General features: G+C 71.7%; 57 protein-coding genes (1 of these 57 running past the window's edge). 21 read left to right on the top strand and 36 right to left on the bottom strand.

Annotated elements, in window-relative coordinates; genetic code table 11:
- The 5 genes from AC0666_RS21050 to AC0666_RS21030 all read right to left on the bottom strand — a co-directional run.
- Positions 1 to 1,279, bottom strand: the 5' portion of a protein-coding gene (locus tag AC0666_RS21050; protein WP_478708118.1) for an alpha/beta hydrolase. The gene continues 359 nt to the left of window position 1, outside the view; the window shows 1,279 of its 1,638 coding nt (coding positions 1–1,279); its start codon is at positions 1,277 to 1,279; the stop codon falls past the left edge of the window.
- 114 nt (positions 1,280 to 1,393) lie between these two features.
- On the bottom strand, positions 1,394 to 3,271 hold the full coding sequence (locus tag AC0666_RS21045; RefSeq protein ID WP_468962710.1) for an AMP-dependent synthetase/ligase: 1,878 nt from the start codon (positions 3,269 to 3,271) through the stop codon (positions 1,394 to 1,396).
- Between the two features lie 461 nt (positions 3,272 to 3,732).
- Positions 3,733 to 4,137, bottom strand: coding sequence for a hypothetical protein (locus AC0666_RS21040; protein ID WP_478708117.1), 405 nt, complete (start codon positions 4,135 to 4,137; stop codon positions 3,733 to 3,735).
- Positions 4,138 to 4,461: 324 nt separating this feature from the next.
- Positions 4,462 to 4,791, bottom strand: a complete 330-nt coding sequence (locus AC0666_RS21035; RefSeq protein ID WP_468962706.1) for an ATP-binding protein — start codon at positions 4,789 to 4,791, stop codon at positions 4,462 to 4,464.
- A gap of 85 nt (positions 4,792 to 4,876) precedes the next feature.
- On the bottom strand, positions 4,877 to 5,398 hold the full coding sequence (locus AC0666_RS21030) for a hypothetical protein (protein ID WP_478708116.1): 522 nt from the start codon (positions 5,396 to 5,398) through the stop codon (positions 4,877 to 4,879).
- A 120-nt stretch (positions 5,399 to 5,518) separates the two neighbouring features.
- Here AC0666_RS21030 and AC0666_RS21025 point away from each other — a divergent pair, with 120 nt between their 5' ends.
- The 4 genes from AC0666_RS21025 to AC0666_RS21010 all read left to right on the top strand — a co-directional run bounded on the left by AC0666_RS21025 (position 5,519) and on the right by AC0666_RS21010 (position 8,364).
- Positions 5,519 to 5,839 (top strand): hypothetical protein, encoded by a 321-nt coding sequence (locus AC0666_RS21025; RefSeq protein WP_468962702.1) that lies wholly within the window; start codon positions 5,519 to 5,521, stop codon positions 5,837 to 5,839.
- Positions 5,840 to 5,911: 72 nt separating this feature from the next.
- Positions 5,912 to 6,388: a hypothetical protein gene (locus AC0666_RS21020; protein WP_478708115.1), complete on the top strand. Its 477-nt coding sequence runs from the start codon at positions 5,912 to 5,914 to the stop codon at positions 6,386 to 6,388.
- A gap of 12 nt (positions 6,389 to 6,400) precedes the next feature.
- Positions 6,401 to 7,846, top strand: a complete 1,446-nt coding sequence (locus tag AC0666_RS21015) for a hypothetical protein (RefSeq protein WP_468962698.1) — start codon at positions 6,401 to 6,403, stop codon at positions 7,844 to 7,846.
- Between the two features lie 62 nt (positions 7,847 to 7,908).
- Positions 7,909 to 8,364: a hypothetical protein gene (locus tag AC0666_RS21010; protein WP_468962696.1), complete on the top strand. Its 456-nt coding sequence runs from the start codon at positions 7,909 to 7,911 to the stop codon at positions 8,362 to 8,364.
- A 58-nt stretch (positions 8,365 to 8,422) separates the two neighbouring features.
- Here the strand turns inward: AC0666_RS21010 and AC0666_RS21005 are convergent, their stop codons facing one another.
- From AC0666_RS21005 to AC0666_RS20985, 5 genes are all read right to left on the bottom strand, one after another.
- Complete coding sequence (locus AC0666_RS21005) at positions 8,423 to 9,766, bottom strand: dicarboxylate/amino acid:cation symporter (RefSeq protein ID WP_468962694.1); 1,344 nt, start codon at positions 9,764 to 9,766, stop codon at positions 8,423 to 8,425.
- A 343-nt stretch (positions 9,767 to 10,109) separates the two neighbouring features.
- On the bottom strand, positions 10,110 to 10,376 hold the full coding sequence (locus AC0666_RS21000) for a DUF4229 domain-containing protein (protein ID WP_468963492.1): 267 nt from the start codon (positions 10,374 to 10,376) through the stop codon (positions 10,110 to 10,112).
- 147 nt (positions 10,377 to 10,523) lie between these two features.
- Positions 10,524 to 11,048 (bottom strand): GNAT family N-acetyltransferase, encoded by a 525-nt coding sequence (locus AC0666_RS20995; protein ID WP_468962692.1) that lies wholly within the window; start codon positions 11,046 to 11,048, stop codon positions 10,524 to 10,526.
- 106 nt (positions 11,049 to 11,154) lie between these two features.
- Positions 11,155 to 12,318, bottom strand: a complete 1,164-nt coding sequence (gene mqnE / locus AC0666_RS20990; protein WP_468585046.1) for an aminofutalosine synthase MqnE — start codon at positions 12,316 to 12,318, stop codon at positions 11,155 to 11,157.
- Positions 12,319 to 12,371: 53 nt separating this feature from the next.
- Positions 12,372 to 12,827, bottom strand: coding sequence for an Lrp/AsnC family transcriptional regulator (locus AC0666_RS20985; protein WP_361722164.1), 456 nt, complete (start codon positions 12,825 to 12,827; stop codon positions 12,372 to 12,374).
- A 130-nt stretch (positions 12,828 to 12,957) separates the two neighbouring features.
- On the opposite strand from AC0666_RS20985, the gene AC0666_RS20980 reads away from it, so the two are divergent.
- On the top strand, positions 12,958 to 13,089 hold the full coding sequence (locus AC0666_RS20980; protein WP_356851947.1) for a hypothetical protein: 132 nt from the start codon (positions 12,958 to 12,960) through the stop codon (positions 13,087 to 13,089).
- Here the strand turns inward: AC0666_RS20980 and AC0666_RS20975 are convergent.
- A complete protein-coding gene (locus tag AC0666_RS20975; RefSeq protein WP_468962691.1) occupies positions 13,086 to 13,769 on the bottom strand; it encodes a UbiX family flavin prenyltransferase in 684 nt (227 codons plus the stop codon). The genes AC0666_RS20980 and AC0666_RS20975 overlap by 4 nt on opposite strands.
- A gap of 91 nt (positions 13,770 to 13,860) precedes the next feature.
- On the opposite strand from AC0666_RS20975, the gene AC0666_RS20970 reads away from it, so the two are divergent.
- Positions 13,861 to 14,466, top strand: a complete 606-nt coding sequence (locus AC0666_RS20970; RefSeq protein WP_468962689.1) for a rhomboid family intramembrane serine protease — start codon at positions 13,861 to 13,863, stop codon at positions 14,464 to 14,466.
- On the opposite strand, the gene AC0666_RS20965 is transcribed toward AC0666_RS20970, so the two are convergent.
- The 4 genes from AC0666_RS20965 to AC0666_RS20950 form a co-directional block, all read right to left on the bottom strand.
- Positions 14,459 to 15,043, bottom strand: coding sequence for a Uma2 family endonuclease (locus AC0666_RS20965; RefSeq protein ID WP_468962687.1), 585 nt, complete (start codon positions 15,041 to 15,043; stop codon positions 14,459 to 14,461). The genes AC0666_RS20970 and AC0666_RS20965 overlap by 8 nt on opposite strands.
- Positions 15,044 to 15,121: 78 nt before the next feature.
- Positions 15,122 to 16,045, bottom strand: coding sequence for a menaquinone biosynthesis prenyltransferase MqnP (gene mqnP, locus AC0666_RS20960; RefSeq protein ID WP_468962686.1), 924 nt, complete (start codon positions 16,043 to 16,045; stop codon positions 15,122 to 15,124).
- Complete coding sequence (locus tag AC0666_RS20955; RefSeq protein ID WP_478708114.1) at positions 16,042 to 16,518, bottom strand: hypothetical protein; 477 nt, start codon at positions 16,516 to 16,518, stop codon at positions 16,042 to 16,044. Before AC0666_RS20955 ends, mqnP begins: the two co-directional genes overlap by 4 nt.
- A complete protein-coding gene (locus AC0666_RS20950) occupies positions 16,515 to 17,972 on the bottom strand; it encodes a menaquinone biosynthesis decarboxylase (RefSeq protein ID WP_478708113.1) in 1,458 nt (485 codons plus the stop codon). Before AC0666_RS20950 ends, AC0666_RS20955 begins: the two co-directional genes overlap by 4 nt.
- Positions 17,973 to 18,062: 90 nt before the next feature.
- Here AC0666_RS20950 and AC0666_RS20945 point away from each other — a divergent pair, with 90 nt between their 5' ends.
- The gene (locus AC0666_RS20945; RefSeq protein ID WP_468585057.1) at positions 18,063 to 18,389 is read left to right on the top strand and encodes a PLD nuclease N-terminal domain-containing protein; all 327 of its coding nucleotides are present in this window, start codon (positions 18,063 to 18,065) and stop codon (positions 18,387 to 18,389) included.
- Between the two features lie 73 nt (positions 18,390 to 18,462).
- On the opposite strand, the gene AC0666_RS20940 is transcribed toward AC0666_RS20945, so the two are convergent.
- Both AC0666_RS20940 and AC0666_RS20935 read right to left on the bottom strand, forming a co-directional pair.
- Positions 18,463 to 19,581 (bottom strand): hypothetical protein, encoded by a 1,119-nt coding sequence (locus AC0666_RS20940; RefSeq protein ID WP_478708112.1) that lies wholly within the window; start codon positions 19,579 to 19,581, stop codon positions 18,463 to 18,465.
- A 31-nt stretch (positions 19,582 to 19,612) separates the two neighbouring features.
- Positions 19,613 to 19,984, bottom strand: a complete 372-nt coding sequence (locus AC0666_RS20935) for a cupin domain-containing protein (protein ID WP_478708111.1) — start codon at positions 19,982 to 19,984, stop codon at positions 19,613 to 19,615.
- Between the two features lie 87 nt (positions 19,985 to 20,071).
- Between AC0666_RS20935 and AC0666_RS20930 the strand changes: the two genes are divergently transcribed.
- The gene (locus AC0666_RS20930; RefSeq protein WP_468962675.1) at positions 20,072 to 20,548 is read left to right on the top strand and encodes a MarR family winged helix-turn-helix transcriptional regulator; all 477 of its coding nucleotides are present in this window, start codon (positions 20,072 to 20,074) and stop codon (positions 20,546 to 20,548) included.
- A gap of 64 nt (positions 20,549 to 20,612) precedes the next feature.
- On the opposite strand, the gene AC0666_RS20925 is transcribed toward AC0666_RS20930, so the two are convergent.
- From AC0666_RS20925 to hemL, 8 genes are all read right to left on the bottom strand, one after another.
- Positions 20,613 to 21,116, bottom strand: a complete 504-nt coding sequence (locus AC0666_RS20925) for an SRPBCC domain-containing protein (protein WP_468585064.1) — start codon at positions 21,114 to 21,116, stop codon at positions 20,613 to 20,615.
- 25 nt (positions 21,117 to 21,141) lie between these two features.
- A complete protein-coding gene (ccsB, locus tag AC0666_RS20920; RefSeq protein ID WP_478708110.1) occupies positions 21,142 to 22,224 on the bottom strand; it encodes a c-type cytochrome biogenesis protein CcsB in 1,083 nt (360 codons plus the stop codon).
- On the bottom strand, positions 22,221 to 23,894 hold the full coding sequence (gene resB, locus AC0666_RS20915) for a cytochrome c biogenesis protein ResB (protein ID WP_468962668.1): 1,674 nt from the start codon (positions 23,892 to 23,894) through the stop codon (positions 22,221 to 22,223). The genes ccsB and resB overlap by 4 nt, the downstream gene beginning before the upstream one ends.
- Positions 23,895 to 23,907: 13 nt before the next feature.
- Complete coding sequence (locus AC0666_RS20910; RefSeq protein ID WP_356851928.1) at positions 23,908 to 24,681, bottom strand: cytochrome c biogenesis CcdA family protein; 774 nt, start codon at positions 24,679 to 24,681, stop codon at positions 23,908 to 23,910.
- A 4-nt stretch (positions 24,682 to 24,685) separates the two neighbouring features.
- A complete protein-coding gene (locus tag AC0666_RS20905) occupies positions 24,686 to 25,315 on the bottom strand; it encodes a TlpA family protein disulfide reductase (protein WP_468962665.1) in 630 nt (209 codons plus the stop codon).
- Between the two features lie 67 nt (positions 25,316 to 25,382).
- Positions 25,383 to 26,630 carry a polysaccharide deacetylase family protein gene (locus tag AC0666_RS20900; RefSeq protein WP_478708109.1) on the bottom strand — a complete coding sequence of 416 codons (1,248 nt, stop codon included), beginning with the start codon at positions 26,628 to 26,630 and terminating at the stop codon, positions 25,383 to 25,385.
- Positions 26,631 to 26,704: 74 nt separating this feature from the next.
- On the bottom strand, positions 26,705 to 27,385 hold the full coding sequence (locus tag AC0666_RS20895) for a histidine phosphatase family protein (RefSeq protein ID WP_361722117.1): 681 nt from the start codon (positions 27,383 to 27,385) through the stop codon (positions 26,705 to 26,707).
- The gene (gene hemL, locus AC0666_RS20890) at positions 27,382 to 28,716 is read right to left on the bottom strand and encodes a glutamate-1-semialdehyde 2,1-aminomutase (protein ID WP_468962659.1); all 1,335 of its coding nucleotides are present in this window, start codon (positions 28,714 to 28,716) and stop codon (positions 27,382 to 27,384) included. Before hemL ends, AC0666_RS20895 begins: the two co-directional genes overlap by 4 nt.
- 307 nt (positions 28,717 to 29,023) lie before the next feature.
- Here hemL and AC0666_RS20885 point away from each other — a divergent pair, with 307 nt between their 5' ends.
- Positions 29,024 to 29,461 (top strand): hypothetical protein, encoded by a 438-nt coding sequence (locus AC0666_RS20885; protein WP_356851979.1) that lies wholly within the window; start codon positions 29,024 to 29,026, stop codon positions 29,459 to 29,461.
- Positions 29,462 to 29,899: 438 nt separating this feature from the next.
- Complete coding sequence (locus tag AC0666_RS20880) at positions 29,900 to 30,403, top strand: hypothetical protein (RefSeq protein WP_478708108.1); 504 nt, start codon at positions 29,900 to 29,902, stop codon at positions 30,401 to 30,403.
- On the opposite strand, the gene AC0666_RS20875 is transcribed toward AC0666_RS20880, so the two are convergent.
- Positions 30,372 to 31,781, bottom strand: a complete 1,410-nt coding sequence (locus AC0666_RS20875) for an FAD-binding oxidoreductase (protein WP_468962658.1) — start codon at positions 31,779 to 31,781, stop codon at positions 30,372 to 30,374. The two genes, AC0666_RS20880 and AC0666_RS20875, sit on opposite strands and share 32 nt — an antisense overlap.
- A 175-nt stretch (positions 31,782 to 31,956) precedes the next feature.
- On the opposite strand from AC0666_RS20875, the gene AC0666_RS20870 reads away from it, so the two are divergent.
- The gene (locus AC0666_RS20870) at positions 31,957 to 32,697 is read left to right on the top strand and encodes a Mut7-C RNAse domain-containing protein (RefSeq protein ID WP_468962655.1); all 741 of its coding nucleotides are present in this window, start codon (positions 31,957 to 31,959) and stop codon (positions 32,695 to 32,697) included.
- Between the two features lie 35 nt (positions 32,698 to 32,732).
- On the opposite strand, the gene AC0666_RS20865 is transcribed toward AC0666_RS20870, so the two are convergent.
- Entirely contained in the window at positions 32,733 to 33,215 is a 483-nt protein-coding gene (locus AC0666_RS20865; protein ID WP_468962652.1) for a hypothetical protein, read from the bottom strand.
- 202 nt (positions 33,216 to 33,417) lie between these two features.
- On the opposite strand from AC0666_RS20865, the gene AC0666_RS20860 reads away from it, so the two are divergent.
- Both AC0666_RS20860 and AC0666_RS20855 read left to right on the top strand, forming a co-directional pair.
- Positions 33,418 to 34,179 carry an SDR family NAD(P)-dependent oxidoreductase gene (locus tag AC0666_RS20860; RefSeq protein ID WP_468962650.1) on the top strand — a complete coding sequence of 254 codons (762 nt, stop codon included), beginning with the start codon at positions 33,418 to 33,420 and terminating at the stop codon, positions 34,177 to 34,179.
- 96 nt (positions 34,180 to 34,275) lie between these two features.
- Positions 34,276 to 34,857, top strand: a complete 582-nt coding sequence (locus AC0666_RS20855) for a Uma2 family endonuclease (RefSeq protein WP_478708107.1) — start codon at positions 34,276 to 34,278, stop codon at positions 34,855 to 34,857.
- Positions 34,858 to 34,929: 72 nt separating this feature from the next.
- Here AC0666_RS20855 and AC0666_RS20850 read toward each other — a convergent pair whose 3' ends face one another.
- A complete protein-coding gene (locus tag AC0666_RS20850; protein WP_361722096.1) occupies positions 34,930 to 36,123 on the bottom strand; it encodes an RtcB family protein in 1,194 nt (397 codons plus the stop codon).
- Positions 36,124 to 36,314: 191 nt separating this feature from the next.
- Between AC0666_RS20850 and AC0666_RS20845 the strand changes: the two genes are divergently transcribed.
- The 3 genes from AC0666_RS20845 to AC0666_RS20835 all read left to right on the top strand — a co-directional run bounded on the left by AC0666_RS20845 (position 36,315) and on the right by AC0666_RS20835 (position 39,598).
- The gene (locus tag AC0666_RS20845; protein WP_468962643.1) at positions 36,315 to 37,169 is read left to right on the top strand and encodes a DUF3558 domain-containing protein; all 855 of its coding nucleotides are present in this window, start codon (positions 36,315 to 36,317) and stop codon (positions 37,167 to 37,169) included.
- A 184-nt stretch (positions 37,170 to 37,353) separates the two neighbouring features.
- The gene (locus AC0666_RS20840; protein WP_468962642.1) at positions 37,354 to 38,127 is read left to right on the top strand and encodes a DUF3558 family protein; all 774 of its coding nucleotides are present in this window, start codon (positions 37,354 to 37,356) and stop codon (positions 38,125 to 38,127) included.
- Between the two features lie 103 nt (positions 38,128 to 38,230).
- A complete protein-coding gene (locus AC0666_RS20835; protein WP_468962639.1) occupies positions 38,231 to 39,598 on the top strand; it encodes a DUF2637 domain-containing protein in 1,368 nt (455 codons plus the stop codon).
- Positions 39,599 to 39,715: 117 nt separating this feature from the next.
- Here AC0666_RS20835 and lysS read toward each other — a convergent pair whose 3' ends face one another.
- Positions 39,716 to 41,449, bottom strand: a complete 1,734-nt coding sequence (gene lysS / locus AC0666_RS20830) for a lysine--tRNA ligase (RefSeq protein ID WP_468962636.1) — start codon at positions 41,447 to 41,449, stop codon at positions 39,716 to 39,718.
- 181 nt (positions 41,450 to 41,630) lie between these two features.
- Between lysS and argS the strand changes: the two genes are divergently transcribed.
- The gene (argS, locus tag AC0666_RS20825; RefSeq protein WP_478708106.1) at positions 41,631 to 43,415 is read left to right on the top strand and encodes an arginine--tRNA ligase; all 1,785 of its coding nucleotides are present in this window, start codon (positions 41,631 to 41,633) and stop codon (positions 43,413 to 43,415) included.
- An 86-nt stretch (positions 43,416 to 43,501) separates the two neighbouring features.
- On the opposite strand, the gene AC0666_RS20820 is transcribed toward argS, so the two are convergent.
- Entirely contained in the window at positions 43,502 to 43,774 is a 273-nt protein-coding gene (locus AC0666_RS20820; RefSeq protein WP_468585088.1) for a DUF1876 domain-containing protein, read from the bottom strand.
- A 223-nt stretch (positions 43,775 to 43,997) separates the two neighbouring features.
- Between AC0666_RS20820 and AC0666_RS20815 the strand changes: the two genes are divergently transcribed.
- The gene (locus tag AC0666_RS20815) at positions 43,998 to 44,402 is read left to right on the top strand and encodes a hypothetical protein (protein ID WP_478708105.1); all 405 of its coding nucleotides are present in this window, start codon (positions 43,998 to 44,000) and stop codon (positions 44,400 to 44,402) included.
- 219 nt (positions 44,403 to 44,621) lie between these two features.
- Here the strand turns inward: AC0666_RS20815 and hemB are convergent, their stop codons facing one another.
- From hemB to AC0666_RS20785, 6 genes are all read right to left on the bottom strand, one after another.
- On the bottom strand, positions 44,622 to 45,623 hold the full coding sequence (gene hemB / locus AC0666_RS20810) for a porphobilinogen synthase (RefSeq protein ID WP_468962629.1): 1,002 nt from the start codon (positions 45,621 to 45,623) through the stop codon (positions 44,622 to 44,624).
- A 128-nt stretch (positions 45,624 to 45,751) separates the two neighbouring features.
- Positions 45,752 to 47,419 carry a bifunctional uroporphyrinogen-III C-methyltransferase/uroporphyrinogen-III synthase gene (locus AC0666_RS20805; protein WP_468962626.1) on the bottom strand — a complete coding sequence of 556 codons (1,668 nt, stop codon included), beginning with the start codon at positions 47,417 to 47,419 and terminating at the stop codon, positions 45,752 to 45,754.
- Positions 47,416 to 48,384 carry a hydroxymethylbilane synthase gene (gene hemC, locus AC0666_RS20800; RefSeq protein WP_468585095.1) on the bottom strand — a complete coding sequence of 323 codons (969 nt, stop codon included), beginning with the start codon at positions 48,382 to 48,384 and terminating at the stop codon, positions 47,416 to 47,418. Before hemC ends, AC0666_RS20805 begins: the two co-directional genes overlap by 4 nt.
- Positions 48,381 to 50,093 (bottom strand): glutamyl-tRNA reductase, encoded by a 1,713-nt coding sequence (locus tag AC0666_RS20795; RefSeq protein ID WP_468962623.1) that lies wholly within the window; start codon positions 50,091 to 50,093, stop codon positions 48,381 to 48,383. Before AC0666_RS20795 ends, hemC begins: the two co-directional genes overlap by 4 nt.
- Complete coding sequence (locus AC0666_RS20790; protein WP_468962621.1) at positions 50,090 to 50,893, bottom strand: redox-sensing transcriptional repressor Rex; 804 nt, start codon at positions 50,891 to 50,893, stop codon at positions 50,090 to 50,092. The genes AC0666_RS20795 and AC0666_RS20790 overlap by 4 nt, the downstream gene beginning before the upstream one ends.
- 273 nt (positions 50,894 to 51,166) lie before the next feature.
- On the bottom strand, positions 51,167 to 51,445 hold the full coding sequence (locus AC0666_RS20785) for a glutaredoxin family protein (protein ID WP_361725768.1): 279 nt from the start codon (positions 51,443 to 51,445) through the stop codon (positions 51,167 to 51,169).
- A 107-nt stretch (positions 51,446 to 51,552) separates the two neighbouring features.
- Between AC0666_RS20785 and AC0666_RS20780 the strand changes: the two genes are divergently transcribed.
- From AC0666_RS20780 to AC0666_RS20770, 3 genes are all read left to right on the top strand, one after another.
- Complete coding sequence (locus AC0666_RS20780; protein WP_468962617.1) at positions 51,553 to 52,494, top strand: HAD family hydrolase; 942 nt, start codon at positions 51,553 to 51,555, stop codon at positions 52,492 to 52,494.
- Positions 52,495 to 52,886: 392 nt separating this feature from the next.
- Complete coding sequence (locus tag AC0666_RS20775; protein ID WP_361725773.1) at positions 52,887 to 53,702, top strand: ECF subfamily RNA polymerase sigma factor, BldN family; 816 nt, start codon at positions 52,887 to 52,889, stop codon at positions 53,700 to 53,702.
- Between the two features lie 275 nt (positions 53,703 to 53,977).
- The gene (locus tag AC0666_RS20770; RefSeq protein ID WP_478708104.1) at positions 53,978 to 55,177 is read left to right on the top strand and encodes a DUF5667 domain-containing protein; all 1,200 of its coding nucleotides are present in this window, start codon (positions 53,978 to 53,980) and stop codon (positions 55,175 to 55,177) included.
- The last annotated feature ends 113 nt before the right edge of the window (positions 55,178 to 55,290 follow it).

The raw sequence follows: 55,290 nt of genomic DNA, 5'->3' as shown, positions 1-55,290 counted from the left end.
CCTGCGCGAGGGCCGCGGCACCGGCCTCGTCCCGGCTGTGGCCGGGGTCGTCGGCGCAGTTCACGGCGGTCAGTGCGGCCGCGCCGTTGTCGGCGGGCACGGGGGGTACGGGAGGTGCAGGCGGTGCGGGGGCCGCGGCGCCGCTCTGCCCGCGCGGCGGCTGCGTCGGGCCGCCGAGCCGGAGCAGGCCGCCCGGGTCGCGCTCCCGTTCCACGAGGGCGAGGCCCGCGGCGAGAACGGGCCACGTCTGCTTCGCGTCCAGCGCGGTGGCGAGGGAGGAGACGGCGTCCTGGCCGGTGAAGTACGAGCCGTCCTCGCCGACGAGCGGTTCGGCGTCGAGCCGGCGGACGAGCGCACCGACCTTCTCTTGGGCGGTGCGGGGGTCGGCGCCGTAGACGCAGTCCTTCCGCCGGGCGCACCAGGCGAGGAATTCGTCCAGGGCCTGCTGCCGGCCCCGCGCGGTGACGAGCGCCCGCTCGACCAGCGGTTCGGTGAGGGTGTCGACGCCGTCGAGGACCATCCGGCCGGTGGTGCGGGGGAACTGGGCGGCGTACACCGCGCCGAGGCGGGTCCCGTACGAGAAGCCGAGGTAGTTGAGCTTGGCCTCGCCGAGTGCCTGGCGGATGCGGTCCAGGTCCCGGGAGACGTTCACCGTGCCGATGTACGGCAGGACGGGGCCGGAGGCGAGCTCGCAGCGCCGGACGACGGCGCGCAGGGCCGCCAGCCGCGCGGCGGCGTCCTTGTCGGAGGCCGGGTCGGTCTGCTGGGAGCCGCCGCAGCTGACGGGCTCGCTGTGGCCGACCCCGCGGGGGTCGAAGGCGACGAGGTCGTAGCGCTCGCCGAGGGCGGCGAAGGCGGCGGGGTCGGCGGCGAGTCCGGCGATGCCGGGGGCGCCGGGGCCGCCGAAGTTCAGCAGCAGCGAGCCGAGCCGCCGGTCGGGGTGCCCGGTGGCGGGCAGCTTGGCGACGGCCACCCGTACGACGCCCTTCCCCGGACGGGTGTGGTCCAGCGGCACGTCGAGGGTCCCGCACCGCATCCCGGCGGGCACGGCCGTCTGGGCGCACTCGCCCCACCGGATACCGGGCCGGGGGTCCTGCGCCACGCCCAGGGAGGCGGCCAGCAGCGCGACACCACCGCCGACGACGACACCGATCCGGGCCCGCGAACGCCCACGGGCCGGGGCCGGGGCCGGGGCCGGGGCCTGGGCACGGGCACGGGCACGGGCACGCCCATCGGCACGGGCACGGGCACGAAGAAAACCGGACCGGGACTGGGGCACGCCACCCTCCTAGGGCAACCCCCCGGGACCCATCGGCCCCCACCCTAGGCGCCCCCGGGCCCCCCTGCACGGCGAAGCAACCCGGGGCGACACCCGACCCCTCCGCCGGCGGGCCTACCCGTTCCCGGACGGCGGCGTCCGGTACATCGCCTCGATCTCGTGCGCGTAGTCCCGCGCCACCACGCCCCTCCTCAGCTTCAGCGACGGCGTCAACTGCCCCCGCGCCTCCGTGAACTCCCCCGCCACCACCGCGAACCGCCGGATCGACTCCGCCCGCGACACCAGCCGGTTCGCCTCGTCCACCGCCCACTGGAGGTCGGCCCGCAGTTCCTCGTCCGCCACCAGCTCCCTCATGGGCACGCCGGTCTTCTTCCGCATCTGCCGCCAGTGCGCCAGCCCCTCCGGCTCCAGGGTGATCAGCGCCGTGACGTAGGGCCGGTTGTCGCCGACGACCATGCACTGTCCGACCAGCGGATGAGCCCGCAGGCAGTCCTCCAGCGGGGCCGGGGCCACGTTCTTGCCGCCGGAGGTGATGATCAGGTCCTTCTTGCGGCCGGTGATCGTCAGGTATCCCTCCCCGTCCAGCTCGCCGATGTCCCCCGTCGCGAACCACCCGTCACCGCCCTGGACCGCCTGGGCCGAGTTCCAGTACCCCGTGAACACGTGCCGGCCCCGCAGCAGCACCTCCCCGTCCTCCGCGATCCGTACCGCCGTACCCGGCAGCGGCCACCCCACCGTCCCGAGCTTCGGTTTCAGCGGCGGCGTGACCGTGCTGGCGCCGGTGGTCTCGGTGAGCCCGTACCCCTCGAAGACTTCGACGCCCGCCCCGGTGTAGAAGGCCGCGAGCCGCCGCCCCAGGGGGGAGCCGCCGCTCAGGATGTACTGCACGCGGCCACCCAGCGCCGCCCGGATCCGGCGGTAGACCAGCGGCTCGTACAGGGACCGCGCCGCCCGCAGGGTGACCCCCGCGGCCCTGCCCTCCACCGCCGCCTCCCCGTACCGCTGCGCGATCCGCGCCGCCCGGTCGAAGGACGCGGCGCGGCCCATCCGTTCGGCGGTGGCCCGCGCGGTGTTGTAGACCTTCTCCAGGACGTACGGGATGGCCAACAGGAACGTCGGCTGGAATCCGGCCAGGTCCGCGAGGAGGTCCTCGGTACGGATGCTCGGCGCGTGTCCGAGCTTCACCCGCGCCCGCAGGCAGCCGACGGCCACCATCCGCCCGAAGACGTGCGACAGCGGCAGGAACAGCAGGGTCGACGCGGGCTCCCTGCTCACCGACTTGAAGACGGGATGGAGCAGTTCCACGGAGTTGTCGACCTCGGCGAAGAAGTTGCCGTGGGTGATCACGCAGCCCTTGGGCCGTCCGGTGGTCCCGGAGGTGTAGATGAGCGTGGCGACGGAGTCGGGCGTACGCAGGGCCCGGCGCGCGTGCACGACGGCGTCCGGCAGGTGCTCCCCGGCCTTGACCAGCCGGGCCAGCGCCCCGGTGTCGAACTCCCACAGGTGCGCCAGCCACGGCAGCTGGGCCCGTTCGGCGCTGATGATGCGCGCCTGCGCGGTGTCCTCGACGGCACAGGCGACGGCGCCGGAGTCCTGGATGACCCAGCGGGCCTGGAGCGCGGAGGAGGTCGGGTAGATGGGTACCGTGACCAGCCCGGCCGCCCAGCCGGCGAAGTCCAGCAAGGTCCACTCGTACGTCGTACGGGCCATGATCGCGAGGCGGTCCCCCTCGCGCAGCCCCTCCGCGATCAGGCCCTTGGCGACGGCCATCACCTCGGCCGCGAACTCGGCGGCGGTGACGTCCCGCCAGCTGCCGTCCCGCTCCTTCCGGGCGAGCACCGCCTCCCGCGGCGCCTCCCGGGCGTTCAGGAACGGGATGTCCCCGAGCGACCCGCTCCCCGGCACCCCGACCAGCGCGGGGACCTCCACCTCCCGAACGACCCCGTCGACGGCGGTGATCACGGGCTGGACCGGCTCCGGCAGGGCTTCCACGGCGCTCTCCTCGGCTCGACTCCGGCGTTACCGCCGGTAATCTACGGACGAGTCATCGCCCTGACCACCCTCTCGACAGGCCCTGACCGCCGTGCGCACGACTCCTCCACCCGCCGCCCATACGCCTCCACGCGGGAAGCGGTCAGGCCGCGACCGCCGCGTCGGGAGGGCAGTCCCGGCAGCGGCCCGGTTCGGGGGCGCGGAAGGCACGGTCGCAGCCGTCGCAGGTCTGGAACGGGTCCGGCCGTCTGACCTCCGGCTTGGAGGGCGCCTTGGGCAGGTGCGGCGGGAGCAGGGCGGCCAGGCGGTACGCGAGGACCGATGCGGGGTGGCGGAGCGGCTCGGGGAGGTTCGCCGACAGCGCCGGCCCGACGGCTTCGGGATCGGCCCCGCGCTCCAGCCAGAGCGACAGGGCCGGCGCGAGCCTCCGTACGTCCCGCTCGGACAGCAGCAGCCGCGGGTCACGGCCGCGCAGGTCGGCGAGGACGCCCGCTGCCCGGGGATCGACCGGCCCCGCCGCGGGCGGCTCGGGCTGCGGCCGCGGTTCCGGGCCCGGCTGGGTCCGGCTCCTGTGGGGGCGGGGAGGGCGGTGGGGGCGGGGGCCCGGCCGGGGCCCCCGGGTTGTTGTACGAGTACGTACGGGTCACCACCTGCCCCGTGTCCAGCCGTACGCGCCGCCGCTCCAGGTACCCGTGCGCCTCCAGCTCCCGGAGGGCGGAACCGATCCGGATCTCCCCCTCCCGGAACCGCTCGGTGAGCGCCTTGATGCCGACCGGGGCACCATCGGGCAGTGACTGGATGTACGCCGCGACCCCGATGGCCGTCGCCGACAGGTCGGAGTGCTGGAGCAGGTGGTTGCCGACCACGGTGAAGTGACGGGCGTGCCTCGTGTTGACGTGAATGACACCGTATCGGGGGGTCCCGGCGGGAACTCGGGACGAGGAACGCGAGGGCGCGCTAGTGTGCTCAAGAGCCATTGGGAAGATGCTGCTTCCTGGTTGGTCAGGCCCTCGGCCGGGATGGCAGTCCCGCCGGGGGCCGTCTCATGTCTGCGGTTGTCGGGGCGAGCATCTGCCCGCCAACCGGCGCGAAATCCAGTTGAGTTGGCACGGTTCACCCGACCGAGCGACGCGGGCCGGTGGGGTTGGGTTGGTTGGTTCTTTCCCCCGGTTCTTTGGCTCTTTATGCGTCTAGGCACGCCGGATCGCGGCGCCCCGCGACCCGGCCGTGAGGGAGACGTCCGCCCACACCACCTTGCACGGAGCCGGCCCTTCCCTGACGCCCCAACGGTCCGCAAATGCTTCGACCAGGACGAGCCCCCGCCCCGAGTCGCGGATCTGCGGGATCCGGTCTCGCCGGGCGCCCGTCACCTCGATGCGCAGCGTGCCCGAGGTGACGGTGAGCGCCAGCCGGAAGTCCCGCCCCGGGACGCGCCCGTGGGTCACGGCGTTGGCGGCGAGCTCGGCCACGATGTGCGCGGGCGCCACCAGGGGGAGCCCCCAGCCACGCAGTTGTTCCACAGTGAGCAGGCGGGCCAGCGGGGCGCCGCGGGGGGGGTGGCGGAGAGCTGGACGTGAAAGTTGACGAGTTGAGAGATCACGTCACTCAGCGTGGCCGTCCGTGCGTAACGTGAGAAGCGCCGCGGCCCGTACGTCCCGCGACGTCGAGGCTGAGGTGGCCGCCGCGCAGCAGCCAGCCGCCGTTCCAGGTGACCGGGGAGCCGCCACCGGTCCAGGTGATCGTGAAGCCGCCGTTCCCGCCGCCGTCCGCCATGACCGTGGCCGCTCCCTTCACGGTCTTGCCGTTCGGGGTGGTGGACTCCAGGTTCCAGTTGCCCTTGACGAAGGCGTCGAAGGCCCGGGCGGCCACACCCGAGGTGGCGGGAGCCGAGGCTGCGGTGGACGCCGCCCCGGTCGACGCGGTCGGGGCGGCGGTGGCGCCGGAGGGCCCACCGGTGGTGGGGGACCCGGAGGGGCCGGGGGCTCCCCCGGGGCCGGACGGTGGCGGGGCGGCCCGGTCCTTGCCCGGCCCGCATGCCGCGAGCAGTGACGCGCCCACGCCGATCACCAGGTAGCGCAGTGCGTTGCGCCGCCCGGTGATCCGTGCCGCCGCGCGTATCTCTCCCACCGTCACCGTCGTTCCCCCGTAGGCCTCTTGGACAAGAGCAGCCGACTATACGGCCGACTCCGGACCCGGGAACCGCTTGATCGTCCACTGCGTCATCGGCAGGGTGAAGGACGCAAGGCGATGACGTACGGGCGCGAAAACATCGATCTGCCCGAGGACCGGGGCTGTCTTCAGTGGGTCCTGGGCGTCCCGCTCGGGATCCTCCACCTGCTGAACGCCGCTGCCGTCCTCTCGGCCGTCCTCGCAGGCCCCCGGGGCGACTGGGACCACCGGGGCTACGAGCGCATCGACGCCATGTGCTTCATCTCCCTGTGCCTGAGCGTGCTCGGCCTGCTGATCACCCTCGTCCCGAGCATCCGCCGCGCCCTGGGCCCGTGGTGGCTCGTCCTGCCGCTCGCCCTCGGCGTGATCGCGTACACGCGCATGGCCACACTGGGCTGACCTCGCCGAAGGCCCAACAGCCGTGGCAGGTATCCCAGTTGCGCTGTCTCAAGGCCGTGGTGAAATGACCTGATGGCATGGAATGAGTGGGAGAGCGCGAAGGCCGAGGTGGCCGCCCAACGGCAGGTGTCGATGCGGCTCAACCAGCTGCCCGGCGGCCCGGGGGGCGGCAGCGGTCAGGCCGATCTGGTCGCACACCAGGACGACCTCGGTGGCGTGGGCCACGAGGCCTTCCTGCTGCACGGCAAGTTGCAGAAGCAGGCCGACATCGCCGGCGCCGGGTCGAACAAGGAGGGGGCCGGTTCCACGATGCAGGCCGCCGCAACGTTGAAGGCGAGCAAATTCGCCCTCGGAGTCGAGCTGGAGACGACGGTCTCGGTATGGACCTCGCAGGTCCAGACGGTTCTGCAGGCCTGCGCGCACATATCGAACCATCTGGACTACTCGAAGAAGGCGCACGCCGAAGACGATGCCGCGATCGCGGCTTCCCTCCGGAACCGGGACGGCTCTGCCGTGCCGGTGTCGCGTCTCACCGAGTACTTCAAGTAGGGGCAGCACGGAATGAACTACACCGAGCTCATCGAAGTCGATCTCGGCAAGCTGGGAACCGCGGTCGCGGACTGGAAGCGCATGGCCGCAGATCTGGAGCGCCTCGGCGGGGAGGCCAGCGACGGCCTGAAGGCGAAGGCGGAGAAGGCCCGCTGGGAAGGGGTCAACGCCGGAGTGACCCGCGACTTCACGGGAAAGACGGTGAAGGAGTTCGAGGACCTGCACGCGGAGGCGAAGAGCATCTTCAGCGTCCTCGACGACGCCCACACCGAGCTGAAGAGCCTCCAGCAGCGGGCGAAGGGCCTGGCGGACGACGCCAGGGAGAACGGGTTCTTCGTGAGGGTGGGCAAGGACGGGGGAACGGTGGTCGTGGAACCCCTGATGTGCACGGTGGAGGGCCCCAACCAGAGGCAGAAGGACCTGATGCGCTGGTACGCGGACACCCTCGCCGACGTGGTGACCCACGCCTCCGAAGTCGACGCCGCCGCGGTACGGGCGCTGCGCGCGAGCCACGGCGGCGACCCCACCAACCCGGGCCACGCGACGTACACCTCGCTCGACGGGGAGATGCTGCCCCGGGCCGTGAAACTGGCCGGTCTCGGCGAGGACGCCAACGACAAGCAGCGCAAGGAGCTGCGTCGGCTGTGGCAGTCGCTCAGCCCCGAGTCGCGGGCGCAGCTGTGGACGCAGCACAAGGACGACCTGCTGGCGGCGGGCCTGCTGGCGCCGTCGGTCAAGCAGGTGTCCGCGGACAAGGGCGCGGGGGCGTACGACTCCGAGTCCGCCGGCGCCGAGGACTACTGGAAGGAGCTCCAGGCGAACGGGATCTCCAACACGGGTGACTTCATGGGCAAGACGGACGCCGCCCGGCACATGGACCACTACCTGAACGGCTCGGGCCTTCCCCTCGACCTGGATGTCGACCGGATGCTGAACGACGAGGACGACCAGGTCCTCAATCAGCGGACGTCGAAGGTCCGCACCGAACAGCAGGAGGAATGGCGCCGCCAAGCGCTGGAGGCCTTCGAGAAGTCGGGCGGAAAGCCCGTCGCCATCCCGGTGGAGACGGGCGGGATGGGCTACACCCACGAGAAGGGGCCGGACGGTACGAACAACTGGTACCTGGCCGTGGGCAGCGCCATGACGAACCAGACCGGTGTGGTCACGGCGGTTCCGGGTCCGGACGGCAAGCCGCAGGTCAGCATCGATTACCAGGTCAACGTGTGGGACCGCTACAACTGGGACCCCGGCAAGGCGACTCCCATCGGCCCGACCACGGTGACCGACGCCGACATGGCCCGTCTGCACCGGACGGGGCTGGCGCAGGAGTTCGACATGAGAGGCAGCAGCTCCGTGCAGCACCACGACCTCGGCTCCGGGGGCTCCTGGCCCGAGCCGAAGGATCCGGGCCGGGACGGGACGCGGACGGACATCGGCCGGAACGGGGACGCACGGTGAGGGGTCTGCAAGGACGGAAGCGGTGTGCGGCGGTCGTCGCGGGAGCGGCTGCGCTCCTCGTCATGACGGCCGGGTGCTCGGGGTCGCCCGGCGGCGGCGGAACCCGCGAGACCCGCGGCGTGACCTACTGGGTGGACGGGGCCACCGTGGAGTCCGTCGCGAAGACCCTCCAGGTGCAGGTGCCGGCGACGGCCACCGAGGCCAAGGCCGCCCATCTGAACGGGCTCCAGGACGACAGCCTGATCCTGGCGTTCGTGCTGCCCACCGCCGAGGTGGACGGCTTCGTCGCGGGGCTGAAGCCCGAGGAGCCCCTGCGCCTGCGGGAGCAGCCCTTGACGTTCGACTCGGACGCGACGGCCCCCTTCACGCACCTGGGGCTGCCCGCGCCGGATCTGCTGGGCCATGTCCGCGAGGGCCAGATCTGCGCCCCCTGCAAGGACGATCTGAACTGGCTCAAGATCTCGGTGGCGAGCGTCGACGGCCAGAACAGCCGCATCTATCTGAGCGGCGTGGACTGACCGACGCACCGCAGCCCCTGCCCGGACGGGGGCGGGGGCTGCGGCGGGTACGGGGCGGTCAGGCGGCCACGGGTACCGGGGTGCGGTCCTCCAGGGGGGAGGACGAGGCGGCCTCGTAGGCCTTCTTGTCCAGGATTCCCTCGCGGGCCGCGACCACGACCGGGACCAGGGCCTGGCCGGCGACGTTGGTGGCGGTGCGCATCATGTCCAGGATCGGGTCGATCGCCATCAGCAGGCCGACACCCTCCAGGGGCAGGCCCAGCGTCGACAGGGTCAGCGTCAGCATGACGGTGGCGCCCGTCAGGCCGGCCGTGGCGGCCGAGCCGACCACCGAGACGAAGGCGATCAGCAGGTAGTCGGTGATCGTCAGCTGCACGTCGAAGATCTGGGCGATGAAGATCGCGGCGAGCGCCGGGTAGATCGCGGCGCAGCCGTCCATCTTCGTCGTGGCGCCGAACGGGACGGCGAAGGAGGCGTACTCCTTCGGGACGCCGAGGCGCTCGGTGACCTTCTGGGTGACCGGCATGGTGCCGACCGAGGAGCGGGAGACGAAGGCCAGCTGGATCGCCGGCCAGGCGCCCTTGAAGAACTGGATCGGGTTGACCTTGGCGACCGTCGCGAGCAGCAGTGGGTAGACACCGAACATCACGAGCGCCGAGCCGACGTAGACGTCCGCGGTGAAGGTGGCGTACTTGCCGATGAGTTCCCAGCCGTACGAGGCGATCGCGGTGCCGATCAGGCCGACGGTGCCGATCGGGGCGAGGCGGATGACCCACCACAGGGCCTTCTGCAGCAGCTCCAGGACGGATTCGGCGACGTTCAGCACGGGCTGCGCCTTGCTGCCGAGCTGGAGGGCGGCGATACCGGCGACGGCGGCGAGGAAGACGATCTGGAGCACGTTCAGCTCGGTGAACGGCGTGACGATGTCCTTCGGCACGATGCCGGTCAGGAAGTCGAGCCAGGAGCCCGTGCGCTTGGGCAGCTTGCCGTCCTGCGGGGTGAGGCCGGTGCCGGCGCCCGGGTTGGTCAGCAGTCCGATCGCGAGGCCGATGCCGACGGCGATCAGCGAGGTGATCATGAACCAGAGGAGGGTGCGGGAGGCGAGCCTGGCGGCGTTGTTGACCTTCCGCAGGTTGGTGATCGACACCAGGATCGCGAAGAAGACCAGCGGGGCGACGGCCAGCTTCAGGAGCTGGACGAAGATGTCACCGATCTGTTCCAGGGTGGTGGCGAGCCAGCTGACGTCCTGGCTGCGTGCGATCCAGCCGAACAGGACGCCGAGCGCGAGACCGGTGACGATCTGGGCCCAGAAGGGGAACTTGAACGAGGCCTTGGCGGGCGCGGGCGCGGGCTCGGGGGCGGACGCCGGCGTGGGGGCCGGGGCCTGAGGGGTCGCGGACACGGACACTCTCCGGGGGAAACAGAGGAAAAGAGAAAAGGGTGTGGGCGTGGGTTCAGCGACAGCCACAACAGGCCGCGGACACGCGGCGGCAGAGGTCGACGTGCAGGCGCTCCACGAGCGGGACGCCCGTGGCCATGGGGTGCGCAACTGTGGTCAACATGTTGAACACGCTAACACTTTCGCTTTGAGAACCTCAAAGGCGTACTTTGAGCCAGCGGCGGGTCGGCCCCGCCCCCCGGGGGCCCGGGGTGCCGGGAACATGCGAAAGCCCCGGCGCCACGGGTGGTGAACCCGGCGTCGGGGCAGTTCGGTGTGTGAGGAAGCTAACGGGGGCCGGCGGCGCTCAGGCGCGGGCGGCGTCGTCGGCCGCGTCCTCCTGCGAGCGGCTGGCGGCGAGCTTCGACTTCGCGTCCGCGACGCGTCCGGCGATCTGCTCGGACATCTCGTCGCGCTGCTTGCGCAGCAGTACGAAGGACAGCGGCGCGGAGATCACCAGGGCGAGCAGCACGACCCACGCGAAGTTGGCATCGCCCAGCCCCGCGGGCACCAAGCCCAGGCGGACCAGCAGGGCGACCAGGACGAGGCATCCGACGAAGACGCCCAGGCGCATCGCGGTGTAGCGGATCGTCGCGCTCGGCTTGAGGGACACGGTGACCCCTTCTTTCTCGTCGTCCTACGTCGTCACGTGCCCGTCCAGTGAAGCACGCCGGGCCGCCGTCACGGCCCGGCGGGGGGTGGGCGGGTGTTGCCGCGCAGCTCAGTGCAGGGGCAGCAGCATCGTGATGTCGTCGCGGTCGTCGCCCGGGGCCACCCGGATGGCGTCCGGGACGCGGCCGACCTCCTTGTAGCCGCAGGAGGCGTAGAAGTGCTCCAGCCCGAGCCCGCCGCGGCAGCCGAGCCGGATCGCCTCGATGCCGTCGAGCGAGCGTGCGGCCTCGGCGAGGGCGTCCATCAGCGCGCGCCCGACACCCCGGCCCTGGAGCTCGGGGCTGACCATCACCGTGTACGCCCAGACCCAGTGCGTCTGGAGCCGGTGCGCGTTGAAGGCGAGGACGGCGCAGGCGACGACCCGGCCGCCGCCGTCGCGGCCGACGAGGAGGCGGTGGCGCCCTTCGGCCATCGCGACGAGGTGCTTGACCAGCTCGGGGCGGATGTCGTCCACGGTGACGGGTGGCACGAACCCGACGGCGCCGCCTGCGTTGGAGACATCGGTCCAGAGCTCCGCGATGCCGTCGCGCAGGGCGGGGTCGACGACCGGATCGAAGGTGAAGGTAATGGTCATTATGGAAGAGTACCCATTACCTGCCGGGGTGGGCAACGGAGAAACGCGGCAGGCCCCGGTCCACCAGGGGACCGGGGCCTGCCGTCGGAGAACCGGAGCGGCCGGCTCAGACGCGCATCGCCTGCGGGGTCTCGCGCAGCGCCGCGTCGGGGCCGGGGTACTCGCGGATGACCTCGTAGCGCGTGTTGCGCTCGACCGGGCGGAAGCCGGCCTCGCGGATCAGCTCCAGCAGGTCTTCGCGGCCCAGCTTGTTCGGGGTGCCGTAGTTGTCCGCGTCGTGCGTGATCTTGTACTCGACGACCGAGCCGTCCATGTCGTCCGCGCCGTGCTGGAGCGCGAGCTGCGCGGTCTGCACACCGTGCATCACCCAGAACACCTTGACGTGCGGCACGTTGTCGAACAGCAGCCGCGAGACCGCGAAGGTCTTCAGGGCCTCGGCGCCGGTCGCCATCGTCGTCCGCGCCTGGAGCCTGTTGCGGACCTTCCCGTCCTGCATGTCCACGAAGTCGTGCTGGTACCGCAGCGGGATGAAGACCTGGAAGCCGCCGGTCTCGTCCTGGAGCTCGCGCAGCCGCAGCACATGGTCCACGCGGTGGCGCGGCTCCTCGATGTGCCCGTAGAGCATGGTCGACGGGGTCTTCAGACCCTTCTCGTGCGCGAGCCGGTGGATGCGCGACCAGTCCTCCCAGTGGGTGCGGTGGTCGACGATGTGCTGGCGGACCTCCCAGTCGAAGATCTCCGCCCCGCCGCCGGTCAGCGACTCCAGGCCGGCCTCGATCAGCTCGTCCAGGATGTCGGAGGCCGACATCCCGGAGATCGTCTCGAAGTGGTGGATCTCGGTCGCCGTGAACGCCTTGAGCGAGACGTTCGGCAGCGCCTCCTTCAGTGCGGAGAGCGAGCGCGGGTAGTAGCGCCACGGCAGGCTCGGGTGCAGGCCGTTGACGATGTGCAGCTCGGTGAGGTTCTCGTTCTCCATGGCCTTGGCCAGGCGCACGGCCTCCTCGATGCGCATCGTGTACGCGTCCTTCTCGCCCGGCTTGCGCTGGAACGAGCAGTAGGCGCACGACGCGGTGCACACGTTCGTCATGTTGAGGTGGCGATTGACGTTGAAGTGGACGACGTCACCGTTCTTGCGCGTCCGCACCTCGTGGGCGAGGCCGCCGAGCCAGGCCAGGTCGTCCGACTCGTAGAGGGCGATACCGTCCTCACGGGTCAGCCGCTCGCCGGAGCGGACCTTCTCCTCCAGCTCACGCTTGAGCCCAGCGTCCATCGGCTGGTCGCCTCCTCTGTGTCCTGACGCCCTGTGTCCCCGCAACCGTACTCTCAGCGTTCCTCGGGCAGGTCCCCGACCCGGTTCTCCCACTTCGTGGAGAGCACGATGGTGGTGCGGGTGCGGGAGACGCCCTTGGTGCCGGAGAGCTTGCGGATGATCTTCTCCAGGCCGTCCACGTCGCTGGCCCGCACCTTCAGCATGAAGGAGTCGTCACCGGCGATGAACCAGCAGTCCTCGATCTCGGCGAGGTCGCGCAGCCGCCGGGCCACGTCCTCGTGGTCCGCGGCGTCGGAGAGGGAGATGCCGATGAGCGCCGTGACGCCGAGGCCGAGCGAGGCCGCGTCCACGGTCGCGCGGTAGCCCGTGATGACGCCGGCCGTCTCCAGCCGGTTGATCCGGTCGGTGACGCTGGGGCCGGAGAGGCCCACGAGCCGGCCCAGCTCCGCGTACGAGGCACGTCCGTTTTCCCGGAGAGCCTGGATGAGCTGCCTATCCACCGCGTCCATATACCTGGAGCCTTCCATTATTCGGCGATCCCGCAAGTTTACGTATAGAATCTAAGGCACACAGGGTCGACACCCTGTGAATCCGTCAACAGATCAACGATGATCTGACGAGCTTCAGGAGTGGTTCACCGTGTACACGATCGAGATGGCCTACGCGCACATGCGACAGCTCCAGGAGCTGGCCAACCGATCCCGCACCGACCAGCCCGCCGCCGCCCACCGCAACGACAAGACCCGCAAGCCGGGCGCCAGGAAGCGCTAGTCACCGCTTCCCTCCCGGGGGCGGCTGGTTCCCAGCTGCCCCTCCCACCGGCGGTACAGCGTGTGCGGCACCCCTGCCGCATCCAGCACCCGCCCCGCGACGAAATCCACCAGATCCTGGATGTGCGTCGCGCCCGCGTAGAACGCCGGAGAGGCGGGCAGCACGACCGCGCCCGCCTCGTCCAGCGCCACCAGATGCCTCAGCGTCTGCCCGCTGAGCGGGGTCTCCCGCACCGCGACCACCAGACGGCGCCGCTCCTTGAGCGTCACGCTCGCGGCCCGCTGCAGCAGGTCCTTCGACAGGCCGAGCGCCACCCCCGCCACACAGGCCGTGGACGCCGGCACGATCAGCATCCCCTTGACGGGGTACGACCCCGAGCTCGGCCCGGCGGCGAGGTCCCCGGCCGCCCAGTGACGTACGCCGTCCAGTTCCGGCCGCGCGAAGGCGGCGGGCTTGCCGTCCGCCCCGCGCTGCAGCCACTCGGCGAGATCGTCCCGCCAGTGCGCGTCGCGGTAGGCGATGCCCGTCTCGTCCAGCAGGGTCAGCCGCGAGGCCCGGCTCACCACCAGGTCCACACTCTCCCCCGCCGCCAGCAGCCCGCGGATCACCGCCGCCGCGTACGGCGTCCCGGACGCCCCGGAAACCCCGACCACCCAGGGGGCGCGCTTGCCGTCAGTCATGGCTACGAGACTATCCGGCCACACCCTGCGGGCACTCGCTAAGGTGTCCTGGACGTTCCAGGGGGTGGGACGCACGAGGGGCGGCGCGGCAGTGAGCACGTTGCAGGACACCTGGACGCAGACCGACCGGGCGAAGGCCGCGGCCCGGCTGATGCTGGGCTGGGTGGCCCTGTTGTGGGTCGTGGAAGCGGTCGATCACGCCACGGGGCACGCCCTCGACGCGTACGGGATCCCGGCCCGCGACCCGGCCGGCCTGAGCGGCATCCTCTTCGCGCCGTTCCTGCACTTCGGCTTCGGCCACGTCGCCGCCAACAGCATTCCGCTGCTGGTCCTCGGCTTCGTCACGGCCCTGTGGGGCATCCGCCGGTTCCTCGCGGTGTGCGGGCTGATCGTCCTGGCGGACGGGATCGGCATCTGGCTGATCGCCTGGCCGAACACCATGACGGCGGGCGCCTCCGGTCTGGTCTTCGGCCTGTTCGGCTACCTGCTGGTCCGCGGGTTCGTCGAGCGCAAGGCGCTGGGCATCGCCGTGTCCGTCGGCGTCGCGTTCGTCTGGGGCGCCACGATCGTGGTCGGCGTCCTCCCCACCGACGCCACCGTGAGCTGGCAGGGCCACCTGTGCGGCCTGGCGGCGGGCATCGCCACGGCCCTCTGGTTCCGCCGCCCGGCCCCGGACCGCCCGGCCGTCCTCAGCTGACGGCGGAGGGGTCCACGGGCAGGGCCGAGGTGTCGATGGCGAACTTGCCGATCCCGGTCTCGACGGTCAGTGTCTCCCCATAAGGGATGGTGTCCCGGCCGATGTACCCATCCGGGCCCGGGTTCCAGAGGGTCACGCAGTGCGCCTTGTACGGGTCGAAGATCAGGTAGTGCGGGATGCCGCGCCGGGCGTAGGCCAGGTCCTTGACCTCGTAGTCGTTCCGGATGCTGCTCGGCGAGACCACCTCGATCGCCAGCTCGATCAGATCCGGTGGGTACGCACTGAAGTTCTTGTCCGCCTCCGCCGCGGGAATCACCGCAAGGTCCGGGCAGAACTCATTGTCGCCGTCAAACGGCACCGCGACATCGCTGATGAAACCCCACTCATCCGACATCTGGGCTTCCAGCACGTTCCACAGCAGACGGATGGTCCTGGCATGGTGCGGCTTCAGCGGACTCATCACGACGGCGCCCTCGACAATCTCCATCCGGTAGCCCGGGAACATGTCCTCGAACCGGCTGAGCTGTGAGTGCAGGCGGTCGCTCTCCGAGACGGTCACGTCGGCCTCCCTGTCCATGCACTCGATGGTAGGCCGGACGGTACCCACGGCGTCAGACCGTGCGCACGGAGATCCGCCACGGCTCACGCCATCGGGCTAAAGGGTCAGGCCCCGCACCGCGAGGTCCAGGAGGGCGCACACGAAAAGCGCGATTCCGATGAAGCCGTTGACCGTGAAGAAGGCGCGGTTCAGTCGGGACAGGTCGTGCGGCTTGACGATCGTGTGCTCGTAGAGGAACGCCCCGACCACGATCACCAGGCCGCACCAGAACAGCACCCCTGCCCCGGTCGCCACCGCGTACCAGGCCAGCAGGCCGGTGGTCACGACGTGCGCGCCGCGGGCACCCCACAGGGCCGCCGGCACGCCGAAGCGGGCGGGGACGGACTTGACGCCCTCCGCGCGGTCCGCGGCCACGTCCTGGCAGGCGAAGATCAGGTCGAAGCCGCCGATCCACACGCCCACCGCGAGGCCCAGGATCACCGCCTCCCAGGACCAGGCGCCGGTGATCGCCAGCCAGGCCCCGACGGGCCCCATCGCCTGGGCCAGGCCCAGGATGGCGTGCGGGAAGTTCGTGAACCGCTTGCCGTACGGATACACCACCATCGGGACGACGGCCACCGGAGCCAGCGCCAGGCAGAGCGGGTTCAGCAGCGCCGCCGCCCCGAGGAACACGGCCAGCGCCACCCCGGCGCCCGTCCAGGCCGACCGCACGGACACCGCGCCCGTGACGAGCTCGCGCCCGGCGGTGCGCGGGTTGCGGGCGTCTATCTCCCGGTCGATGATCCGGTTGGCCGCCATCGCGAAGGTCCGCAGCCCCACCATGCACACCGTCACGAGCAGCAGCTCGCCCCAGTGCACCGTCCCGTCGAGCCGGAACATCGCGGTGAGCGCGGCGATGTAGGCGAAGGGCAGCGCGAAGACCGAGTGCTCGATCATCACCAGCCGCAGGAAGGCCTTGACCTTGCCGGGGGCCTGCGGCGCCTGTCCGGGGCCGAGCACGCCATCGGCGGTGGTCATCATGCGAGGCTCCTGCGGAAGTCTTCGAGGCGGGCGCGGAGCGCGTCGGCGTCCACGGGCGGGATCTCCAGCGTGAGCGGGGGCAGTTCCTCGCCCTCCGGCGGGGTGATGGTGGCCAGGAAGCGGCAGTCCGCGCCGCCAGGACCGGGGTAGGCCTGCAGGCGCAGCACCTCGCCCGCCCCGACGATGAACGGCCCGGTCTCGAAGGACAGCTCGGCCAAGAGGCGGGCGGCGAAGTCCTCGGCCTCCGCGTCCCTGAGGCCCAGCAGTTCGAAGCCGCCGCCCTCGCCGGTCTCGTCCTCCCACATCAGCGCCCACACGTTGCCGGGCCCCGCGAACTCCTCCGGCGAGACGCCGGCTTGTTCGGCGGCCTCACGGACCTCGGGGTCGGCCGGGTCCAGGCGCGGGCGCACGACGGCCACGTACGCGGTGTCGGTGCCGATGAAGAGGGCGGGTCCGCCCATCGCCGGGCTCACAGTCCGTACTCCTTCCAGCGGCGGTCCACCAGGGCCGCCGTCGCGGGGTCCGACTCGACCATGTCGGGCCAGCCGCCGTCGCGGGTGTAGCCCTCCTCGGGCAGCTTCTTCGTGGCGTCGATGCCCGCCTTGCCGCCCCAGAACTGCTGGTACGAGGCGTGGTCGAGGTGGTCGACGGGGCCCTCCACGACGGTCAGGTCGCGGGAGTAGTCCGTGTTGCCCAGCGCCCGCCAGGACACCTCGTGCAGGTCGTGGACGTCGCAGTCCGCGTCGACCACGATGATCAGCTTGGTCAGCGACATCATGTGCGCGCCCCAGATGGCGTGCATGACCTTCTGCGCGTGCTTCGGGTACTTCTTGTCGATCGAGACGATCGCGCAGTTGTGGAAGCCGCCCGACTCGGGCAGGTGGTAGTCCACGATGTCCGGGACGATGATCTTCAGCAGCGGCAGGAAGAAGCGTTCCGTCGCCCGGCCCAGCGGGCCGTCCTCCGTCGGCGGGCGGCCGACGACGATCGACTGGAGCAGCGGCCGCTTGCGCATCGTCACGCAGTCGATCTTCAGCGCGGGGAACGGCTCCTGCGGGGTGTAGAAGCCGGTGTGGTCGCCGAACGGCCCCTCCGGCAGCATCTCGCCCGGCTCCAGCCAGCCCTCGACGACGACTTCGGCGTTCGCCGGCACCTGGAGCGGAACGGTCTTGCAGTCGACCATCTCGATCCGCTTGCCCGCGACGAACCCGGCGAAGAGGTACTCGTCGATATCGCCCGGCAGCGGCGCCGTCGACGCGTACGTCACCGCCGGCGGACAGCCGAAGGCGATGGCGACCGGCAGCCGCTCGCCGCGCTTGGCGGCGACCGCGTAGTGGTTGCGGCTGTCCTTGTGGATCTGCCAGTGCATGCCGACGGTGCGCTTGTCGTGGCGCTGGAGGCGGTAGAGGCCGAGGTTGCGCACGCCCGTCTCGGGGTGCTTGGTGTGGGTGAGGCCGAGGTTGAAGAAGGAGCCGCCGTCCTTGGGCCAGGTGAAGAGGGCCGGCAGCTGGTCGAGATCCACGTCGTCGCCGGTGAGCACGACCTCCTGGACGGGGGCGGCGTCGCCCTTCACCTTCTTCGGCGGCACGTGGACCATCGAGCCGAGCTTCCCGAAGGCCTCGCGGACCCCCATGAAGCCCTGCGGGAGCTCCGGCTTGAGCAGACCGCCGATCTTGTCGCTGATCTCGCCGTACGACGTGAGGCCGAGGGCCTTGAGCAGGCGGCGGTCGGTCCCGAAGACGTTCATGGCGAGCGGCATCGCCGAGCCCTTGACGTTCTCGAAGAGCAGCGCGGGCCCGCCCGCCTTGTTCACTCTGTCGACGATCTCCCCGACCTCCAGGTACGGGTCGACTTCGGCCTTGATGCGCTTGAGGTCGCCCTCCCGCTCCAGAGCCCGGAGCAGCGAGCGGAGATCGTCGTAAGCCATGGGGTTCAGTATCCGCCACCTACTACCCTGGGAGCGTCACCGGGGCCCGCTGCGGGCCCCCCGCCACTGCCGGGGAGTCGGTCCCACACCGTGCTGCGCTATCTGCCGTTCCTGCTGATCATCGCGCTGACCATCTACGCCTTCATCGACTGCCTGAACACGCCCGAGGAAGAGGTCAAGCACCTTCCCAAGGTGGTGTGGGTGCTCATCATCCTGCTCTTCTCGATCGTCGGGCCGGTGGTGTGGCTGTTCGCGGGCAGGCAGCGGGCTGTGATCGGCGGTGGGAGCCGGGGCGCGGGCCGCCGGACGCAGTGGGTGGCGCCCGACGACAACCCGGAGTTCCTGAGGTCCCTGCGCGAGGAGCAGGAGAACAGGAAGAAGGACACCGACCGGGACAAGGACAAGGACCAGGACTAGGCCGTTCCCCTCGTCGCGGTGCCCTGGCGGCGGGGCGGCCCGCCGCGGCGGCCGCCCGGGCACCGCGTCCGCCCTAGGACACTTCGGCGGGCCGGACCTGCGGGAGTGCGCCGACCAGCCACGGCATGTCGCGGCGGCGGGCGGCGATGAGCACCTCGCGCTCCCCTTCCCGGCACTGGGCGACCACGTAGGAGGTCTCCTCGGCGGCCACGTCCATGGCGTCGGGGTCCGAGGCCAAGAGCGGGCGGACCCGCTCCAGCACCAGTCCCGCCGGGAGCGGCTCGCGGCGGAAGGCGCCGGTCGGGTCGTTGGTGAAGGCGACCACCCCCGGCGCCACCACGAGGTAGGCGTTGCGCCGGGTGCCGGCGGGGCCGCTGCGGTCGCCGAGCAGGACCGCCCCGAAGACGTGCTCGCGCTCGTCGCGGCGCGGCGCCATCTCGATCGTGTCCGGTTCGCCGCGCAGGCCCTTGTACAGGCAGACGGCTCCGGCGCAGAGGACGGTGAGAGCGGCGGCGGCCCCGCTCCAGCGCAGGGTCTCCTCGATCCGGAGGTCCAGGGTCATGGCGATGACCGCGACGCCGACGCCCAGGACGGTCAGCGCGAGGGAGGGCACGACGAGCTGCCAGGGAGCGGCCCGCCGCGAGCGCCCGGACAGCCACCGCTGCCGGCAGCCGACCCACACCAGGGCCGGCCCGATGATCAGCAGGCCGAGCCCCCAGCCGAACGGCGCCGCGTAGGCGGTGTACGGGTTCTCCACGGTGTAGGCGGTGTGGACGAAGCCGGGGCCGTAGGTGATGTTCCGGACCTGGCCGCGCCAGCGGACCAGCCGGACCTCGGCGCCGTCCGCGACGATCGGCTCGGCGCTGTGCCACTGCATCCGCAGCCGCTGCTTCGTCCCGTCCCCGCGCACGACCTCGATGTCCTCGACCGTGTACCTGACCCCGGGCTTCCAGGACCGCGCCACCGTCGCCGGCACCGAGCTCAGGCACTGCGCCTCCTGCCGCGGCCGCAGGCCGGGGGCGCAGGTGTCCGCGGCCGCGAAGTCGCGGGCGGCCGCGGTGGCGGTCCGCACCGGCACCAGCAGCAGGCAGGCGCCGATCAGCATCATCACGGCGCCGAAGCCGATCGCGAGTCCGGCCGATCGCCAACTCGCCTGGTCCGCAGGTCGCTTGGGGTTCTCTTCGGAGTTCACGAAGCCCAAGCATGCCGCACGGCCCGGCGGCTCACTGCGCCCAGGGCAGGGCGCGGGTGCCCTCGGTCCCCGGGACCGACACCACGCCGTCCGCCCGCATGGCGACGTACGCCTCGAAGTCCTGCGGCGCGTGGATCCGCCGGAGGGTGCCGGGCGGGAGGACCAGGGTCCGGCCTGCCGCGACCTGCTCGGTGCGGTCGGCCGAGGTGACCTCCAGCGCGCCCGCGACCACCGTCCAGACCTGCTCGCGGTCGACGGAGTGCTCGGGGCCGGTGGAGCCGGCGGTCATGGCGACGTGCCAGGTGCTGAGCTCGGAGCTGCCCCGGCTGGGGGCGGCGAGGCCGGTCATGGTGGCGTTGGGCGTAACGGTGACGTGGTCGGGCGAGGTGGTGACGACGTGCACGGGAACTCCTTCGGGGCAGGATGAGTCAATCTGCTTTACTCACACGCCGAGTAAAGCAGATTGACTCGGCCGTGTCACCATGTTTGCGTGACCAGAGACGACGTACATGGAAGCCCGCAAGGCCCCGAGCTGGCCTTCCTGCTCGGCCTCGGCTTCCAGCTCCTGCTCGGCGAGTTCACCCGGCGCCTCGGCGAAGCCGGGTACGGGGACCTGCGCCCCGTGCACGGCATGGCCTTCCAGGCCCTCAAAGGCCCCGGGGCCACCGCCACCGAGCTCGCCGAACGGCTCGGGGTGACCAAGCAGGCCGCCGGGCAGATCGTGGACGACCTGGAGAAACGGGGCTACGTCCGGCGTGAACCGCACCCCGAGGGCGGCCGCCGCAAGCTGGTGGTGCTCACCCCCGCCGCGGACCGGCACCTCGCCGTCGCGGGCCGCGTCCTGCACGCGCTGGAAGCGGAGCTCGGGGCCGACGTCGACCTCGGCGCCCTGCGCCTGGAACTGGGCCGGCTGGTGCGCGGACTGAACGGGGACGGACCCCTGCCCGCCCTGCGGCCCGTCTGGTGAACGCCCGCACGCCCACAGGCACGCCCGCACGCCCGCCCCCCGCCCGGTGCCGACGCGCGGGCGCCTACGTCCGGGCGAAGGACGCGTAGGAGGACCGCAGCTGCGCCCAGCGGGCGTCCGTCCACTGCGACCAGTCCGCCGGATGGCCGCCCAGGGAGGTCTCCAGCAGCTCGAAGTGGTGGTGCCAGCCGGCCAGGCTGTCCAGGCGGTCGTCGTGCGAACCGTCGCGCTCGTTCAGGAAGCGGATCACCGTGGAGTCCGTGCCCACGGGCTCCAGGTGGAAGCGGATCCGCCCGTGCTCGGCGAGCGTGTACTCCACGACCCGCTCCACGTCCCAGGCCGTGATGTGGCCGGAATCGCTCGCGCCGCTGTTCAGCCAGCGCAGGGTGACGGCTCCGCCGAGCCGCCGTTCCAGGACGTCCGCCGCGGCCAGCCAGCCGCGCAGTCCCTCCGCCGTGGTCAGCACGGGCCACAGGCCCTCGTACGCGCACGGCAGGTGCACCTCGAAACGGAGCAGCCAGCGGTCTTCGCCGCGGCTCTCGCTGGTGGCATGACTCACAGGAGGCATACCACCAGCGTCCCACTCCGCCCGGTCAGATGCCCGCGTAGGAGTGCTTGCCGTTGAGCAGGATGTTGACGCCGTAGTAGTTCCAGATCCAGCAGGCGAAGGCGAAGAGCGCGAGGTACGCGGCCTTGCGGCCCTTCCAGCCGGCGGTGGCGCGGGCGTGCAGGTAGCAGGCGTACGCCACCCAGGTCACGAAGGACCAGACCTCCTTGGGGTCCCACCCCCAGTAGCGGCCCCAGGCGTCGCCCGCCCAGATCGCGCCCGCGATGATCGTGAAGGTCCACAGCGGGAAGACGGCCGCGTTGATGCGGTACGAGAACTTGTCGAGCGAGGCGGCCGAGGGGAACCGCTCCAGCACCGACCCGGCGAACCGCGACGGCGAACCGCCGCCGGCCAGCTTGGCCTCGTAGGAGTCGCGGAACAGGTACAGCACCGCTCCGGCCGCACCGATGTAGAAGACGGCGCCGCAGAAGATCGCCGTGGAGACGTGGATCCACAGCCAGTACGAGTGCAGTGCCGGGACCAGCTGGTCGCTCTCGGTGTACAGCCAGGTGGTGGCGATGCCCAGGTCGAGCAGGACGGTGGTGACCAGGAACAGGCCGAGCCAGCGCACGTTCTTCTTCAGCCCGAGCAGCGCCAGGTACGCGCCGACGGCCACCGTGGCGAAGGTGATCGAGAACTCGTACATGTTGCCCCACGGGGCCCGCTGCACGGACAGCGCGCGGGTGACGACGCCGCCCGCCGCGAGGAGGAACCCGAGCACGGTCAGCGACACCGCGATCCGCCCGTAGAGGTCGCCCTCCGCGGTGCCGCCGGCGGCGCCGGGGCCGTCCGGGACGTCACGGGTGCCCGCGGCGGACCGCGTGACCACCTGCGGCTTGTCGAGGACGGCGGTGCCCGCCTTGCCCCGCACCTGTACCGCGGGAGCGGCGGCGGCCTGCGGGGCGGTCAGCGCGGCCGCCGTACGGGCCACCTTGCTGCGGCTGCCGAAGGTCCACTCGGCGATGTGCGCGAGGAAGGCGAGCGTGTAAACCGCCATCGACGAATAGATCAGGTAGTTGCTGATCTGAGCCAGGTTCTCGTTGACCTCGGCTGCTGCGAGCGGCGTCATCCGCGCTCTCCTTCGGCAGTTTCCTTGACGGGGTGGTCGGGCGCCGTGGGCGCCTGCTCGTGCAGGGCGGCGGCCAGCTGCCCCAGTTCCTCGGGGAGCTTGGCCGACTCGCTGCGGCCCAGGCCGGCCATCTCGACGACGGTGGTGCCGTCCTCGGCGCGGACCGCGCGCACCCAGACGCGGCGGCGCTGGATGAACAGGGACGCTGCCAGGCCGCCGATGGCGGCGACGGCGCCGGCGAGGGCGAGACCGCTGCCGGGCTGGCGGGTGACGGAGAAGGTGGCCCAGCGCTCGATGCCCTCGAACTTCACGGTGCCCGCGCCGTTCGGCAGCTCCATGGCCTCGCCGGGCAGCAGCCGCTTCTTGAACAGCTGCCCGTCCTCGCCCTTGAACTCCTGCATCTTCGAGGTGTTCAACTGGTACACGTTCTGCGGCAGGCCCGAGTCCATGCCCAGGCTGCCGTGGTAGGCGCTGAGGGCGAGGACGGGGAAGTCCGCCGCCGGGAACTGGGAGAGCATCGTGCCCTTGCCCTCACCGGCGAACGTGGGGACGAACATGGCGTTGAAGCCGAGCTGCTCCTTCTGCCCGTCCTTGTTCGTGTAGCCGTCCGGCACCTTGACGGCGCCCGAGGAGCTCAGGTTGGAGTCGAAGGGCAGCATCGGCACGGCGTCCTTGTAGACCACCTTGCCGGAGGGGTCGGTCACCGAGACGACGGGCGCGTAGCCGTGGCCGAGCAGGTAGACCTTGGCCCCGTCGACCTCCAGGGGCTTGTTGACCTGGATCTCGCGCTGCTGCGGCGCGCCGTCTGCGCCCTCCCGGAAGGTGACGTACGCCGTGAAGTCGCGCGGGGTGCCCTTCTGCGGGCCGGTCCTCTCGTACGTGGCGTCGAACCGGTCGAGCGTGAAGGAGAACGGCGGCAGGTCGTCGGGGCTGAAGAAGCTGCCGTACTTGAAGTCGTCGTACTGGGTCAGCGTGTTGGCGAAGCCCTTGCCGCGCAGGACCAGCTTGCCGCCCTCGGACTTGAACAGCTGACCCCAGGCGAAGGCGACCAGCAGCACGATCAAGGCGACGTGGAAGACCAGGTTCCCGGCCTCGCGCAGATAGCCCTTCTCGGCGGCGACGGAGCCCTGCCCGGCCTCGGTGCGGAAGCGGCGCCCGCCGAGGACCGTCTTCGCGTGCGCGAGCACCTCCTCGGGGGAGGCCCCCGTGCGCCACGTCGCGTACGCGGGCAGCCGGTCCAGGCGCTTGGGCGCGCCGGGCGGGCGGCCGGTGAGCTGGCCGACGAACTGCCAGCTGCGCGGGACGATGCAGCCGATCAGGGAGATGAACAGCAGCAGGTAGATCGCCGAGAACCAGACCGAGCTGTAGACGTCGAACAGCTGGAGCTTCTCGGCGAGCGGCACCCAGAAGGAGTGGTCCTTCTTCCACTGGGCCACCTTCATGGCGTCGACCTGGCTCTGCGGAACCAGGGAGCCCGGGATGGAGCCCAGCGAGAGGAGGAAGAGCAGGATCAGCGCCACCCGCATGGAGGTGAGCTGGCGCCAGATCCAGCGGATCCAGCCGACCACGCCGATGCCGACGGGGCCGCCGGCGTCCTCGACGGGGGCGGTGGACAGCTGCGCCCCGGCCGCGACGGCGTCGGGTTCGGTTTCGCTTTCGGTCGTACTCATGTGCGTGTAGTCCTCAGATCCCCACCGTGAAGCCTTGGGTCCAGCTCTGCATGTCGTTGACGATGCTGTCCCACAAACCTGTGACGAGCAGCAGGCCGGTCAGGATCAGCATGCCGCCGCCGATGCGCATCACCCATGCATAGTGGCGCTTGACCCAGCCGAACGCGCCGAGCGCCTTGCGGAAGGCCACGGCGGCCAGGATGAAGGGGACGCCGAGGCCGGCGCAGTAGGCGACGGTGAGCAGTGCGCCCCGGCCTGCGCTGGCCTGGTCGAGGGAGAGCGTGTTGACGGCGGCGAGGGTGGGACCCATGCAGGGGGTCCAGCCGAGACCGAAGAGCACGCCGAGCGCGGGCGCGCCCAGCAGGCCTCCGGACGGCTTCCGGTGGAAGCGGAACTCGCGCATGGTCAGGCCCGGGATGGCTCCCATGAAGAACAGGCCGAGCACGATCACCAGGCCGCCCATCACCCGGGAGATGACCTCTTTGTGGCCCAGCAGGACGTTGCCGAACTGGCCGAAGAGGGCGCCGCTGGAGACGAAGACGGCGGTGAAGCCGAGGATGAACAGGCTCGCTCCGGCCACCATTCGGCCGCGCCGGGCCTCGGCGAGGTCGGCTCCGCTGACGCCGGTGACGTAGGAGAGGTAGCCGGGGACCAGCGGCAGGACGCAGGGCGAGAAGAAGGAGACCAGCCCGGCGAGCAGGGCCAGGGGCAGGGCCAGCAGCAGTGCACCGCTGAGCACCGTCGTGTTCACGCCGGTCGGCTCGGCGGCGAGGACGTACGCGAGCACGAGGTCACTGCTCCGCGAGCAGCGGGTCGATCATGGAGCGCAGCTGCTGTTCGCTGACCGCGACCAGGGTGCGGGCGGCGATCCGGCCCTCCTTGTCGAGGACGATCGTGGAGGGGATGGACTGGGCGTTCAGCGTGCCCGCGGGGAAGCGGAGCATCAGCTTGCCGTCCGGGTCGTAGAGGCTCGGGTAGGTGATCCCGAAGTTCTCCTCGAAGGAGGCGGCGTTCTGCTTGCTGGTGTCGCGGGTGTTGATGCCGACGAAGGCGACGGGCTTCCCGGCGGTCTCCAGCTCCTTGGAGACCTTCGCGAAATAGGGGGCCTCGGCGCGGCACGGCGGGCACCAGGATCCCCACACGTTGAGGACGACGACCTTGCCCTTGAGGGCGGTGGTGTCGAGGGTCTTGCCGTCGACGGTCTCTCCGTCGAGCTTGGGCGCCTCGTCGCGCGAGCCCTTGGCGACGGTGGAGATGCCGCTCTTGCCGGTCACGTAGTTGCCGCCGGCGCTGCCGGACGGCTTGCCGCCGTCGTCGCTGCACGCCGTCAGGGTCAGGGCGCTCGCGAGGGTCACCGCGGTCAGCAGGAGGACGCGGCCGCTGGTCGGGCGGCGGCGACGGGGGGCGCGGCCAATTCTCATGTGAAAAGTTTCGCATGGGCGTTTTGCGGATCTTCCGCACCCCCCGGGGCGGTGTGCAATCCGCTGGTCAGGCCGCGGGGAGCGGGGTGAGGTACGTCTTCCAGCCGCCGGCCGGGGGCTCGCCGGGGGCGAGGGCGCGCAGCCGGGAGAGCAGTGCGGGGTCCTGGACGTCCAGCCAGTCGGTGAACTGCCGGAAGGATACGAGTCGTACGTCCTTTTTGTCCGACATGCTCTTGAGGGCCTCCTCGACGGCGTCCATGTAGATCCCGCCGTTCCACTCCTCGAAGTGGTTGCCGATGAAGAGGGGCGCGCGGTTCGTCTCGTACGCACGGCGGAAGCCCGCCTGGTAGGAGGCGATGGCCTGGGTGCGCCAGGCCGGGTAGTTGGAGGGGACGCCCCGGGTGGTGTTCTTCGACTGGTTGGCGAGGATGTTGTAGTCCATCGACAGCACCTCGAAGGAGTGCCCGGGGAACGGCATGGACTGCAGGGGCAGGTCCCACAGGCCGCCCCTCTTCTGCGGCCAGACCTGGAGGCCGCCGGGCGAGGAGGCGTCGTAGCGCCAGCCCAGCTCCGCGGCGACCGGGAGCAGGTTGTCCCGCCCGAGCAGGCAGGGGGTGCGGCCGCCGGTGAGCTCCTTGCGGTAGTCGAAGGGCAGCGGGTCGACGTCGGTGAAGCCGGTGTGCGTGCGCCAGTTGGTGACGAAGGACACGGCCTGGTCGATCTCGCTGCGCCAGTCGGCCGGGGTCCAGTGCTCGACGGAGCCGGAACCGCCGCAGAAGTGGCCGTTGAAGTGGGTGCCGATCTCGTGGCCGTCGAGCCAGGCCTGCCGGACGCAGCCGAGGGTGTTGCGGACGTTCTCGTCCTTGAGGTAGCCGATGTCGGAGGCCCCGGCCGGGTTGTTCGGCGGCCGGTAGAGCTCCTTCTTGGACTCGGGCAGCAGGTAGAGGCCGGAGAGGAAGAAGGTCATGTACGCGCCGTGATCCGCGGCCAGCTTGAGGAAGCGCGGGAAGAGGCCGTTGCCGACCTCTCCCGCACCGTCCCAGCTGAACACCACGAACTGCGGTGGCGTCTCGCCCGGCTGGAGCGGCACGGGCCGGGGCGGCTGGTGCGGCTGGGGCCCGGTGTCGGCGGTGGAACCGTCGCCCAGGGGCCGGATCACCGACGCGGACGGGCCGGAGCCGCCGGGGCCGGGACGGCCGCCCGGGCCGGCCGGGCGGCCGCTGCCGCCGCCGCAGCCGCCGATCCCGGCCGCCACGGCCGCGGCACCGAGCCCGAGCAGCCCCCTGCGGGTGAGGTCGCGCGCATCGTCGCTCATGAATAGTCACATAAACGGACTTTTCAATGAAGTCGAGGTACCACGCGGTGGTTCCAGGGGACTTGTATGAATCTTTAGGCGCCGAACGCCTTGGACTTGCCCTTCACCGGCTTCGCCCCCGCCAGGAGATGCGCCGGAACCAGGTCCCGGGCCGGCTCGCTGTACCCCACCGACACCAGCCGGTCGCCCTGGTACGTGAACGAGGTCAGCGAGGCCAGCGTGCACTGGCGCCGCCGCGGGTCGTGCCACAGCCGGCGCTTCTCCGCGAAGCTGCGCACGATCCAGATCGGCAGCTGGTGGCTGACCGCCACCGCCTCGTGGCCGCGGGCCGCGTCGCGCGCCGCCTCGATCGCGCTCATCATCCGGACGACCTGCTCCACGTAGGGCTCGCCCCAGGACGGCCGGAACGGGTTCGTCAGGTGCTTCCAGTTGGCGGGCTTGCGCAGCGCGCCGTCCCCGACCCCGAAGGTCTTGCCCTCGAAGACGTTCTCCGCCTCCAGCAGCCGCGCATCCGTCGCCACGTCCAGTCCGTGCCGCTTGGCGACCGGCGCCGCCGTCTCCTGCGCCCGCTCCAGCGGGGAGGAGACGACGTACGTGACGTCACGCCCCTGCAGGTGGTCCGCGACCCGCTCGGCCATCCGGTGCCCCAGCTCGGAAAGGTGGTATCCGGAACGGCGCCCGTAGAGGACCCCGTCCGGGTTGTGCACCTCACCGTGCCGCATCAGATGGACGACGGTGATCTCCTTGCTGCTCATACGGTCCCCTCCGGGGAGGCCTCGGCGGCGGCGCGGGCGGCGGCGGGCAGGGCCGCCGCGATCCGCTCGATCGCCCGCGCATCGTGGGCGGTGGAGACGAACCACGACTCGAAGGCCGACGGCGGCAGGTAGACGCCCTGCGACAGCATCGAGTGGAAGAAGCCGTTGAAGCGGAAGGACTCCTGCTTCTTCGCGTCGTCGTAGGTGCGGACCTCGTCCTCCGTGAAGAACACGGAGAACATGTTGGACGCCGTCTGCACCCGGTGCGCGACGCCCTCCTTGGCCAGCGCCCCGGTCACCAGCTCCTGGATCTCCTTCGAGACGGCGTCGACCTTCTCGTACGCGGCCTCGTCGAGCAGCCGCAGCTGCGCCAGGCCGGCAGCGGTGGCGACCGGGTTACCGGACAGCGTGCCCGCCTGGTACACCGGGCCCGCCGGAGCGAGGAAGCCCATCACGTCGGCGCGGCCGCCGAACGCCGCGGCCGGGAAACCGCCGCCCATGACCTTGCCGAAGGTCATCAGGTCGGGCTTGACCCCGTCGATGCCGTACCAGCCAGCGCGGGAGGTGCGGAAACCCGTCATCACCTCGTCGGAGATGTAGAGCGCCCCGTTCTCGCGGCAGAGGTCGGCAAGGCCCTGGTTGAAGCCGGGCAGCGGCGTGACGACGCCCATGTTGCCGGGCGCGGCCTCGGTGATCACACAGGCGATCTCACCGGGGTGCGCGGCGAAGGCCGCCCGGACCGCCTCCAGGTCGTTGTAGGGCAGCACGATCGTGTCGCCGGCCTGCGCACCGGTCACGCCCGGGGTGTCCGGCAGCGCGAAGGTGGCCAGGCCCGAACCGGCGGCGGCCAGCAGCGCGTCCACGTGCCCGTGGTAGCAGCCGGCGAACTTCACCACCTTGGCGCGGCCCGTGAAACCCCTGGCCAGCCGGATCGCGGACATCGTCGCCTCGGTGCCGGAGGACACCAGGCGGACCTGCTCGACCGGCTCGATCCGCGCGACGATCTCCTCGCCGAGCGCGACCTCGCCCTCACCGGGCGTGCCGAAGGACGTGCCGCGGGCGACGGCGGCCTGGACCGCCTCGGTGACGGCGGGGTGGGCGTGGCCGAGGATCATCGGTCCCCACGAGCAGACGAGGTCGACGTACTCGCGGCCGTCGGCATCGGTCAGGTACGGACCGGTACCGGACACCATGAACCTGGGCGTTCCGCCCACGGCGCGGAAGGCCCGCACCGGAGAGTTCACGCCGCCAGGCGTCACGAGGGACGCGCGGTCAAAGAGAGTCTGCGAGACTTTGGCTTCATACGGGTACGGGTAGCTCACACCAGCCATGGTCTCATCAGGCCGCGACTGACTTGCGGACGGGCGTTTCACCGCGCCGCCCCGGGGGAGGTCACTGCCATGATGATCAGGCCACGTGGTGGGGCCACGGGGCCGGGGCAGGCAAGACCAGTCGGGTGGAGATATGCAACGCGGTGGTGGACCGGGCGAGGGTACGGACGGCCTCGACCCGCAGCGCGCCCGTGAGGCCCGCGAAGCCCGCCGACGGGGCAAGCACCGGCGCCGGGCCGCGGACGCGGCCGATCCCGTACCGGGGCCGATGGAAGCCCCCGACGTCGACCTGCCCAAGGGCCGCGGTATGGGCGTGACGTACAAGTACTTCGGCGCCCCCGACGGCGCGACGGCGGCCCGGGTCCCGGTCACGATGCGGCCGGAGGAGCTCGGCGGCGACGAGCTCGGCATGGGCGGCATGTTCACCAAGATCAAGCCGGAGACGATGGCCGCGATGGTCCTCACCGGCATCGAGGGCATACCCCTGCACAAGGTGCCCCCGCTGGAGCTGGTCGTCCTCCACCCCGACTACGCGGTGGTCAAGCTCCCGATGACGGTGGTCGATCCGCTGCGCGGCATCGGCGAGGAGTCGGTGGGCGCGGCGGCCTTCATCTGGTCGACGGTCCCGGACCGCGGCGGTCCGCGCGACGCGTTCAACGTCTACCAGCTGCTCCACGAATGGCAGGACTTCTCCCACCGCCTCCACGAGAACGGCCACCAGGCCTACTGCCTGGTCTGGCCCTGATCGAAGCCCGGGCGCGGCAGGTGCATCCCGACACGCCCGCCGGTGCCGTGCTGCCCGTCACAGCCCTGCTGTACGGGGGGCTCGGGGTGCGCCGCCACCGCCGGGGCGGGCGGCGGTACCGGCCGACGGTCCGGCGGTGGCCCGTGCCCGCGGCCGACCCCTACCACGCCGCCGCCGGGCGCTGGTGGCCCGAGGACGACACCCAGGCCGCCGCCTCCCAGCTGCTGCTCGAAGGGCTGGCCACCGTCAACCACCGCGGCAACCTGAGCCTCACCGCGGCCGGCGCCGACCCGCGCGCACCGCCGGGCACCCGCTGCCGGACGCCCTGCTCGCGGCGCTGCGCCGCCGCACGGCACCGGCCACCCTCGGCAGCATCGAGCTGCGCGACACCGCCTTCCGCACCGCCCGGGAGGATTCCACAGCACCTGGCTCGCGCGTGTGCCGGCCGCCGTGGTGCGCCGCGGCCTCGGCTGCACGGCCACCACGGTGATCTGCCTCCTCCTCGCGGAGATGCTGTTCGTCGCGTTCGCACTGCCGGCCCTCGCGCCGCGCGGGCCGGTGCAGGGCGGGCTGGTCGCCGCCACCGGCCTCGCCCTGGTGGCCCAGATCGTCTGGTTCCCGCTGTACGCGCGCAGCCGTCGGCGCTCCGAGCAGGCGGCGCCCCGGCCCCTGCCCCCGCCCCCGCCCCCGCCCCCGGCGCTCGCCGAACTGGCCCGCCGGGACCCGCAGGGCTCGGAGCGGCTCCGGGTGAGCCGCCTGCGCACCCGCCGCGGCCGCAACCGGGGCCGCCGCCGCCGCCGCACGACGCCCGGCGCGGCGACGGCGCGGCGAACGGCGCGACACCCGGCGCGGCGAACGTCGCTGCGACCAGGGTGGCGGGCGGACCCGCGGACGGACCCGCGGACGGCGGCTAGACCGGCGGTGGCGGGATGTTCTGGTTGAGGCGGAAGACGTTCGCCGGATCCCATTCGGCCTTCAGGGCCCGCAGACGGCCCAGCGCGCCCGGCCCGTAGGCCTGCCGGATCCGCCGCTCGCCCTCGTCCATCAGGAAGTTGACGTACACCCCCGCATGGTGCGGCTCCAGCGCCGCCCAGAACTCCCGGACCCAGCGGCGCTCCTCGTCGAAGCCGTCGGCGCTCGCGCAGATCCCGTTGATGTTGAGCATGTGGCCCACGCGGCGGTCACCGAACGCCGTGCCGTCCCCATCCGCCCGGGCCACCGCGCCGCCCAGCTGGAACAGCGGGAAGGAGCTGAGCGGGGAACCGATCCGCGCCGCGTACCGCGCCATGGTGTCGATCACCTCGTTAGTGAGGCGGTCGATGCCCGTACTGCGGAAGTAGTACCACCAGCCGTGCGGGAACGACGGGTCGAACATCGCCTGGTGCGCCAGGAACGGCTTCGGCACGCACAGGTCCAGCAGGGGCCGCCCGAATTCCCGCATCGGACGCATCACCTCCGCACCGGCCTCCACGTCCCCCGCGTAGCAGCCGATCACCATGACCACGGGCCGCCCGTGCAGCTCGGCCGGGATCGCCGGCAGCGGCGGGACCTTGCGGTGCACGACGATCGTCGTCAGCTCGTCGGGCACCGCCGTGATCCAGTCCCGGTAAAAGCGCAGCACCTGCGGGGAATCCTCCACGGACCACAGGACGGGCCCGGCCAGGACGGTCGGCCCGACCGGATTCAGCCGGAACGTGAACTCCGTGACGACGCCGAAGTTCCCGCCGGCCCCGCGCACTCCCCAGAACAGCTCCGGATGGCTCGTCTCACTCGCCGTGACCTGTTCCCCGCGGGCCGTGACCAGTTCCACCGACAGCAGCTGGTCGATGCTCAGTCCGTACTTGCGGCTCAGCCACCCGATCCCGCCGCCCAGGGTCAACCCAGCGACCCCGGTGTGCGTCACGATCCCGGACGGCACCGCCAGCCCGAACGGCTGGGTCGCGCGGTCCAGCTCCCCCAGCAGCACCCCCGCCTGGACCCTGGCCGTACGGGTCTCGGGGTCCACCCGGACGTCCTTCATCGGCGACAGGTCGATGACGACACCGCCGTCGCACACCGAGTGCCCGGGGAAACTGTGGCCGCCGCTGCGGACGGCGACGAGCGCACCCGTGTCCGTCGCCCACTTCAGCGCGGCGGCGACGTCGCCGGGGCCGGTGCACGGCGCGATGAGGGCGGGATGCCGGTCGATCGCGCCGTTCCAGACCCGCCGTCGCTCCTCGTACGTCGCATCGCCGGCCCGCACCAGGCTGCCGCGGAAGGACCGCGCCAGCTCGTGGTACGCGGAGTCGTCCAGCCGGACCGGCTCGGTCGAGACACCCATGGGCCCACTCCTCGCCCTCGCCCCTCCCTTCCGAGTCTTCCACCCCCCGCCACGCCCGGCCACGGCAAGCCGGCCGGACGACGACGAACGGCGGCGGGCCAAAGGCCGGGGCCACGACCCCCGCCACCCCGTAAATTCGGCCGCACCGCCCGGCCCCCAATGGCATGCTGACAGCGTGAACGGACCCGGCATTCAGCTCACCCTCGCCCCCGAACTGCGCCTGTTCGCCGCGCCCAGCCGGCGCGCGGAGCGCGTACCGACCCCGACCGACGGCGCCTCCAGCCTCGGACACGTCGTTGAATCGGCCGGCGTCCCGCTCACCGAGGTCGGCCGGCTCCTCGTCGACGGCGACGAGGTGCCCTTCTCGTACGTGCCCCGCGCCGGCCAGACCGTCGAGGTGTTCGGCGTCGACCGCCCCCAGCAGATCCCCGGCGCCACGCCGCTGCGCTTCCTCCTCGACGTCCACCTCGGCACCCTCGCGCGCCGCCTGCGCCTGCTCGGCGTGGACGCCGCGTACGAGAACGAGGACATCGGCGACCCCGCCCTCGCCACCCGCTCCGCCGCCGAGCAGCGCATCCTGCTCTCCCGCGACCGCGGACTGCTGCGCCGCCGCGAGATCTTCGCCGGGGCGTACGTCTACAGCGACAACCCCGACGAGCAACTGCGCGACGTACTGGGCCGGTTCGCCCCCGCCCTGGCCCCGTGGACCCGCTGCACCGCCTGCAACGGCCCGCTGCGCCAAGCCGACAAGGAGAGCGTCGGCGACCGCCTCGAACGCGGCACGCACCGCTCGTACGACGTCTTCGCGCAGTGCACCGCCTGCGAGCGCGTCTACTGGCGCGGCGCCCACCACGCCCGCCTGGAGCGGATCGTCAGCGAGGCGGTCGAGGAGTTCGGCGGCGTGGCCACGCCGTGACGGCGTGGCCACGCGGCGGCCCGACCACCCGGCGGTCAGAAGGCGTACGTGTCGCCCGTGTCCAGCGCCAGCACCGCGGGCTCGTTGTTGGACAGGTTCCGGTCCGCCGCGCCGCCGTCCCACCAGGTGTCGATCCGGACCACCACCTCCGGCACCCGCTCCCGTAGCCGCAGCAGCAGCCCGATGTGCCGGCCGCGCCCGTGCAGCGGCATGGCGCCCGTCTCGCACACCACCTGGCGCAGCCCGGCCCGGGCACAGCCCTCGGCCAGTTCCTGCCGGTCCGCGAGGTCGGCCGACAGGCGCACCCGCAGCGTGGCGTTGGCCACCGCCGACGGCCCCTCGTTCTGCGGGACCAGCCATACCCGCAGCTGCCCCTGGGACAGGGAGACGCGCCCGTGGTAGGACACGTCCGCCTCGGGCCCGCTCCGCGCCTGGGCATGCCCGGTCGCCCCGAGCACCAGCAAGCCCGCCACCACCACACTCCGTACGGCACCACGGCGCACCGCCACCACCTCCACGCGCGGACGCTAGCCCGCTCCGGCCCCGACCGGTCGGACCATCACACGAACGAGGGCGCGCCGCCCCCCACCCGGCCGACCGTCCCGGGCGGCCGCACGCACCGCGCGGCCGCCGACCCCCCGCCTATGCTGGCGGGTACTCACCCGTACCACGCCCGTACGAAGCCCGTACGGAGGACCGAGCGCACCAGGAGCCCCGCACATGAGCACGGCCACCCGAACCGCCGTAGTCACCGGCGCGAGCAGCGGCATCGGCGCGGCCACCGCCCGGCAGCTCGCCGCCGCCGGCTACCACGTCGTCCTCACGGCCCGCCGCAAGGACCGCATCGAGGCCCTCGCCGCCGAGATCGCCGAGGCCGGGCACGAGGCCACCGCCCACGCCCTCGACGTCACCGACCGCGCCGCGGTCGACGCCTTCGCCGCGTCCCTCGCCCGCTGCGACGTACTCGTCAACAACGCGGGCGGCGCCCTCGGAGCCGAGCCCGTCGCCACCGGCGACCCGGCCGACTGGCGCACGATGTACGAGGTCAACGTCATCGGCACCCTCAACGTCACCCAGGCCCTGCTCCCCGCCCTCACCGCCTCCGGCGACGGCACGGTGGTGGTCCTGTCCTCCACCGCCGGGCACGCCACGTACGAGGGCGGCGCGGGCTACGTCGCCGCCAAGAACGGCGCCCGCGTCCTCGCCGAGACCCTCCGCCTGGAGATCGTCGGACAGCCCGTCCGCGTCATCGAGATCGCGCCGGGCATGGTCAAGACCGAGGAGTTCGCCACCACCCGCTTCCGCGGCGACGCGGAGAAGGCCGCCAAGGTCTACGCGGGCGTCGCGCACCCCCTGTCCGCCGACGACGTGGCCGACACCATCACCTGGGCCGTCACCCGCCCGAGCCACGTGAACATCGACCTCCTGGTGGTCCGCCCCCGCGCCCAGGCCTCGAACACCAAGGTCCACCGCGAGCTGTAGCCCCCGCCGGGCGCGTAGGGGTGAATCAGCGCCGATTGCCGGTGTCCACGGCTACGCTCCGAAAGGGTGGGTCACGAAAGGGAGGAAGCCATCGCCGTGATACAGCACGAGACCACGATCGCGGAGGCCGCCGATCGTCTCTCCAAGGAGCTTCCCGGGCACCGAGTGGAGATTCTGCAGGGGAGGCTCACCGTGACACCACCTGCGGACGGCTCACACGCGCTGTCGCTGAGTTGGCTGATCGAGCAGTTCTACGACGCAGGGGCCAAGAACGCCGGCCTCAGATACCTGCAGGGCATCGGCCTCTGGCTGCCCACCGGCCCGGACGACTACGCCGTCCCGGACTTCTCACTCGTCGAGGCGGACTTCCTGGACTCCAAGGTCCAGAAGAACTGCTACGCCCCCGACGTCTTCCGCATGATCCTTGAGGTCACCTCCTCGAACTGGTCGGACGACATCGGCGTCAAGGTCGAGGGCTACGCCAAGGCCGGCGTCCCGGTGTACGTCGTCGCCGACCGCCACCACGACGAGGTCGTCCTCTACACCGACCCCCGGAGCGGCGGGTACCGCCGGCGCAAGGCCTTCAAGCGCGGTACCGCCGTCCCCCTCCCCGAGGACATCGGCGTCACCCTTGAGCTCTCCGTCGACCGCCTCCTCGACGGCGACGAGAACGCCTGAGCCCGGACACGGAAGGGCCCGGACCGATCACGGTCCGGGCCCTTCCATTCCCCCGACCACTGCACCCCGGGCTCAGCCCTTGATGCAGATGACCTGCTTGAGCTTGGCCACGACCTGGACCAGGTCGGTCTGCTGGTCGATGACCTGCTCGATGGACTTGTACGCACCCGGGATCTCGTCCACGACGCCCGAGTCCTTGCGGCACTCCACGCCCCGGGTCTGCTCCGCCAGGTCGCGCGCAGAGAACCGCTTCTTCGCGGCCGTCCGGCTCATCTTGCGGCCCGCACCGTGCGAGGCCGAATTGAAGGACTTCTCGTTGCCGAGGCCCTTCACGATGTACGAACCCGTGCCCATGGAGCCCGGGATGATCCCGTAGTCACCGCTGCCGGCGCGGATCGCCCCCTTGCGGGTGACCAGCAGGTCCATGCCGTCGTACCGCTCCTCCGCCACGTAGTTGTGGTGGCAGCTGATCTCCTGCGTGAAGGAGACCTTCGCCTTGCGGAACTCCCGCCGGACGACCTCCTTGAACAGGCTCATCATCACCGCGCGGTTGTACTTGGCGTACTCCTGCGCCCAGAAGAGGTCGTTGCGGTACGCCTCCATCTCGGGGGTGGCCGCGAGGAAGACCGCGAGGTCCCGGTCGACCAGGCCCTGGTTGTGCGAGAGGCCGCGGGCGACACCGATGTGGTGCGAGGCGAGTTCGTTGCCGATGCCCCGGGATCCGGAGTGCAGCATCAGCCAGACCGAGCCGGCCTCATCGAGACAGAACTCGATGAAATGGTTTCCCGATCCGAGCGTTCCGACCTGCTTCGTGGCCCGCTCGTGACGGAACTTGACCGCATCCGCAAGGTAGTCGAACCGCTCCCACAGGTCCCCGAACCCCGTCGGCCCGAACCCGTAGAGCCGCCCCGGGTCCACCGGCTCCCGGTGCATGCCCGCGCCCACCGGGATGGCCGCCTCGATCTTCGAGCGGAGCTTCGAGAGGTCGCCCGGCAGGTCGTTCGCCGTGAGGGACGTCTTCACCGCCGACATGCCGCAGCCGATGTCCACCCCCACCGCCGCAGGACACACCGCGTCCTTCATGGCGATCACCGAGCCGACCGTGGCGCCCTTGCCGTAGTGGACGTCCGGCATGACGGCCAGGCCCTTGATCCACGGAAGGCCGGAGACGTTGTGCAGTTGCTGCATCGCACTGGCCTCGACCGACGCGGGGTCGGTCCACATCCGGATCGGGACCTTCGCTCCCGGCACCTCTACATACGACATAAGGTCTTAATCCCCCGAAAAGCGCAAAAAAGTCTCCATACGCAAAAGCCTCGCTCTTGGCCCCAAACCAGACAAGGGACCGGCGCCGGCGCCAGCGTGTGCGATAGACATTGTGTTCATCCGCGCCCACGGCGCGGCAACGCATTTTCCTGACCGCCGGGCGGCCGGGCGGTCGAAGGGAGCCAGTGGACGTGCAGCGCAAGGCGGTACGGCGGGTCCTGCCAGGCATCGCGATGCTCACCGCACTCGTGGCCGGGGCGAGCGGCCTGACGGGGTGCACCAGCGGGAGCGGCGGCCGGTCCGCCAGCGACTCCAAGGCCGGGGACAGCACCACCGTGCCCGCACCCCCCGGCAAATACCGCAGCCTGCCCTCGCCCTGCAAGGCAGCCGACGGCAAGCGCCTCAAGGCCATGCTCCCGGCCGCGGCCACGCTCACCGAGGAGCAGCGCGGCCGGCTGTACGCCGGCACCGCCGACACCTCGTACGACGCCGACCGGCACGTCGCCTGCCGCTGGACGGCGCAGACCCCCGAGGAGACCCGGCTGCTGTCGGTCGGCTTCGAGCGCGTGGTGTCCTACGACCGGTCCACGACGAGCGACGACGACAAGGCGCGACAGGTCTACGTCCGCCGCCTGACGGACGCGCACCTGCCCTTCCCCGGCCCGGCCCCCACGGGCAGCCCCGGCACCGCCCCCACCACGGCCCCGAACCCCGCCACCAGCCCGGCCGCCAACCCGGCCACCGGCCCGTCCGCGGGAACCTCGACGACCCCCGGCCCCGGCGCGAGCGTCCCGCCGCCCGAGCTCGGTTCCCGCGTGCTCGAAGGGCTCGGCACCGAGGCCTTCCTCGACGACAAGCTGAGCGCGGCCGGCGCCAGCGCGGCCCAGGCGCGGACCGTGCGGATTGTGTTCCGCACCTCGAACGTCATCGTCACCGTCGAGTACAGCGTGCAGCCGTCGCTGCCCGGCACCGTCCCGTCGAGCCCCGAAACCCAAGACAAGGCACGGCAGTTGGCGCAGGCCCTCGTCGAGCGGTTCAACGACTGAACGGCACCGCGGACGGCCCGGCGTGACGGCGCGCACAGCAGGCGCGCGCCGGATCGGGCTACCGTTGCCCGGGTCCCGCGCCCCGAAAGGCGTCACCCGAACAGCTCACGGAACACGCCACGGCGTCGCCCACACGTCCACCCGTCGCCCACCACGTACTGGCCCACCACGTACTGAAGGAACCATGCACCGATCAGCCTCGCGCCGCCTCACCCGCGTCCTCGCCTGCGCAGCCGTCCCGGTGATCCTCACCGTCGCCGGATGCTCCTCCGACTCGGACAAGGGCTCGGGCTCGGACGGCGGCAAGAAGTCCAGCGCCTCCTCGTCCGCCAAGCCGAACGGGAAGCCGTCGGCCGGCCTGGAGAAGGCGGCGTTCGCGACGCTGCCCGACCCCTGCAAGGCGATCCAGACGAAGACCGTCGAGACCCTCGTCCCCGAGGCGAAGGACAAGAACGGCACGGCGACCAAGTCGAACGACCTCTCCAGCCGCGCCAGCTGCTCCTGGAACGGTCTCGACGAGGACGGCCTGAAGGGCTCGCAGTACCGCTGGCTGTCGATCTCCCTCGTGCGCTACGACTCCCACGCGTCGCTGGGCAGTGCCAACAAGCGTGCCGAGGAGCAGTACGCCAAGCAGACCGCGGCGGCGAAGACCACCGAGGGCGCGCACGACGTGAAGGAGGAGGCCGCCGGCGGCATCGGCGACCAGGCCACCTCCGTCGTGTACGGGGTGAAGAAGGACGTCGACTTCTTCAACACCACCATCGTGGCGCGCACCCAGAACGTGGTGGTCACGCTCGACTACAACGGTGCGGCGTACGAGGGCGCGAGCGCCCCGGACCAGGCGAAGCTGCTCCAGGACGCCATCGCGGCGGCGAAGGAGGCGGTGGCCTCGGTGGACGCCGCGAACCAGCAGCAGAAGCAGCCCGAGCAGCAGGCTTCCCCCTCGCCCCAGCAGTGATCGGCGGTAACCCACCGCATTAAAGGGAGGCTGACATTCAGTCACTCCCACCGTCACCCGTACGCTGTGCCTGCCGTAGCTCGACAAGGGGAGGGGATCGCGGGTGGCCGCGATGCAGCTGACTCGTACGCACCGGATACTCATCGGCGTCGTGGTCGCAGGAGCCGTGGTCATCGCGGGCATCGGCTTCGCGGGCTCGTACGCCGCGGTGCGGGCGCTCGCATTGCAGAAAGGCTTCGGCAGCTTCTCGCTGGTGTTCCCGATCGGCATCGACGCGGGCATCTGCGTGCTGCTGGCCCTCGACCTGCTGCTGACGTGGATCCGGATCCCGTTCCCGCTGCTGCGGCAGACGGCGTGGCTGCTGACCGCGGCGACCATCGCGTTCAACGGTGCGGCGGCCTGGCCGGATCCGCTCGGTGTCGGCATGCACGCCGTGATCCCCATCCTGTTCGTGGTCACGGTGGAGGCGGCCCGGCACGCGGTGGGCCGGATCGCGGACATCACCGCGGACCGGCACATGGAGGGCGTACGGATCACCCGGTGGCTGCTGTCGCCGGTGCCGACCTTCAAGCTGTGGCGCCGGATGAAGCTGTGGGAGCTGCGGTCCTACGAGCAGGCCGTCGGCATGGAGCAGGACCGGCTGATCTACCAGGCGCGGCTCCAGGCCCGCTACGGCCGGGCCTGGCGCCGCAAGGCGCCGGTGGAGGCGCTGATGCCGCTGCGCCTGGCCCGGATCGGCGTCCCGCTGGCCCAGACGGCCCCGGAGGGCCTGGCGGCGGCGGGGATCGACCCGGTACTGCTGCCTCCGGCGGATGCGGCGGGTTCGGCCCCGGCCCTGGAGGCGGGCAGGGCCGCGGGCCCGGCGCCCGCGGACATCGGCCTTCCCGGCGGGGCCGCGGGACCGGCGGCGGCCGCGGGCCAGGCCGCCCCGGCGGCCGCCGGTGCGGCGCCCGGCGCCCGGGCGGAGGGCGTGCAGGGCCCGGCCGGAGTCCCCGGGCACCACGCCCCGCCGCCCTTCGCGGTGGAGCCGACGGCGATGCCCGCCGCGCACAACAGCGCCTGGTTCGCGGCCCCGCTCGCCCCGCAGGCCGCGTACGAGGGCGGCTACAACCCGCAGTACGTCGAGGGCCTGGAGCCGACCCCGGTGATGCCCCCGGCGGGCCCGGAGGATCCGGAAGGCCCGGAGGGTCCGCAGGCCGCCCGGCCCCTGCCGGACCCGGCTGCGTCCGTGCAGCCGCCGGCGCCGCAGGTGCAGGACGTCGACGAGGTGAAGTTCGCGGAGGCCTCGTACGAGGTCTTCCGCGCCTACATCGACGAGTACGGCCAGTTCCCGAACCCGGAGCAGCTGGACATACACCTCGCGGACCGGCTCGGCATCGTGCACCCGCGCAGCGCCACCACGCTCAAGCGGCTCATGCCGGAGCTCAAGCAGCGCTACCAGCGTGACCTGGAGAACGAGCACATCGCGTAACGGGCATCGCGCTACGAGCCTCGCGTCACGGGCCTCGCGCACATGCCGTCCCACGCATGCGGAAGGGCCCGCACCCCTCGGGGTGCGGGCCCTTCCCGCGTCAGGGCGCGGTCCGGCTCAGGCGGCGAGCAGCTTGCGCACCCGGTCCGCCCCCACCGCCAGCAGCAGCGTGGGCAGGCGCGGCCCGGTCTCCCGGGTCACCAGCAGGCGGTACAGCAGGGCGAAGAAGGACCGCTGCGCGACCTTGAGCTCCGGCGTCGGCTTGGCGTCGGGCTCCAGGCCCGCCATCACCTTCGGCACGCCGTAGACGAGCGTGGTCAGCCCGTCCAGCGACCAGTGCGAGTCCAGGCCGTCCACCAGCAGGCGCAGCGACTCGCGGGCCTGGTCGTCCAGGGAGGACAGCAGCTCGGTGTCGGGCTCCTCGCGGACGAGGGTGCGCTGGTCGGCCGGGACCTGGGTGGTGATCCAGTTCTCGGCGCGGTCCAGGCGCGGCCGCACCTCGTCGAGGGAGGTGAGCGGCTTGTCCGGCTCCAGGTCGCTGAGGATGCGCAGGGTCTGCTCGTCGTGGCCGGCGGTGATGTCCACCACCGAGGCGAGCGTGCGGTACGGCATCGGCCGCGCCGTGCGGGGCAGCTCGTGCGAGGCGACCCGGACGGCGCGGGTGTGGGCGGCGGCGTCGGCCGGCAGGACGGAGCCGTCGGCGACCTTGGCCTCCAGCTTGTCCCACTCGTCGTACAGCCGCTGGATCTCCTGGTCGAAGGCGATCTTGAATGACTGGTTCGGCCGGCGACGGGCGTACAGCCAGCGCAGCAGCTGCGGCTCCATGATCTTCAGGGCGTCGGCCGGGGTGGGGACGCCGCCCTTCGACGAGGACATCTTGGCCATGCCGCTGATGCCGACGAAGGCGTACATCGGTCCGATCGGCTGCTCGCCGCCGAAGATGTGCACGATCTGCCCGCCGACCTGGAAGGACGAGCCGGGCGAGGAGTGGTCGACGCCGGAGGGCTCGAAGACGACGCCCTCGAAGGCCCAGCGCATCGGCCAGTCGACCTTCCAGACCAGCTTGCCGCGGTTGAACTCGCTGAGCTTGACCGTCTCGGTGTACTCGTCCTCGGTGCAGACGTAGGTCATCTCGGTCGTCTCGTCGTTGTACGAGGTGACCTTGGTGAAGTCCTTGCCGCAGGCGCCGCAGTACGGCTTGTACGGGAAGTACTCGGAGCCCTCCGCGCTGCCGTCGTCCTCGGCGGCCGCGCCCGATCCCTCGGCGGCCTCCAGCTCGGCGGCGTCGACGGGCTTCTGCTGCGGCTTCTTGCCGGCGCCCGGCTTCTGCTTCGTGCGGTACTGGTCGAGTACGGCGTCGATCTCGCGGCGGTGCTTCATCGCGAACAGCACCTGCTCGCGGTAGGCGCCGGAGGTGTACTGCTCGGTCTGGCTGATCGGGTCGTACTCGACGCCCATCTCGGCGAGCGCCTCGACGAAGGCGGCCTTGAAGTGCTCGGCCCAGGTCGCGTACGGCGATCCGGCCGGCGCCGGGACGGAGGTCAGCGGCTTGCCGATGTGCTGTCCGAAGGTCTCCTCGTCCACGCCGGGGATGCCCCGGGGCACCTTCCGGTAGCGGTCGTAGTCGTCCCAGGACAGGACGTGCCGGACCTCGATGCCGCGGCGGCGGATCTCGTCGGCGACCAGGTGCGGGGTCATGACCTCGCGGAGGTTGCCCAGGTGGATCGGGCCGGAGGGGGAGAGTCCGGACGCGACGACGACAGGTTTGCCGGGTGCTCGGCGCTCCGCCTCGGCGATGACCTCGTCCGCGAAACGGGAGACCCAGTCGGTCTCGGTGCTGCTCTGAGCCACGACACGTCCTTCTATCTCGTAATGCTGGCTTCAGCCATTCTCCCAGACGGAACGGGCCGCTCCGGGGTTGCCCGGGAGGGGCCTTTATCCCGGACTGCGGACAGCCCCCGCGTGGGATACTCGGGGCTTGTCGGAAAACCCAAGCGCGCCTCCGGGCACAACCTCACAGGAACGGCAGCTCATGGCCTCGGTCCATTCCCTCGCTTCCTCCGTCAACCAGCGCGTCGCGGACGCCCTCGCCTCCGCCCTGCCGGAGGCCGGTGCCGCCGACCCCCTGCTGCGACGTAGCGACCGGGCCGACTTCCAGGCCAACGGCATCCTGGCGCTGGCGAAGAAGGCGAAGGCCAACCCGCGGGAACTCGCCACGACGGTCGTCGAGGGCATCCCGACCGGCGGCGCGTCCGACGTGATCCGGGAGATCGAGGTCTCGGGCCCCGGCTTCCTCAACATCACGGTCTCCGACCGGGCGATCATCGAGACCCTGGCCGCCCGGGCCGGCGACGACCGCCTCGGCGTGCCGTACGCGGCGAACGCGGGCACGACGGTGATCGACTACGCGCAGCCGAACGTCGCGAAGGAGATGCACGTCGGCCACCTGCGCTCGGCGGTCATCGGCGCGGCGATGGTGGAGATCCTGGAGTTCACCGGCGAGAAGGTCATCCGCCGCCACCACATCGGCGACTGGGGCACCCAGTTCGGCATGCTCATCCAGTACCTGATCGAGCACCCGCACGAGCTGGACCACAAGGCCGACGGCGACGCGGAGGTCTCCGGCGAGGAGGCCATGTCGAATCTGAACCGCCTCTACAAGGCCTCGCGCGCGCTGTTCGACTCGAACGAGGAGTTCAAGACGCGGGCGCGGGCGCGGGTCGTCGACCTGCAGGCGGGCGACGCCGAGACGCTGGCGCTGTGGCAGCGGTTCGTCGACGAGTCGAAGATCTACTTCTACTCCGTCTTCAACAAGCTGGACATGGACATCCAGGACCCCGACGTCGTCGGCGAGTCCGGCTACAACGACATGCTGGCCGAGACCTGCAAGCTGCTGGAGGAGTCGGGCGTCGCCGTCCGCTCCAACGGCGCGCTGTGCGTGTTCTTCGACGAGTACAAGGGCCCGGACGGCAACCCGACCCCGCTGATCGTCCAGAAGTCCGACGGCGGCTTCGGCTACGCGGCGACCGACCTGTCCGCGATCCGCGACCGCGTCGGCAAGCTCGGCGCGGACACCCTGATCTACGTGGTCGACGCCCGCCAGTCCCTCCACTTCAAGATGGTCTTCGAGACCGCCCGCCGCGCCGGCTGGCTGGGCGAGGACGTCCAGGCGGTCCAGCTGGCCTTCGGCACTGTCCTCGGCAAGGACGGCAAGCCGTTCAAGACCCGCGAGGGCGAGACGGTGCGGCTGGTGGATCTGCTGGACGAGGCCGTGGAGCGGGCGACCGCGGTGGTCCGGGAGAAGGCCGAGAAGGTGGGCCTGACCGAGGAGGAGATCGTCGACAACGGGCGGTACGTGGGCATCGGCGCCGTCAAGTACGCGGACCTGTCCACCTCCGCCGCGCGCGACTACAAGTTCGACCTGGACCAGATGGTCTCGCTGAACGGCGACACGTCCGTGTACCTCCAGTACGCGTACGCCCGGATCAAGTCGATCCTGCGCAACGCCGGAGACCGCAAGCCGGTCGCGCACCCGGAGCTGGCCTTGGCGCCGGCCGAGCGGGCGCTGGGCCTGCACCTGGACGCCTTCGGCGAGCTGCTCGCCGAGGCGGCCGCCGAGCACGCCCCGCACAAGCTGGCCGCGTACCTCTACCAGCTGGCCTCCCTCTATACGACGTTCTACGACCAGTGCCCGGTCGTGAAGCCGGAACCGGAGCTGGTCGTGGGCGAGAACCGCCTCTTCCTGTGCGACCTGACGGCCCGCACCCTCAGCAAGGGCATGTCCCTGCTGGGTATCCGCACCCCCGAGAAGCTCTGACCCCGCCTGTTTCACAGGGGCGGCCCCGTCTCCCGGCCCGGGAGACGGGGCCGCCCCGTTGGGTTCAGGGGAGTGGGTTCAGGCGTTCACTGGTTCAGCGGGTAGGAGTGCCGGCCCGTCACCTCGTCGATCTCGGAGTGGGCCTTCTCCAACAGCTGGGTGGAGAGATCCATGAGCGCACGAGCCCCCGCGATCTCCTCGCCGACCCTCAACTGCTCCGGGTCGGAGGGATGACGCATGGCGTAGCCGCGTCCCTTGATCTCGGAGCCGTCACCGAGCCTGACCAGGGCCGCCGCACTGGTGCGGTGGCCTTCCTCGCTGAACTCCAGCTCCACGTGCCACCCGACCAGTGTGGACATGGTGCATCACCTCCAGGGGGGGTCACCCTGACTCCAGGGTGCGCCGAGGGGACGGCTAACGCGAGCGGGGGCGGGGGCGGGAGGGGGCTTCGGAAAAGCGGGATGCCCGCACCCGAACCCCGCCCCGCCCATCCCCCGTACTCAGCCCCCGCCCCCCGAAGCCGCCCCGACGTGAGTATCTGCGCTCATGTGCTCCGCCCACCGCCGCAGTTGACTACGGTCCATGAACGAGCACCCCGCCCCGGACACCTCGCCCGAATCACCCAACTCGCCCGACTCGCCCGACTCCCCCCACGCCCCCCACCGCCGCGCCTTCATCGCGCCGCTCGTGTCCACCCTGGTGACGCTGCCGGCGGCCCTCGTCGCGTTCTTCATCGTCGGGTTGTCGCCCATGGCCTGCGACTCCTGCAACGGCGACGTCGCTGACCGGTTCGACGCCTCCTACGAGGTCGCCTTCCCCACCTTCACCGCCGGCCTGCTGGTCGTCCTGGTCCTGCTGGTGGCCTGCTGGGCGCTGCCCTGGCAGCGGCGGAACGCCGCCCGGCGCGTCGTGCTCGCGCTGTTCGCCCCGGCCGCCGTGGTGCTGGACTACCTCGTGTTCGCTGCACTCGTCGACTGGCCGAGCTGACGCCGCCGCGAGCTGACGAACTCCCCCTCGCCCCCTCTGCCCCCACCCCCGTCCGTCCCTACGCTCCCCCCATGGGCAGAGCGCAGCGGGCAAGACGGTGGCCTCGGGCCGGAGTGCGGACCAGGGCTCTTGCGTGGGCCCTCGTCTGTTGGCGGTGCTGGCGCACCGGGCCGCCCCCCGGTGCCGCCCGCGTGTGGCCGCTGCGCTGACGGGGCCTCGTCAGCGCGTCTCGCGCAGCCAGCCCGCGACCTCGGTCGCCCAGTACGTGAGGATCGTGTCCGCGCCGGCCCGCTTGATGCCCAGCAGGGTCTCCAGGATGGCCCGGTCGCGCTCGATCCAGCCCTTCTCCGCCGCCGCCTCGATCATCGCGAACTCGCCGCTGATCTGGTACGCCGCCACGGGGACGTCCACGGCCTGCGCGACCCGGTACAGGATGTCCAGGTAGGGGCCGGCCGGCTTGACCATCACCATGTCCGCGCCCTCCTCCAGGTCGAGGGCGAGCTCCTTCAGCGACTCGCGCGCGTTCGCCGGGTCCTGCTGGTACGTCTTGCGGTCGCCCTGCAGCGAGGAGGCGACGGCCTCCCGGAACGGACCGTAGAACGCGGACGAGTACTTCGCCGTATAGGCGAGGATCGACACGTCCTCGTGGCCCGTCTCGTCCAGCGCGTCGCGGATGACGCCGACCTGGCCGTCCATCATCCCGCTCGGCCCGACCACGTGGACGCCCGCGTCCGCCTGGACCTGGGCCATCTCCGCGTACCGTTCCAGCGTCGCGTCGTTGTCGACGCGGCCGTGCTCGTCCAGGACGCCGCAGTGGCCGTGGTCGGTGTACTCGTCCAGGCACAGGTCGGACATGATCACCAGGTCGTCGCCGACCTCCGCCTTCACATCGCGGATGGCGACCTGCAGGATCCCGTCCGGCTCGGTGCCCGCGGTGCCCAGCGCGTCCTTGTTCTCGTCCGCCGGGACCCCGAACAGCATGATCCCCGCCACGCCCGCCTCGACGGCCTCGACGGCGGCCTTGCGCAGCGTGTCCCGGGTGTGCTGGACCACGCCCGGCATCGCCGAGATGGCCAGGGGCTCGCTGATGCCCTCCCGTACGAAGGCCGGGAGGATCAGGTCCGAGGGGTGCAGCCGGGTCTCCGCGACCATCCGCCGCATCGCCGGGGTCGTGCGCAGCCGGCGGGGCCGCGAGCCGGGGAAGGATCCGTACGTGCTCATCTTCTAGTCGCCTCTTCGAGCATCGACAGCAGTCGCCACAAGCGTAGAGCCCGGGCGCTCAGCACCCGGGCCCCACTCCGTTCCCGTCCTCGGCGACCGCCTGGCGGTACCGCCGGAGCCGGCGCCCGTCAGGTCGTACGACGCCTCCGCGCCCCCGGCCGGCGCTCGCTCGGCCGGGAGACCGACTCGCCGGCCTCCTTGGCCGCCTCGCGGCGTGCCGCGCCGTACTCGGCGAGGGCTTCGGCGAGCTTGCTCACGCTGGGCTCCGGCGACAGCACGTCCACGCGCAGCCCGTGCTCCTCCGCCGTCTTGGCGGTCGCCGGCCCGATGCAGGCGATCACGGTGACGTTGTGCGGCTTGCCGGCGATGCCGACCAGGTTGCGCACCGTGGAGCTCGACGTGAAGAGCACGGCGTCGAAGCCGCCGCCCTTGATCGCCTCGCGGGTGTCCGCGGGCGGCGGCGACGCGCGCACGGTCCGGTAGGCGGTGACGTCGTCGACCTCCCACCCGAGCTCTATCAGGCCCGCGACCAGCGTCTCCGTCGCGATGTCGGCGCGTGGCAGGAAGACGCGGTCGATCGGGTCGAAGACGGGGTCGTACGGCGGCCAGTCCTCCAGCAGTCCGGCGGCCGACTGCTCCCCGCTGGGGACCAGGTCCGGCTTCACACCGAACTCGACCAGCGCGGCCGCGGTCTGCTCGCCCACCGCCGCGACCTTGATCCCGGCGAAGGCTCGGGCGTCGAGCCCGTACTCCTCGAACTTCTCGCGTACGGCCTTGACCGCGTTCACCGAGGTGAAGGCGATCCACTCGTAGCGTCCGGTGACGAGCCCCTTCACGGCCCGCTCCATCTGCTGCGGGGTGCGCGGGGGCTCCACGGCGATGGTCGGCACCTCGTGCGGCACCGCACCGTACGAACGCAGCTGGTCGGAGAGCGAAGCGGCCTGCTCCTTGGTGCGCGGTACGAGGACCCGCCAGCCGAACAGCGGCTTCGACTCGAACCAGGCCAGCTCCTCGCGGCGCGCGGCGGCGCCCTGCTCACCGACCACGGCTATCACCGGGCGGGCGCCCTCGGGCGAGGGGAGCACCTTCCCCTGCTTGAAGACCTGGGCGATGGTGCCGAGGGTGGCGTTCCACGTGCGCTGGCGGGTCGTCGTACCGGCCACCGTCACCGTGAGCGGGGTCTCGGGCTTGCGCCCGGCGGCCACCAGCTCGGCGGCGGCGCCCGGCACCGTCTCCAGGGTCGCGGAGACGACGACGGTGCCGTCGCTGGCGCCGACCTCGCTCCAGCAGCGCTGCGAGGCGTTGCGGGCGTCCACGAACCGTACGTCCGTGCCCCCCTCGCCGCGCAGGGGCACACCGGCGTACGCGGGCACGCCGACGGCGGTCGCGACGCCGGGCACCACCTCGAAGGGGATGCCTTCGGTGGCGCAGGCGAGCATCTCGGCGGCCGCGTTGCCGTCGAGTCCGGGGTCTCCGATGACGGCTCGGACGACCCGCCTGCCGGAGCGCGCAGCCTCCATGACAAGATTGGCCGCATCCCGGATCACCGGCAGCCCGGCGGCCGCTGACGCTTCGTCAGCGATCGTCAGCTGTGGCGTGTCGACGCCCGTGCGTGCATGTGTGCGCACGACGTCGAGCACGTCGGGCTCCGCGATGAGCACGTCGGCGGCGCCGAGCGCCTCGACGGCGCGCAGCGTCAGCAGACCCGGGTCGCCGGGGCCGGCACCGAGGAAGGTGACGTGTCCGTGGGCGGCGACGGCCGGACAGGCGGAGGTGGTCGGACGTGAGGGGTTCAAAGCGATCGCTCCCCCATCAGACCGGCCGCGCCCTTGGCCAGCATCTCGTCCGCGAGTTCGCGGCCGAGCGCCATGGCCTCGTCGTACGACTGGGGCACGGGACCGGTGGTGGACAGCTGCACGAGCGTCGAGCCGTCGAGGGTTCCGACGACGCCGCGCAGGCGCATTTCATTGACAATCTGCCCGTCGGCCAGCAGGTCGGCGAGTGCGCCCACGGGTGCACTGCAGCCGGCCTCCAGGGCGGCGAGCAGGGAACGCTCCGCGGTCACGGCGGCCCGGGTGACCGGGTCGTCGAGCTCGCCGAGCGCGGCGACGAGCTCCGCGTCGGACGCGAGGCACTCGACCGCCAGGGCTCCCTGGCCGGGGGCCGGCAGCACATTGTCGACCGACAGGTAGTCGGTCACCTCCGCGCTGCGGCCGATCCGGTTCAGTCCCGCGGCGGCGAGCACGACGGCGTCCAGCTCTCCGTCGCGGACGAACCCGATGCGGGTGTCGACATTCCCCCGAATGGCGACGGTCTCGATGCGCTTGCCGAGGGCGTGCGCGTAGTGGTTGAGCTGTGCCGTCCGGCGCGGCGAACCGGTACCGATCCGCGCTCCGTCGGGCAGCTGCTCGAAGGTCAGGCCGTCGCGGGCGACGAGGGCGTCGCGCGGGTCCTCGCGCCGCGGCATGGCCGCGATGACGAGTTCCTCGGGCTGCGCGGTCGGCAGGTCCTTCAGCGAGTGGACGGCGAAGTCGACCTCGCCGCGCAGGAGCGCGTCGCGCAGGGCGGTGACGAAGACGCCGGTGCCGCCGATCTGCGCGAGGTTCTCCCGGGAGACGTCGCCGTAGGTCGTGATCTCCACGAGCTCGACGGGCCGGCCGGTGAGCGTCCGTACCGCGTCGGCGACATGGCCGGACTGGGACATGGCCAGCTTGCTGCGTCGCGTGCCGAGCCGGAGGGGCTGGTCGAGACGTGGATTCATGATGCCCGTCCTGAGTCGTGGTTCTGTTCGGCCTGGCCGGCCGGGTCGGCGTCGGCCCTGCTGACGGAGGCCACCGTCTGCGGGTCGAGGTCGAAGAGTTCGCGCAGCGCCTCGGCGTAGCCGGCGCCGCCGGGTTCGCTCGCGAGCTGCTTGACGCGCACGGTCGGCGCGTGGAGGAGCTTGTCGACGACGCGTCGTACGGTCTGGGTGACCTCGGCGCGCTGGCGATCGTCCAGGTCCGGCAGTCGTCCGTCGAGCCGTGCCACTTCCATGGCGACGACCTCGGCGGCCATCGCGCGCAGGGCGACGACGGTCGGCGTGATGTGGGCGGCCCGCTGGGCCGCGCCGAAGGCCGCCACCTCTTCGGTGACGATGACGCGCACGGCGTCCACGTCGGCCGCCATCGGCGCGTCGGCCGAGGCCTCGGCGAGCGATTCGATGTCGACGAGCCGTACGCCGGGGATGCGGTGCACGGCGGCGTCGATGTCGCGCGGCATGGCGAGGTCCAGCAGGGCGAGGCGCACGGGGGCCGCGTCGACCTGGCTGCGGGCGCCCCTGCGGGGCTGCCGCTGCGCGGCCGCTTCGCCCTGGTCGGCCCAGGTGCCGTGCAGTTCGAGGGAGTTGGCGTCGACCCCGGTCAGCGCGGAACGCCCGTCCCCGGCCGGCACCTCGACGGGGCACCCGTCGCGCTCGGCTCCGGCGGTGATGACCCGCGCGGCTCCGGCGTCCACGAGCCGCCCGCCCGCCCGGGCGGCGGCCGCGAGCCGGGCCACGACCTCCGGGTCGAGTCCGAGGGCCTGCGGCGTACCCGCTCCGGCCGACGGCCGGGGCTGCGGCGCGGGGTCCGCGGCGGGGACGAGCCCGGCGGGGGCGGCGGACACGGCCTTGGCCACGTCCTCCGCCGTCAGCACCAGTCCGGTGGCGCCCGTGCAGGACACCACCACGTCGGCACGTGTCAGCTCGTCCGCGACCGCGGCCATGGGCACGGCGCGCGCCGTCACCCCAGTGCCTGAGGCAACCAGAATCTCGGCCAAACGCTCCGCCCGCTCCGCGGTCCGGTTGGCGACGACGATCTCGGCGACGCCGACCCGCGCCAGCGTGGCGGCGGCCAGCGAGGACATCGACCCGGCGCCGATCACCAGCGCCCGCTTGCCGGCGGCCCACACGTCGACCGGTTCCCGCCCGGCGGTGAGCTGCTCCAGCCCGAAGGTCACCAGCGACTGCCCGGCCCGGTCGATCCCGGTCTCGGAGTGCGCCCGCTTGCCGACCCGCAGCGCCTGCTGGAAGAGGTCGTTGATCAGCCGGCCCGCCGTGTGGAGCTCCTGCCCCAGGGCCAGCGCGTCCTTGATCTGGCCGAGGATCTGGCCCTCGCCGATCACCATCGAGTCCAGCCCGCACGCCACCGAGAAGAGGTGGTGCACGGCCCGGTCCTCGTAGTGCACGTACAGATAGGGGGTGAGCTCTTCCAGCGCCACCCCGCTGTGCTGGGCGAGCAGCGTCGACAGCTCGGCCACACCGGCGTGGAACTTGTCCACGTCCGCGTACAGCTCGATGCGGTTGCACGTGGCGAGCACCGCCGCCTCCGTCGCCGGCTCGGCGGCGAGGGTGTCGTGCAGCAGCTTCACCTTGGCGTCGGCGGACAGGGAGGCCCGCTCCAGCACGCTCACGGGGGCGCTGCGGTGGCTCAGCCCTACGACCAGCAGGCTCATGCCGGCATCACCGCCGGGACGTCGCCCTCGGGGCCGGCCTTGCGCACGGCGGCGGTCTGCGCGGCCGCCGCGGCGGCGGCAGCGGGCGGGACGGCGGCCGCGGCGGGGGCGACGGCCTCGTCGGCCGTCGCGGCTTCCTCGCCGGCCTTGCGCTGCTCGTGGAAGGCCAGGATCTGCAGCTCGATCGACAGGTCGACCTTGCGCACGTCGACGCCGTCCGGCACGGACAGGACGGTCGGCGCGAAGTTCAGGATGGAGGTGACACCGGCGGCGATGAGCCGCTCGCTGACCTGCTGGGCCGCCCCGGCCGGCGTCGCGATGACGCCGATCGAGACACCGTTCTCCTCGATGATCTTCTCAAGGTCGTCGGTGTGCTGGACGGGCATGCCGGCGACCGGCTTGCCGGCCATCGCCGGGTCGGCGTCGATCAGGGCCGCGACGCGGAAGCCGCGGGAGGCGAAGCCGCCGTAGTTGGCGAGGGCCGCGCCGAGGTTGCCGATGCCGACGATGACGACCGGCCAGTCCTGGGTCAGGCCGAGTTCACGGGAGATCTGGTAGACGAGGTACTCGACGTCGTAGCCGACGCCGCGCGTACCGTACGAACCGAGGTACGAGAAGTCCTTGCGCAGCTTGGCGGAGTTGACTCCGGCGGCCGCCGCGAGCTCCTCCGAGGACACCGTGGGCACCGATCGCTCGGAGAGCGCGGTGAGTGCGCGCAAGTACAGCGGAAGCCGGGCGACAGTGGCCTCGGGAATACCTCGGCTGCGGGTCGCCGGTCGGTGAGTTCGGCCAGTTGCCACGATGCTCCTGCGGGATGAGCGGGGCTGCAGGCGGTCACTTGTCCCAAGACCGCCCCGTCGAAAGCAGGCTATGTCTTTGTGAACGCGTGCACAAAGATTGTGTCCGCTTTGTCCGCGCAAAGTGACCGGGGTCACGCGGTATGGGTATGCGGGGCGGGAACCCGCAACACGCCGAACCCGTTCAAATCCCGAGGGGGGCAAAACGGTACACACTCCTCATCAATACGCCCCCGAGACCCCACAAAACGCCCACGATGGTAACCGCCCGGGCGGTCAGCCCTCCAATGCCCGCCTGAGCCGGTCCGGGTTCACCCTCCAGAAGGTGTGCTGCTCGCCGTCCACCAGGACTACAGGGATCTGCTCCCAGTACAGGCGGTACAGCTCCGCGTCCTGCGTGATGTCCTTCTTCTCCCACGGCGCGCCCACCTCGGCGCAGACCGCCTCGATCACCGCCTCCGCGTCCTCGCACAGATGACACCCCGGCTTCCCCACGAGCGTGACCATGCGCTCGCCGGGACGCTTCTTTTCCTTACGACGCAGCAGAGGACTCATGCCCCCATTCTCCCGCGCCGCCACGTCACACCCGCGCCCCGAAGAGTTAACGCGGTGGCACCCCCGTCCGTGCGGGAACTCCCGAACACAGTGGCTATGCTCGCGTCATGGCCGCTCTGGGATGGCTCACCCCCCGTAGGCGCTCCGCCACCGCGCGGAGCGTGCTCGCAGGCGAGGCCTCCGCCGAGGCAGCCCGCAAGACCGCGCAGCGCCTGGAGGCGGAGGAGCCGGCACCGCAGCCGCAGCCGCCCGCCGAACCGGAGTTCCCGGTCGCAGGCGACGACCTCGCCGCCGCCTTCTTCGACCTCGACAACACCGTCATGCAGGGCGCCGCGATCTTCCACTTCGGCCGCGGCCTGTACAAGCGCGAGTTCTTCGACCGCCGCGAACTCGCCCGCTTCGCCTGGCAGCAGGCCTGGTTCCGGCTCGCCGGCGTCGAGGACCCCGAGCACATGCAGGACGCCCGCGACAGCGCCCTGTCCATCGTCAAGGGCCACAAGGTCTCCGAACTCATGGCCATCGGCGAGGAGATCTACGACGAGTACATGGCCGAGCGGATCTGGCCCGGCACCCGCGCCCTGGCCCAGGCCCACCTCGACGCCGGCCAGAAGGTCTGGCTCGTCACCGCCGCCCCCGTCGAGACGGCCACGATCATCGCCCGCCGCCTCGGCCTGACCGGTGCGCTCGGCACCGTCGCCGAGTCGGTGGACGGCATCTATACCGGGCGCCTCGTCGGCGAGCCGCTGCACGGTCCCGCGAAGGCCGAGGCGGTCCGCGCCCTGGCCGCCGCCGAGGGCCTGGACCTCGAACACTGCGCGGCGTACTCCGATTCGCACAACGACATTCCGATGCTGTCGCTGGTCGGGCATCCGTACGCGATCAATCCCGACACAAAACTGCGCAAGCATGCCCGCGCCCACGACTGGCGGCTGCGCGACTATCGCACCGGCCGCAAGGCCGTGAAGGTCGGCGTCCCGGCCGCCGCCGGGGTCGGCGCGATCGCCGGCGGCGCGGCCGCCGCCATCGCGCTGCACCGCCGCCGCAAGTAGCCCCTCCACCCCTCCTCCGGCCGCCGCCTGCACCGCAGCGGTCCGGGCCGCGCCGACCTGCGCCGCCCCGCCCCCGGCCGCTCGCCCCGGCGGACCTTCCCCGAGCCCCGTCCGCTGCCCGGACGGCCCGCACGTCTGCTCCACTCGGTCGCGAGCCAGCGTGGAAGCGTCCATTCCGCGCACCCAACCGATCAAGAATCGATCACCAACCGCGACCGAATATGCCTTCGACACGCAACAGAAGTGTCGTAACCGGTGATTTGAGCAACTGGGTGTAGCGCCGCCTGTACGAAGCGTTATTCTCCTCAAACGCATGCCACCGCCCATCTGTCGCCACGACGGGTGAACGGTTCCGCACTGCACGTGATGGAAGCTCTGCCTCTGGGAGTCCCGTGTACCCACCTGTCGGGGTTGACGCCTCGGGCCTGGCTACGCTGCGCGCAACGGTCCTCGACCACCTGCGCGGCTTCGTCCCCACCGCGTACGCCGTACCCGCCTTCGCCGCCGCGGTCCCTGCCGGCCTCGGCCCGGCCGGACCTTGCTACGCCCTGACCGACGGCGGAGCGACGGTGGGCAGACGCGGTCGTACCGGGGGAGGCGGAAGCGCCACGGCCACCGGCACGAGCGCGCCCGCCGCCCGCCGCCCCACCGCGGACAGCGACCAGGCCCGCATGATGGACCTGGTCGAGCGCGCGCAGGCCGGCGAGGCCGAGGCCTTCGGCCGGCTGTACGACCAGTACAGCGACACGGTCTACCGCTACATCTACTACCGCGTGGGCGGCAAGGCGACGGCGGAGGACCTCACCAGCGAGACCTTCCTGCGCGCGCTGCGCCGCATCTCCACCTTCACGTGGCAGGGCCGCGACTTCGGCGCCTGGCTCGTGACGATCGCCCGCAACCTGGTGGCCGACCACTTCAAGTCGAGCCGGTTCCGCCTGGAAGTGACCACGGGCGAAATGCTGGACGCGAACGAGGTGGAACGGTCACCCGAGGACTCGGTCCTGGAGTCCCTCTCCAACGCCGCCCTGCTGGAAGCCGTACGCAAGCTCAATCCCCAACAGCAGGAGTGCGTGACCCTGCGCTTCCTCCAGGGCCTGTCGGTCGCCGAGACCGCACGGGTGATGGGGAAGAACGAGGGCGCCATCAAGACGCTCCAGTACCGGGCGGTGCGCACCCTGGCCCGCCTGCTCCCGGACGACGCCCGCTGACCCGCTCCCACTGGCCCACCGCCGGCCCCGACACCCCTCCCCCACACCTCCCGTCTCTTCCCCTCATCCACAACCGGTGACCCCTCGATGACGCTGTGGTCCGATCATCCTTCGTCCGTAACCCAAGTGCCGCGCCGCTCGTTGTGCGGAATGCAGGCTCCCTGTGGACACGCCCTGCCCGAAGCCGCTCACTCGAAAGTGTGGATGTGCTCAAGGAAGGCAACCTTCCGGACACCTTGGGGAGTCGATCGTCATGACGAGAGGAGGTGCCGCCAGTGATCGCGAACGTGACTCCGCACCGGCGGGCGAACGCCTTCGCCCAGGCCCTGGAGGATCGGACCCTGTCCGACCCTTCGGAACCGGACTCGGCGGCCGAGCAGTCCGAGGCACCTGCCGAATCTGCCGACCACGACCGGCTGTTGGCCCTGGCGAGCGTGCTCGGCGAAAGAATGCCGCGCCCGGTGCTGGACCCCGAGGTCAAAGTGGTGCAGCGAGCGCAGCTCGTGGCCGCCATGGAGGCCATGGTGAGGGAAGAAAGGGCCGGGGGCGGTGCTGCTGCGGACCCTCAGGTGCCCGAGCAGCGGACCGGCCGCGGCGCCCACCGGGCGACTTCGCTCCGGAAATTGCGGCCCCGCTCCCGCTGGTCCAAGGGCATCGCAGCGGGCGGCCTCACCGTAGGTGTGGCCGCGGGGGCCTTCAGCGGCGTGGCCGCTGCCAGCACGGACGCCCTGCCGGGTGACTCCCTCTACCCCATCAAGCGGGGCATGGAGGACCTGAAGCTCGGGATGGCCGACGAGGACGCGGACCGGGGCGAGCTCTATCTCGACCAGGCATCGAACCGGCTGTCGGAGGCCCGCAGGCTGATGGAGCGCGGCCGGACCGGCGTACTCGACCACGAGTCGCTGGGCGCCATCCGCCGGGCCCTCGCGGGCATGAGCCACGACGCGGCCGAGGGCCACCGCCTGCTCCAGGCCGCGTACGAACGGGACGGCTCGCTCGGCCCGATCCAGACGCTGTCCACGTTCTCCCGCTCGCACCGCGACGCCTGGGGCCGGCTCCGGGAGAAGCTCCCGGCGCAGCTCACCGATGTGGGCGGAGAGGTCGAGTCGGTCTTCCAGGCCATAGACGAAGACGTGGCGCCCCTGCAGGGCCTGCTGCCCAAGCCGCCGGAGCAGACCCGCAGTCCGGGGGGTACGCCGGCCAAGCCGAGCGCTCCCGCCGCCACGCAGCAGTCCGCTCCCGCTGCGGGCGCGCCGTCGGCCAGCGCCACCCCGCCCCCGGCGACCGGAGGCAAGCCCTCCACGGCGCCCGGCGGCCTGCTGGGCGGCGCGGGAGACCTGCTGCAGCCGCCCGGGAGCCAGGGGACCCCGGCCCCCGCGGCCTCCCCGGCCGTACCGCAGCCGGACATCACCCTGCCGCCGCTCCTCCCGGGACTCCTCCCGGGACTGGGCATCAAGGCGGAGGACGCCGAGTAGGCACGCAGGACAGCAGTCGGCCCCAAGGCCCCCCCGCCGGGGCCCCAGGGCCCACAGGAGCTCCGAAAGCGTCTGGTCCCCACACGGCGCGGGGCGGGCAGCGGGTCCCCATA

It is taken from the genome of Streptomyces sp. NPDC043680 (assembly GCF_056436685.1).
This window is presented reverse-complemented; position numbering and strand designations above follow the sequence as displayed.

Excerpts from the sequence above, each read along its gene's own strand:
- AC0666_RS21010 (WP_468962696.1), top strand. The coding sequence starts at position 7,909 with ATGACGGCCGGGTGCTCGGGGTCGCCCGGCGGCGGCGGAACCCGCGAG.
- AC0666_RS21025 (WP_468962702.1), top strand. The coding sequence starts at position 5,519 with ATGACGTACGGGCGCGAAAACATCGATCTGCCCGAGGACCGGGGCTGT.
- AC0666_RS20795 (WP_468962623.1), bottom strand. The coding sequence starts at position 50,093 with ATGAGCCTGCTGGTCGTAGGGCTGAGCCACCGCAGCGCCCCCGTGAGC.
- mqnP (WP_468962686.1), bottom strand. The coding sequence starts at position 16,045 with ATGATGACCACCGCCGATGGCGTGCTCGGCCCCGGACAGGCGCCGCAG.
- AC0666_RS20965 (WP_468962687.1), bottom strand. The coding sequence starts at position 15,043 with ATGGACAGGGAGGCCGACGTGACCGTCTCGGAGAGCGACCGCCTGCAC.
- resB (WP_468962668.1), bottom strand. The coding sequence starts at position 23,894 with ATGAGTACGACCGAAAGCGAAACCGAACCCGACGCCGTCGCGGCCGGG.
- AC0666_RS20975 (WP_468962691.1), bottom strand. The coding sequence starts at position 13,769 with ATGACTGACGGCAAGCGCGCCCCCTGGGTGGTCGGGGTTTCCGGGGCG.
- AC0666_RS20995 (WP_468962692.1), bottom strand. The coding sequence starts at position 11,048 with ATGACCATTACCTTCACCTTCGATCCGGTCGTCGACCCCGCCCTGCGC.
- AC0666_RS20815 (WP_478708105.1), top strand. The coding sequence starts at position 43,998 with ATGAACGAGCACCCCGCCCCGGACACCTCGCCCGAATCACCCAACTCG.
- ccsB (WP_478708110.1), bottom strand. The coding sequence starts at position 22,224 with ATGACGCCGCTCGCAGCAGCCGAGGTCAACGAGAACCTGGCTCAGATC.
- AC0666_RS20860 (WP_468962650.1), top strand. The coding sequence starts at position 33,418 with ATGAGCACGGCCACCCGAACCGCCGTAGTCACCGGCGCGAGCAGCGGC.
- AC0666_RS20925 (WP_468585064.1), bottom strand. The coding sequence starts at position 21,116 with ATGCCTCCTGTGAGTCATGCCACCAGCGAGAGCCGCGGCGAAGACCGC.
- AC0666_RS20850 (WP_361722096.1), bottom strand. The coding sequence starts at position 36,123 with ATGTCGTATGTAGAGGTGCCGGGAGCGAAGGTCCCGATCCGGATGTGG.
- AC0666_RS20985 (WP_361722164.1), bottom strand. The coding sequence starts at position 12,827 with ATGGACGCGGTGGATAGGCAGCTCATCCAGGCTCTCCGGGAAAACGGA.
- argS (WP_478708106.1), top strand. The coding sequence starts at position 41,631 with ATGGCCTCGGTCCATTCCCTCGCTTCCTCCGTCAACCAGCGCGTCGCG.
- AC0666_RS20950 (WP_478708113.1), bottom strand. The coding sequence starts at position 17,972 with ATGGCTTACGACGATCTCCGCTCGCTGCTCCGGGCTCTGGAGCGGGAG.
- AC0666_RS21000 (WP_468963492.1), bottom strand. The coding sequence starts at position 10,376 with ATGCGCCTGGGCGTCTTCGTCGGATGCCTCGTCCTGGTCGCCCTGCTG.
- hemC (WP_468585095.1), bottom strand. The coding sequence starts at position 48,384 with ATGAATCCACGTCTCGACCAGCCCCTCCGGCTCGGCACGCGACGCAGC.
- AC0666_RS20840 (WP_468962642.1), top strand. The coding sequence starts at position 37,354 with ATGCACCGATCAGCCTCGCGCCGCCTCACCCGCGTCCTCGCCTGCGCA.
- mqnE (WP_468585046.1), bottom strand. The coding sequence starts at position 12,318 with ATGGACGCTGGGCTCAAGCGTGAGCTGGAGGAGAAGGTCCGCTCCGGC.
- AC0666_RS20785 (WP_361725768.1), bottom strand. The coding sequence starts at position 51,445 with ATGAGTCCTCTGCTGCGTCGTAAGGAAAAGAAGCGTCCCGGCGAGCGC.
- AC0666_RS20780 (WP_468962617.1), top strand. The coding sequence starts at position 51,553 with ATGGCCGCTCTGGGATGGCTCACCCCCCGTAGGCGCTCCGCCACCGCG.
- AC0666_RS20900 (WP_478708109.1), bottom strand. The coding sequence starts at position 26,630 with ATGAGCGACGATGCGCGCGACCTCACCCGCAGGGGGCTGCTCGGGCTC.
- hemL (WP_468962659.1), bottom strand. The coding sequence starts at position 28,716 with ATGGCTGGTGTGAGCTACCCGTACCCGTATGAAGCCAAAGTCTCGCAG.
- hemB (WP_468962629.1), bottom strand. The coding sequence starts at position 45,623 with ATGAGCACGTACGGATCCTTCCCCGGCTCGCGGCCCCGCCGGCTGCGC.
- AC0666_RS20905 (WP_468962665.1), bottom strand. The coding sequence starts at position 25,315 with ATGAGAATTGGCCGCGCCCCCCGTCGCCGCCGCCCGACCAGCGGCCGC.
- AC0666_RS20885 (WP_356851979.1), top strand. The coding sequence starts at position 29,024 with ATGGGCGTGACGTACAAGTACTTCGGCGCCCCCGACGGCGCGACGGCG.
- AC0666_RS20875 (WP_468962658.1), bottom strand. The coding sequence starts at position 31,781 with ATGGGTGTCTCGACCGAGCCGGTCCGGCTGGACGACTCCGCGTACCAC.
- AC0666_RS21020 (WP_478708115.1), top strand. The coding sequence starts at position 5,912 with ATGGCATGGAATGAGTGGGAGAGCGCGAAGGCCGAGGTGGCCGCCCAA.
- AC0666_RS20895 (WP_361722117.1), bottom strand. The coding sequence starts at position 27,385 with ATGAGCAGCAAGGAGATCACCGTCGTCCATCTGATGCGGCACGGTGAG.
- AC0666_RS21015 (WP_468962698.1), top strand. The coding sequence starts at position 6,401 with ATGAACTACACCGAGCTCATCGAAGTCGATCTCGGCAAGCTGGGAACC.
- AC0666_RS20820 (WP_468585088.1), bottom strand. The coding sequence starts at position 43,774 with ATGTCCACACTGGTCGGGTGGCACGTGGAGCTGGAGTTCAGCGAGGAA.